We start from the raw sequence: 57,328 nt of genomic DNA on the forward strand, positions 1-57,328 counted from the left end.
ATGTGAATTTCGCTTCAACCATCGCTACGAAAACGTGTATAAAGTCTTGCTCAAAGAACTTCGCCAACGGCCCCTCTAAGCTCGATTTGCTTCCTAAGCCCCAAAGGAAGTAACCCTGGACGAGGTGGCCCGGCGCCGGGGCGTGGAAATCATCCTCGACAACGGCCGCAGCTTTGAGCTCAAGCGCACCTACCGCATCGAGGACCAGGAAGAAGCCGGCGGGGCGCTGATGGCCGAGCTGTTTACCCGCCAGTACCTGACCAACGACCGGGTGCTGTGCTGGCTGCGCGTGTACAACACCCACCGCCAGGCCGACAGCTACCTCTACCTCAAGGAAAACGACCAGCCCAAGTACATTACCAACTTCAACATCTCGCCCAAAACCAGCATCAGCACGGTGCAGGTGCGCCACCGCGGCGGCGACTGGACCGGCAGCCTGGCCGTGAACCCGGGCGAAACCGTGGACGTGCGCCTCGAGGGCGAATCGCTGCAGAAGGCGCGCTTTCACTTCGAGGACCTGGCCGTGGTGCCTTCCGACTCCTCAGTGCGCACCGAGGCGGCCGTGGTGTACCGCGTGCAGGTGCCGCTGACCATCGACAAGCGGCGCATCACCATTTTCAACGCCGGGCAGCCCACGGGCTTCGCCCTGACCGTCAGGGAATTTCAGCGCCCCCACCCGCTCGACTTCGTGGCCGTCAACTTCGGCGAGGGGCCGCGGGTGCTCAACCGGCTGAACGGGCCGGTGCTTTACAGCCGCGTCATCTCCGACGTGGTGTTCAGCTTCAACCCCAACGGCATCGACACCGAAACCCAGCTCTACGGCAAGCAGTACCTCACCTTCGACATCCGCACCCAGAACGCCAAGGGCGAGCTGCTGGAGCTGCGCACCCTCGACAACGTGGTCGTCTGCCCCGGCGACAACTCGGTGCGGGCCGCCTTCTACCAGGACAAGCTCTGCCAGGTGGGCAGCCTGAGCCTCAACAACGTGCTCAACGCCCGCAAAACCTACGACCTGGACGACTGGAGCACCATCATCATCACCGTGCGGCACACCCCGAGCCAATATTCTGACCCGGGCTTCACCCAGAAGCTGGAGCTGGTGCTCAAGCGCCGCCTCAAGTTCGACATCGACGTGAGCTTCCCCGGCGGCCTGCTCACCAAGTACCGGGGCGAGTCGAGCTACACGTCCTTCGGCGGCATTTCCCTGGCCATGCTGGGGCAGCTGAGCTTTTACCACCCCGAAAAAATCAACCGCCTGCGGCCCTACAAGGTCGGGGCGGGCTTCGTGGCCCTGAACGCCTTCGATCTGAGCAAGGGCGGCAACCGCGACCTGGGCATCGTGGTGCTGGGCTCGGTGTACCCCACCCGGCGCGAGGCCAAGCTCACGTTTCCGCTCTACCTGGGCGGCGGCTACCTGCTGTCCACGCGCCGGCCGTTCTTTCTGCTCGGCCCCGGCATCGGCCTGCGGCTCTAGCCGCTGGTACTACGCCGGGGCCAGCGGCTAGCTTATGGTCAGCTCGATGGTGACGATGGTGCCGCGGCCCGCCCGCGACTCAATGATCAGCTCGCCGCCCAGCAGGTCGATGCGGTTGTGAATGCCGGCCAGCCCGATGCCCTTGGGCGGCGCGCCCTCCTGGCCGGTCCCGATGCCGACGCCGTTGTCCTCGACGGAAATGTGGACGTGCCGGCCCTCGTGCACCACGTGAATGAAGGCCTCACTGGCCTGGGCGTGCCGGATGATGTTGTTGAGCAGCTCCTGCACCACCCGGTACAGGGCAATTTCCACCGGCCGGGGCCGGGGCCTGTCCAGCCCCACCAGGTTGAGGTGAATGCGCAGGTTGTGCTTGGGAATCCGCTTGCCCAGCTCCTCCAGGGCTATTTTCAGGCCGAAATCCTCCAGGATGCCCGGCGTCAGCTCGAAGGAAATGGTGCGGGTAGCGCGGATGGCGTCTTCGAGCAGGCTCAGCGTATTGCGGCGGTAAGGCGCGTCGGGGGCGCGGTTTTCCAGGTTGAGCTTGGCCGCGTACAGCAGCTGGCCCACGCCGTTGTGCAGGGCTTCGGCAATGCGCTTGCGCTCCTCCTCCTGGGTGGCCAGAATGGCCGACAGCACCTCCTGCTGCTGGCGCAGCTTCAGGCGGGTGGCTTCCTCGGCCAGCTGCACCCGCTCGGTCACGTCGCGGATCAGCACCAGGCCGCCCTTCACCTGGTTGTCGGGGCCCAGCAGCGGCACCAGGTGAGACTCGTAGTGGCCGGGCTGGGTATGAAAAGGCATGTTGTAGCGGGTGAGGCGCTTGCCCTTGAGCACCTGCCGGATGGCCTGCTCCTGGGGCTTGTCCTGCCACTCGGGAAATACGGCGAACAGGTTCTGACCCAGCAGCTCGGCTTCCAGGCGGCCGGTGCGGCGCTCCAGCACCCGGTTCCAGGCCAGGAAGCAGCCGTGCTGGTCGAAGGCCATAATCCCGTCCACGCTGTTGTCGAGCAGGCTTTCGTTGAACTCCTTTTCCCGGCGCAGCTGCTGCTTCTGCTCTTCCAGCGGGGTCACGTCGATGGCCAGCAGCATGGTTTGCCGGCGCTCCTGGTCGAAGTAGGCGTAGCTGTGGAAGTGGTAGTGCCGGCCCTGGCAGTCGACTTCGTTGTCGAACTCGACCCGCTCGCCGGCCTGCAGCCGGGCTATTTCTTCGGCCGGGGCCGGAAACAGGTCCAGCGCCTTCAGGCCCGGCAGGGATTCGTTGGCCAGGCCCAGGTTGTGCAGCCCCTGCCCCAGGGCTTCGAGGTAGCGGCCCTCCGCGTCGAGGCGGGCCAGCACCACGGGCATGGCTTCGAGCATACGCTGGGTGAGCAGGCTCTGGTAGCGGAGCGCCTGCTGGGTTTCGTGCTGCGCCGTCACGTCCATCACAATGCCGGCAAAGCCCTGCACCTGCCCCGCGCCGTCGACTACCACCCGTCCCGCCGCCGAAATATGGTGCACTGAGCGGTCGGGCCAGATGATGCGGTACTGCAGCGCCAGCGGCTCCCGCGAGGCCACGGCGGCCTGGAGGGCGGCCTGCACGGCCGGCGCGTCGGCCGGATGCAGGCGGCGGAGCACCGCCGCGGTTGGTACCGCCGCCTGCCGGGCAAAGCCGAAGGCAGCCTGGGCCCGCTCGTCCCACTGCACCTGGTCGGTGCTTTGGTACCAGGCAAAGGTGCCGGTGCCCGAGCCAGGCAGGGCCAGGCTGAGCTGCTCCTTGCTGGTGCGCAGCTGCTCAGCCGCGTGCTTGGCGGCCGTAATATCGCGCCACACGATGTGCAGCAGGGGCTGGCCGCTCACGGTGATGGGCGTAATAACCGACTCCACCCAGGCCACTTCCCCCGTCAGGCGCTGCAGGGTGAACTCAGCGCGCCGGGAGCCGTGCCGCAGCGCTTCGGCCACGCCCAGGGCAAAAACGTCGGCCCGGGGCTGCCCGTTGAGCAGGGGCGTGGCATGTTCCCAGGGCGGAAAGCCCACCAGCTGGCTTTTGCACCGGGCGCCGAGCAGCTGCAGGGCCCGGGGGTTGCAGTCGATGACCACGTTGCTCTGCACCAGGATGATGGCGTCGCTGGTTTGCTCAAACAGCTGCCGGAAGCGGGCCTCACTGGCGGCCAGCTCCTGCAGGGCCGCTTGCCGGGCACTCACGTCGATAATGGCCAGCCGGCACTGGGGCTCGTGCTGGCCGTAGCCATCCGGAACCTGCACGGCGACGCCCTCGAGCTGGGCAAAAAAGCTGGTGCCATCGTCGCGCAGCATGGCCAGCTCGCAGCTCTGGCGGAACTCGGCCCGCAACACCTGCGCCAGGAAGTCGGCGAACCGGGGCCGGTCGGCCGGGGCGACGAACAGCGGGAAGCGGCGGCCGGTGAGGCGCTGGCGCACGCTGCCCAGCAGCTGGCTGCCGCGCAGGTTGAGCTGCCGGATCAGGCCGTGGGCGCTGAGGGTGAAGTAGCCGGCCGGAGCAAAGTCGTACAGATCAAGGTACTGGGCACGCACGGCCTCGGCTTCGGCCTGGGCCAGCAGCAGCTCCTCATTCTGCATTTCCAGCTCAATCTGGTGAACCTGCAGCTCCTGCACCAGCCGCTGCACTTCCTCCGGGCTTTTGTCGGCGGTGATCTGCGTGACGAGCCGCCGCCGCTCCTCGGCGCGGGCGCGCAAGGCGCGCAGACCTTCGTGGGGGGGTTGGGAAGCAGAAAAATCCGGCGTGTTCATCTCGACCAGGTGCAAGTGGGGCCCGCCTGTCAGCGGCGGCTAAGGTCCGTTATTCCCAGCAGGATGTGGCTGGTCTGCAAGCCTTCGCGGCGGATACGGCGGCCGTAGAGCACCACGCGCCGGCGCCCGACCCCGGTGAAGTCGGCCTCCACCGTCACCTCGTCGAAGGTGCTGGCCTCGGTGCTGAGCAGGGCCTGCAGGCGGCGGTCGAGGCCCACGCTTTTCCAGGCGCCCCCCGAAAGGTCGGTCAGCAGCAGCCCCCGGGTTCCCTCGGCTTCCAGCCCGAAGGCCTCGGCAAACGAGCGGCTGATGGTGAGCACCCGCAGCTCCTCATCGAGTACCACCAGCGGCTCGCGCACGGTTTCCACAATGCTTTCGGCAAAGCGGCGGCTGGCCTGCAGCTGCTCTTCGAGGTGCTTGAGCCCCGAAATGTCGGTGAAGGTGATGACGGCCCCGCTGATGTAGTTGTCGAGGGTGCGGTAGGGCAGAATGCGCATCACGTACCACTCGCCGCCGATCGTCTGAATGTTGACCTCCAGGCTCACGAGCCGGTCGAGCACCTGCTGCACGTCGGCGGCCAGGTTTTCGTGGCGCAGGTTGCTGGCAAAGTGGTCGATGGGGCGGCCCACATCCGAGGGCAGCAGCTTGATGATGCCCGCCACGGGCGGGGTAAAGCGCTTTATCACCAGGTCGTTGCCGAGGAAGATGGTGGCAATTTCGGTGGCATCGAGCAGGTTTTTCATGTCGTTGGCCGCCTGGCTGAGCTCCTCGGTCTTGCTCAGGTACTGCGTGTTGAGCGTCATGAGCTCCTCGTTGAGGCTCTGCATTTCCTCCTTGTTGGTCATGGCCTCCTCGTTGGTGCTCTGCAGCTCCTCGTTGGCGCTCTGCAGCTCCTCATTGGTGCTTTTCAGCTCTTCCAGGCTGCTTTCCATTTCCTCAATGGTCGTCTGCAGGCGGTGCTTGGTGTACTGCAGCTCCTTGTTGAGGGTGCCCGCCACAGTGTCGGAGTCGGCGGCCGCCGCGCCGGCCGCCGGCCGGCCCTGGCGCACCTTGCGGGGCGTGGGCATGTCTTCGAAAGCTACCAGCAGCAGGCCCCGCAGGGTTTCGGGCTCCGGCAGGTAGCGCACCGACAGGCGCAGCAGCTGGTGGCCGGCGTCGGTTTTTACCCGCACGTTGTGCACCACCACGTCCTGGCACTCGAGGGTAGCCCGGTGCACGGCCCCGCTGATTTCGAAGTTAAGCTCTTCGCGGGCCATTTCGAAGATGTTCATGGCGCCCATGCCCGGGGCGGGCTCCAGGTAGCGCCCCGTACGGCCGTGGATGTAGAGAATATCGCCTTTGGCGTTGATGACAACGGCGGGCGGGCTGAAGGCTTGGAGCAGCGCCTGCTGCACCAGGGCGGCAAAAGGGCCTTCTTTACGGAGCGAGGGGGAAGTCATGGGGCCGGTAGTGCTGGCCGGCTGGGCAGCGCGCCGGGCCAGGGAAAAAGGAAAGTTGATGAGGCGGGTAATCTGGGACGAGGTTTCGGTGCGGCGCGAAATCTTCCACTTCACGTCCAGGGGGGCAAACAGATCCTGAAAGCCGCTCAGGTTTTCTGAAGGCCCCAGAAACAGCAGTCCGCCGGGGTTGAGGGCGTAGTGAAACACGGGCAGCAGGTTTTTCTGCAGCTCGCTGCTCAGGTAGATGAGCAGGTTGCGGCAGCACAGCAGGTCGAGGCGGGTGAAGGGGGCGTCGCGGGTCAGGTTGTGCAGGGCAAACACCACCGCGTCGCGCACCTGCTTACAGATCTGGTAGCCGCCGTCGGTTTTCACAAAGAAGCGCGCCAGCCGCTCGGGGCTCACGTCGGCGGCAATATTCTCCGGATACAGACCGGCACGCGCAAACTCGACGCCCTCCGGGCTGATATCGGTGGCAAACAGCTGGATGGTGAGGTGGCAGCCGGGGTCGACGCCGTCGAGGCATTCGAGCAGCAGCATGGCCAGCGAATAGGCTTCCTCACCGGTGGAGCAGCCCGGGGCCCACACCCGGATGGGGCTGTCGGCGGGCTTCTGGCGCAGCACCGGCAGCAGGTGGCCCTTGAGCTGGCCGAAGGCTTCCGGGTCGCGGAAAAACTTGGTTACGCCAATGAGCAGCTCCTTGAACAGGGCCAGCACCTCGGCCGGGTTTTCCTGCAGGTAGCGCACATAGTGGGTAAAGCCCTCGATCTGGTGGGCATTCATGCGGCGCTCAATGCGCCGGAACACGGTGTTGCGCTTGTAAAAGCTGAAGTCGTGGCCGGTCTGGGCCCGGATCAGCATAAAGATCTTCTGCAGGGCGTGGGCGGGCTTCGCCGCGGAGTCGGCGGCCCCGCGCACCGCGTGGGCCAGCAGGGGCTTGCTCACGTACTCGAGCAGGCGGGCCGGCAGCTGAGCGGCGGGCAGCACGTAGTCGACAAACTCGGTGGCCAGGGCCGAGCGGGGCATGGAGTCGTACTGGGCGGTTTCGGGGGCCTGCACCATCACCATGCCGAAGTTTTCCATCACCATCTTCAGCCCGATGGTGCCGTCGGAGCCCAGGCCCGAGAAGATGATGCACACGGCCCGCTCCCGCACGTCCTTGGCCAGGCTCTGGAAGAAGAAGTCGATGGGCATGCGGTGGCCCCGGGCCTGGGTAGGGGCAAACAGCAGCAGCGTCCCGTGCAGAATCGACATTTCCTTGCCCGGCGGAATCACGTACACGTGGTTGGCCCGCACCTTGGCGCCATCCGTCGCCTCGGCCACGGGCATGCGGGTGCAGCTCTGCAGAATGGGGGCCAGCTCCGACTCGACGTCGGGCGCAAGATGGGCCACCACCACGAAGGCCATGCCGGCAGGGTCGGGCAGGGCCCGGAAAAACTGCTCGAAAGCCGGCAGCGAACCTGCCGAGCCCCCCAGGCTGACAATCGGAAACCGGTCGGCCGTGCTTTCCTGGCGCCGCGCCTCCTGCAGCTGCCCGGCCGTAGCCGCGGGCACAGTGCCGGCCGGGTGTGGCTTTTCGTCCGGAGCAGGCGGTGGGGTAGCGTGGGTCATCAGCAGCGGAAGGGATAAGGCCGGCGCGGACCGGGCCAGGAAAGCCGGGCCGCGCTGGCGCTGCCAAAGCTAACCACAATCTCCTGCCGCGGGGTGAGGGGCCGGGCAACGGGCGCAAAAACAGGTTCCGGCCCGTAGCCCCGCGCCCTGTTCCTGCGTATTTTCGAAGGCCTGGGCCACCCGTAACGGGGACCCGCTTCCTGAGTTTATCACTTTACTCCAGACTGTGAACGGTCATCATATCATTGTCATCGGCACTTCGGCCGGCGGAATGCCGGCCCTCTGCCAGCTTGTGGGCCAGCTTCCCGGTTCCTTGCCCGCCGCCGTGCTCGTCGTGCAGCACCTGGCCGCCGACTCTTCGGGCGCGTATCTGGTGACCTGCCTGGCCCGGCATACTACGCTGCGCTGCCAGCTGGCGGAGCACGGAATGCCCGTGGAGCCGGGCCACCTGTACCTGGCCCCACCCGACCGGCATCTGCTGGTAAGCGCGGGCCGGCTGCTGGTGGCCCAGGGGCCGCGCGAAAACCACTACCGCCCCGCCGCCGACACGCTGTTTCGCTCCGCCGCGGCCCACTACGGCGCCCGCGTTATCGGGGTGGTGCTCACCGGCATGCTGCACGACGGCACGGCCGGGCTGGAGTTTATCAAGCGCTGCGGCGGGCTGGCCCTGGTGCAGGACCCCGCCGACGCCGAGTTTCCCAGCATGCCGGAAAGCGCGCTGCGCAACGTCGCTATCGACGACGTGGTGCCGCTGGCGCGGCTGGGCGCCCGGCTCGAAGAACTCGTGTTGCAGCCCGTCACCGAAGTTTTGCCCATTCCGGAGGACATCCAGCTGGAGGCCGCCATTGCGGAGAGAGTCGTGAGCCTGGGAACGCCGGCCGAAGCCAGCCAGCTGGGGCGGCAAGTGCCGCTCACCTGCCCCGACTGCGGGGGCTCCCTCTGGCAGCTTGAGAACGGCCGGGTGCTGCGCTACCGCTGCCACACGGGCCACGCCTTCACCGCCGACTCGCTGCTGAAGGAGTCGCAGGAGGCGCTGGAGGAGTCGCTGTGGGTAGCCATACGCATGCTGGAAGAGCGCAAAACCCTGCTCACCAATATGAGCGCCCAGGGTGAAGGCACCTGGTCGGGGCAGCCGCAGGAGCGCATCGAGGAAATCAAGAAGCACATCAACCGCCTGCGCGGGTTTATGCTCACCGGCGCGGCCGGCCATCCCGGCGAAGCTTCCGCAATGGCTGCCGGCCCCACGCTCACCCCCAAGGAGCCGGAGGAGCCAGCTCGGGATGCCGGCCGGAGCAGTCCGGCCGGCTCCGGCCTGTGGGCCTAATCAGCAAAGCGCCACAGCACAACTCCCACCCCGGACTTGTCTGGGGCGGTCGGCAGCCGGGAGAGGCGGGAAAAGTACGGAGCCGCAAACCCGGCTTCCGGCGGCGCTGAATTCGGAAAAAGCAGGCTGGATTTACCGGTTTTTTCTTCTTATCTTCACAATAGTCCCCGCTATCCTGCAAGCCTGCAGCTCCGGGGCGCGGCCGCCCGCTCCTTCCCCCTCTGCTCTTTCCCGCCTTATTGCTCCCCGCTATGAGCCAGCTTCTTCTTCCTGTGAAGTCAACTTGGGCGAACTTTACGCCCTACCTGGTCCGCATCGACCTGGACACCGTCAACTGTGCCGAGCTGGCGCGGCACCTGGTTCGCAGCTGCCCGGTGCGGCATCCGCGCCTGCTCATCGACTGCCACCGGCTGCGCTGCCTGCGCACCCAGGGCGTGGCGTACTGCGTTTCGCAGCTGCTGCTGCTGCACGCGGCCGGCGCGCAGGTGCAGCTGCTCAACGTGGGGCCCCTGCTCGGGCGCTGCCTGTACCTGCTGGGGCTGCACCGGGTATTCGGCCTGCGTGGGCCACGGGCGCAGCCCGCCTGAGGCCGCAGCGAACCTGCCGGTCAACGTTTTTCCGGGAAGCCGCCGAACTTAGTTTCGGCGGCTTCTTTTTATTCGCCAGCTTCGCCGGGCCAAACGCCCGGTGGCGGCAAGCAAAAAACATCCGCCGGTCCTTGGGGCTTTCTACTGTTCCTCCTCCCTCACTTCGGCATGAAACTTCTTTACAGCTACCTGCGCCACTACTGGGGCCTGCTGGCGCTGGCGCTGGCGCTGGCCGCCATCAACCAGATTTTCTCCCTGCTCGACCCCTACATTTTCCGGCAGATCATTGACCGCCACGTGGTGAAGGCCGGCACCACAGTGTTTCACGACGGCTTCTGGGCTTTTCTGGCCGGCGGCGCGGGCATCCTGATTCTCAAGGCCATGGGCGTGGCCATGGTGTCGCGCATTGCCAAAAACTTCCAGGACTACTACGTCAACGTCATCACCCAGCGCCTGGGCGCCGAGCTGTACTCCGACGGCCTGCGCCACTCCCTGGAGCTGCCCTACCAGGTGTTTGAGGACCAGCGCTCCGGCGAAACCCTGGGCAAGCTGCAGAAGGTGCGCACCGACGTGGAGCGCCTGATTCAGAGCTTCGTCAACGTGCTGTTTATTTCCCTGGTGGGCATCATCTTCGTGGTCTGGTACGCCATCAGCGTGTACTGGCCCATTGCGGCGGTGTACTTCCTGACCATTCCCATCCTGGGGTCGTTGAGTTTGTTTCTGAGCCGCCGCATTAAGGTGATTCAAAAAACCATCGTGGCCGAAACCACGGCCCTGGCCGGCTCTACCACCGAAAGCCTGCGCAACATTGAGCTGATCAAAAGCCTGGGGCTGGCCCAGCAGGAAACCCAGCGCCTGAGCGCCACCACCGAGAAGATCCTCAAGCTGGAGCTGAAAAAGGTGCGCTACCTGCGCTCCTTGTCCTTCGTGCAGGGCACCTTCGTGAACCTGATGCGCAACGTGATTCTGCTCATGCTGCTCTACCTGGTGGTGCAGCAGATCATCACCGTCGGCGAGTTCTTCTCCTTCTTTATCTACTCCTTCGCCATCTTCGGCCCGCTGCAGGAAATGGGCACTATCATCAACGTGTACCGCGAAACCGAAGCCTCACTGGCCAACTTCCAGCTGATCCTGGACACGCCCAAGGACGTGAAGCCCGCCCACCCGCAGACCATCGAGCAGATCCAGACCCTGGCCTTCGACGCGGTGCGCTTCAAGCACCTGTCGGCCGCCACCGCGGCCCTGGACGGCATTTCCTTCGATACCAAGCTGGGCGAAACCATTGCCTTCGTGGGGCCTTCGGGCTCGGGCAAAACCACTTTGGTCAAGCTGCTGGTGGGCCTGTATCCGCCCCTGGCCGGTCAGATCCTGTACAACGGCATTCCCGGCGCCGAAATTGACCTCGACCAGCTGCGCGAGCAAATCGGCTTCGTGACCCAGGACACCCAGCTGTTTGCCGGCACCATCCGCGAAAACCTGCTCTTCGTGGCGCCCCAGGCCACCGATGAGGAATGCCTGCGCGCCCTGCACCAGGCCGCGGCCGACGGCCTGCTGGCCCGCGCCCCGCTCGGCCTCGACACCGTTATCGGGGAAGGCGGGGTGAAGGTTTCGGGCGGCGAAAAGCAGCGCCTGAGCATTGCCCGCGCCCTGCTGCGCCACCCGACGCTGCTGGTCTTCGACGAGGCCACGTCCTCGCTGGACTCGCTCACGGAAGAAGAAATCAGCACCACGGTGCGGGAGCTGTCGGGCTCGCGCCAGCACATTACCATCCTCATTGCCCACCGCCTGAGCACCATCCTGCACGCCGACAAGATCTTTGTGCTGGAGCGCGGCCACATTGCCGAGCAGGGCCGCCACGAGGAGCTGCTGGCCCAGAAAGGGCTTTACTACGCCATGTGGCGGCAGCAGATCGGGGAGCGGCCGGCTCCTGCGGCGCCCGTGAAGCAGCTGCAGAAGGCGTAGCGGCCGGGGCGGAGCAACGTTTCCCGCCAGAGTGACATCTTGGATTTACAGGCACTAAACCCGGCCTGCCGGCGTTGTTCCGGCAGCCCCTTTTGGCATGATTCCTGACTTTCCTGGTTTTCACTCCAAGCTCCCCTCATGCCCTTCCACCGCATCTTCCGCCCCTCCGCAGGCTTGCTGCTTGTCGGGTTGCTTTCTTTGCTGAACCCAACCTCAGTGCAGGCCCAGGCCTCCAAAAGCCGCGACGTGCTCCGCGAAATTACCGACGTGGTCGGCCTGAAGCCGCGCTTTGAGCTGCGCGCCACCTCGGCCGTGCAGAATGCCGCCGCCGTGGTGTACGACGGCAGGCGGTTTTTGCTCTACAATCCGCAGTTCGTGGGCGCCGTCAACCGCGCCGGCCGCACCGACTGGGCCGGTATCAGCATCCTGGCCCACGAAATGGGCCACCACCTCAACGGCCACACCCTGCTGGCCGGCGGCAGCAAGCCCGCCGATGAGCTGGAAGCCGACGAATTCTCGGGCTTCGTGCTGCGCAAGATGGGCGCCAGCCTCGCCGAAGCCCAGGCCGCCCTGGCCGTCGTTTCCGACGATGCGCCGTCGGCCACCCATCCCGGCCGCGCCAACCGCCTGTCCGCCATCAGCACCGGCTGGCAGCAGTCGAGCAACCAGATAGCGGCCAGCAGCCACGCCACCGCGCCTTCGGCCGCGCCCGTAGTGCTGGCCAGCCGTTCGCCCCAGCGCGTGACCAGGGCCGAGCCGCTGAGCGTGGTGGGCCGCATCACCTTCCGCGCCACTCCCAACGAGGCCTACTTCCTCACCAGCCGCCTCAACGTGCTGCGCGTGGACGCCGACAGCGGTACTACCGAGCTGGTGGGCCGCCTTACCCGCTCCACCAGCGCGAGCTTCCCCTACGTGCTGGTCGATGGGCAGGAGCGCCGCCTCTACGTGAGTGCCAGCGGCGGCGTGTTCAACAAGCAGGGGCAGCAGGTGGGGCTGCTGTCGGACCCGTCGTAGCCCTTCGGCAGTCGTTTTCGGCCGGCCGCCCTGCCGTAATTTGGTACTTCCAAAAGCCCTCTACCCTACCCGGTAGAGGGCTTTTTGCTGGTGACCGGGTTTGGTGCCTATTCTACCGAAAGCGGGGGACCCGTAACCCAAACGAGCGGATGCAGTTCAGCGGGGTTGCCGTCGGCGTTCTTACCTTGCCGGTCCAATCCAAACCTGCTCTATGCCCACCTCCTATCCTTTCCTGCTCGTCGACGCCTTCACCCAAACCGCCCTGGGCGGCAACCCCTGCGCCGTGGTCCTGGATGCCGACGAGCTGACGCCGGCCACCATGCAGCGGCTGGCCCGGGAGTTCAACCAGTCGGAAACGGCCTTCGTGCGCCGCTCCGCCACGGCCGACTTCGCCGTGCGCTACTTCACTCCCGCCGAGGAAATTCCGATGGCCGGCCACCCCACCATTGCCACCGTGGCGGCGCTGGTGCATACCGGCCGGCTGGCCCTTTCCGGCCCCCACACCACCCTGCAGCTGGAGCTGCTCGAAGGCCCGATCCGGGTGGACGTAGCCGCTCCGGCCGAAGCGGGCGGGCTGCCGCAGGTGGTGATGACCCAGCGCCGCCCGGTGTTCGGCACCCTCCACGACCCGGCCGTGGTCCTGCCCCTGTTCGGCCTCACTCCCGCCGACCTGCACCCCGGCTCCGTTATCCAGACCGTGAGCACCGGCACGCCCCAGCTGATGGTGCTGCTGCGCGACCACGCCGCCCTGCGCCGCGCCCACGTGTCCGACACCGCCGCCTTTGCCCGCTACCGCGCCGCCAGCGACTTTTTCAGCCCCCACCTGTTCTGCCTGGGCGGGGCCACGGAGGCCGGCCAGACCTTTGCCCGCCACTTCGGCACCCCGCCCGACATTGCCGAAGACCCCGTCACCGGCTCCGCTACCGGCGGCATGGCCGCCTACCTCTGGCACTATGGCCACCTGACCCAGCCCGATTTCGTGGCCGAGCAGGGGCATTGGATGGGCCGCGCCGGAGCCGTGCAGGTGCGCATCAGCGGCCCCCGCGAGGCCATTGAGTCGGTGCAGATTGGCGGGGCGGGCGTAGTGGTCGTGGAAGGCCGGCTGACGGTGTAGACTGCCCGGACTACCGTTTCAAGCCGGTTTGGTTGGCAGGGGCCGGTGCCGTTTTCTTTCGGCAGGTCGCCTGGTTCGGGAATAAGCCCGGATAAAAGCCGGCCGCCGGCAACTCCCCAGGCCCGGCAGCTGTTAAGAAAACCGGCGCCCGCAGGTCGAAAACACCCAGCCGGCGCCGGCTTCTTTCCAACCTTACTCCTGCCCGTGCCCGAACTACCCGAAGTCGAAACCTACCGCCGCTTTCTGGACGAAGTCATTCTGCACCAACCCATCACCGCCTTCGAAGTGCGCGACGCCCATGTGCTGGGCACCGATGAGGAGACGCTGCGCAAAAACCTGGTGGGCCAGCAGGTCACGGCCACCCGCCGCATCGGCAAGAACTGCTTTCTGGAGCTCAGCAATGGTACGGCCCTGGCCCTGCACTTCGGCATGACCGGCGACGTGGACGCCTACCGCGACGACCACGACGCCCCGCGCTTCACCCGGGTGGCCTTCCACCTGGCCGGCGGCCTGCGCGTGGCGTTTATCGACCCGCGTAAGTTCGGGCGCATCCGCCACGCCGAAAGCGTGGCCCACTACCAGCGGGCCAAGAAGCTGGGTCCCGACGCGCTAGACGTGACGGCCGCCCACCTGCAGCAGGTGCTGGGCGCCAAGAAGATGATGATCAAGCCCCTGCTGCTCGACCAGAGCGTAACGGCCGGTCTGGGCAACTGGATTGTGGACGAGGTGCTGTTTCAGGCCAAAATCCACCCCGAGCGCCGGGCCAACACGCTTTCGACCAGGGAATTCAAGGCGCTGCAACAGGCTATTCAGCTGGTCCTGACGACGGCTATAAGTCACGAAGCCACCTACCGGCACTTCCCCGCCTCCTTCCTGATTCACGCCCGGGAATGGGACATTTCAGCTACCCCCGATACGGAGCAGCATTTATCCTGCCCGCGCCATCCCAAAACCGATATTGCAAAAAGCTACGTTGGCGGCCGAGCTACCTATATTTGTCCGCGCTGCCAGCCTATGCCATCAACTATAGATTAGTGCTACTCTTACCTCGCAGAATCCTTCCTCATATGCCTGAGGAAGGATTTTTCATTTTATGGGGCAGGGAAAAGCCAAAATCTTTTTTTGGCAGACTCAAGTATTAATTTTCATACATATAATTTCAATTATTGTCTTTTTCCATGAAGTTCTGAATTATCCGTATTACCTTTGAGTTAGAACCGCAGCCAGTTACAGGTGCTGAAGGAATTGTGAAGTTGGATTTTACTGCCTCTGCCTATACCGCACCCCCACTGCGCGTTTTTGCGTGATGCCTCATTCATTTTAATTGTGTTGCCATGAAGAAAATGTCCGTTTTGCTGGGCCTTGCCGCCGCCGCATCCCTGTCCCTGGCCTCCTGCCAGAAAGAGCTGGACCAGGTCCGGCCCGCCCAGGCTTCTGCCGCCATCCAGACTCAATCAAAAAGCGACCTGCTGACGACCAGCGCCTGGCGTCTTACCAACCTGACGAGCAGCACGGCACTTTCGGGCGCCTCGGCCGCGACCACCGTGGACCTGCTCGACCGGCTTAAGCCCTGGGCGCGCGACAACGTCTTTACCTACGCGGCCGGCGGTGCTTTCACCCTCGACGAAGCAGCCATCAAGATTCACCCCCAGGCGCCGCAGCAAACTACCGGCACCTGGAAGCTCAGCCCCCAAGGCGATTCGCTGACTGTAACCCAGGACACGAACGTGCGCCGCTACGGCGTAGCCGAGCTGAGTGCCACCACGCTGCGCCTGACCGTTGCCCAGCCCGGCGCCCCAACGACCTTCACCCAGGTGTACTCGCACTAACGCCCCCTTTTCCACCGTTCAGTTTCTTCGCAAAAGGCTCTACCGTCGCGGTGGGGCCTTTTAGCGTTTGCCCGCCGGCGTAAGCAGCCCCGGCGCTGGGCGCAATGCCGGGCGGGCATTCCTCCCAGTGCCGGGGCTATAGCAAAAGCCGGATGGCGGCCTACACCTGATTGTACTTCTGCTCGGCCTTCTTGGTCAGCGTCGTCAGCCAGGACTCGGACAGCTCCGAGGTGCTTTCCGAGCCGCGGCGGCGCTCATTGCCCATCACGTCGGTGGGGCCGGGCAGGGTGCGGTTGGCCCAGCTGAGCAGGTCGGCGGTGGTGCCGGGCAGCAGGCCGTGGAAGGCGGAGAGCAGCTTGGCGGGCAGGCCCAGAATAACTTCGGCGTCGCCCCGACGGCAGGCGTTCCAGATCAGGCGGCCGGCGCTGTCGGCATCCATCGAAATGACCGGCAGCGAGTCGGCAATGCTGAAAGCGGCGTATTCTTTTTCGTGCTGGCCCTTGATCGTGGCGTTGCGGGGGCTGCCGGTGCGCATCAGCCCGGGGCAGACGGTGGTTACCTGAATTCCGTACTGCAGCAGCTCGGCGCGGAAGCCTTCCGAGAGGCCTACCAGGGCAAACTTACCGGCGCTGTAGGGCACCAGATGGGGCACGGCTACCTTGCCGCCTACCGAGGCAATGTTGACGATTTTGCCCTCGCCCCGGCGGCGCATGGCGGGCAGCACGGCCTGCATGGCGTGCAGCGGGGCCCAGAAGTGCACATCGAGCGACTCTTCGTAGTCGCGCACCTCCATGTGGTCGAGCGGGCCGGCCGTGATGATGCCGGCATTGTTGATGAGCACGTCGATGGGGCCAAGCTGCTGCTCGACTTCGGCCACCAGGGTGCGTACCTCAATGGCGTCCGAGAGGTCGCGCACCAGGGCCAGCACCTCCGCGCCCTGGGCGGCCAGCTCCTGGCGGGCCCGCTCCAGCTCGTCGGCGTCGCGGGCGCAGATGGCCACGCGGGCTCCATCGGCCACGGCCTGCCGGGCCAGAATCAACCCCAGGCCGCGGGAGCCGCCGGTGATGAGCACCACGCGGCCGCGCAGATCGTAGGAGCCGCGGCGGTTGACGAACAGGGTGGCGGCGGCCAGCAGGGTGGCGGCGCCTGCGGCGGCCAGCCAGTTGTTTCGGGTATGTCGCTTCATAGTGCTATGTAAGCAAACCCGGCCGGAAAGGTTGCGCCCCGGCCCGCCCATATTTTGCCGGCGCAAAGTATAAAACAGCCCGCCCCCGCGTTATCGACAACAGCCTGTGCTTTTTGGCACCATATTTACACACCTAACCCGCCCCCGGGCCGGCCCTCCCAGCTCCGGCGGGCGCTGCTTCCCTTCCGCCCTTTTGTTTTGCTTGCCTCCTATGAAAACGCTCCTGCTGGCCACGGCCGCCCTGCTGACCACCGCTGCCACCCAGGCCCAGACGGCCCCGGCCAAGACGAAAACCAAAACCGAAACGTCCACCGCTACGGTCAAGACCAAGACCAAAGCCCCGGCCGCCGCGCCGAAGCCCGTGCCGGCCCCGCCGGCCGAAAAAGTAGACGCCAAAGCCGCGGCCCTTACCGCCAACATGCGCCAGGCCCTGAACCTGACGCCCGCCCAGGCCGAGAAAGTGCAGCAGATCAACGTGACCAGCGTGCGCAACGTGGAAACGGCCCGCCTGCAGTACCGCACCGACCTGCGCAAGCTCAACGCCATCATCAACGACATTGGCCAGTCGCGGCTGGCGGGGCTGAAGGACGTGCTGACGCCCGACCAGTTTGCCCGCTACCAGCGCAAGCGCGAGGAGAAGATGGGCATCCAGACCGGGGCCGCCAACCAGGGCAACCCCGTACCGGGCATGCCCGGCGGCAACGAGTAGGCAAACCGCCGGGCAGAGGCCGCCGCAATCCATCCTGCGCAACGAGTAGAAATCCTGCTGCTTCAAAAAGCCCCGCCGTCGTGCTGACGGCGGGGCTTTCTGCTGCCAAAGGGCTTCGTGCCCGGTTAGAGGATGGATTGCCGCAGCGGGCTGCCTTGCCAGGACAGGTTAGCCCGGCCCTAAAAACGTGTCGTAGCCCAGCTTGAGGATGATGCCGCAGACCACGACCAGAAACAGGACCCGCACGAAGCCGGTACCCCGCTCCAGGGCTACTTTGGCGCCCAGCGCCGAGCCCAGCATATTGCAGGCGGCCATGGGCAGGGCCACCTGGTAGAGAATCTGGTGGGTGAAGGCGAAGTAGGCCACCCCGGCCACGTTGGTGGCTACGTTCACCAGCTTGGCCGACGCCGACGCGGTAAGGAAGTCGTAGCCGAACAAGCCCACGAAGGCAAACAGCAGGAAGCTGCCGGTGCCGGGCCCAAAGAAGCCGTCGTAGAAGCCCAGGAACACGCCGATGGCAATGCCGTAGAGCGGCTCGCGGTTGGCGGGCAGGCGCGGGCCGTGAAGCGAGCCGAAGTCCTTGCGCCAGAAGGTGTAGATGGCAATGACCACCAGCAGCCCCAGCACCAGGGGCCGCAGCAGCGCCGCGGGCAGCAGGCTGACCACCCGCGCCCCGAAAAAGGAAAACAGCGCGGCCGTAATGGCCGACGCGCCCACCGTCCGCCAGCGGATGGGCACCTTGCCCGCGTAGCGCCGCAGGGCCGCCGAGGTACCGGCCAGCGACGATACCTTGCCCGTGCCCAGAATGGTGGGCACCGGCACGCCCTTGAGCAGCAGCAGCATGGCCGGCAGCTGAATCAGCCCGCCCCCGCCCACAATGGCATCGACGAAACCGGCCAGGAAAGCAAACAGGCAGAGCAGGGCAAGCGTGGGGAGCAGCATGAAACGGGCAAGGAAGAAAACGAGCGGGCGAAGATAGCGGGGACCCGGCCAAAAGCCCGGCCCGGACCGCCGGATCTGTCGGTCCCCACCGACCGGGCCGGGGCGCGCCCCCGCGGTAAAAAGGCACAGCTGAACCATAACCTGGCGCCAAAGGCGCGTACCTTCGCCGCCGCCTTTCCACCGCTACGCCTGCCGTTCGCATGACCGCTGCCCCCACCCTCACCGCGCCCGCCCCCGACCTGACCCAGCGCACCAAGCTGCTCACCCTGGCCGGAGTGCTGCTGGCCCTGTTTCTGGGCTCCCTGGATCAGACCATCGTTTCTGCGGCCATGCCCCGCATCGTGGCCGACCTGCACGGCTTCGACCGGTTTACCTGGGTGGCCACGGCTTACCTGGTGGCCAGCACGGCCCTGGTGCCGGTGTACGGCAAGCTGGCCGACATGTACTCGCGCCGGGCCATCGAAGTCACGGCCATCCTGGTGTTTCTCGGCGGCTCGATGCTGTGCGGGCTGGCCGGGGAGTTTGGGCCCCTGCCCCTGCTCGGCGACGGCATGAGCCAGCTCATCATCTTCCGGGCAGTGCAAGGGCTGGGCGGCGCGGGGCTGTTTGCCATGGCCTTCATCATCATTGCCGACCTGTTTGCCCCCGCCGAGCGCAGCCGCTACCAGGGTTTCGTCGGGGCCACGTTCGGTATGTCGTCGGTGCTGGGGCCGTTTCTGGGCGGCCTGCTCACCGACCACGGCACGGGCCTGATTCCGGGTATTGCGGGCTGGCGGCTGGTGTTCTACGTGAACCTGCCGCTGGGGCTGCTGGCGCTATGGTTTATCCTGACCAAGATGCCCAGGCTCAAGCCCCGCGGCGAAAAGCTGCCCCTCGACTACTTCGCCGCCCTGCTGCTGATGACCGGGCTGGTGCCGCTGGTGGTGGCCCTGCAGCTCAACAAAGCCCAGTACCCCTGGACTTCGCCCACCACGCTGGGGGCGCTGGCCCTGGCCGCGGCCTCGCTCACGCTGTTCGTAGTCCGCTCCCTGCGTTCGGCCAACCCCATCCTGGACCTGAGCCTGTTTCGCAACCACGTATTCCGGCCGGCCATCGTGGCCGTGTTTCTGCTGGGCGGCGCGTTTCTGAGCATCGTTATTTTCGAGCCCCTGTTCATGATCAACGTGGTGGGCGTGACGGCCACTAAGGCCGGCGTGAGCCTGATTCCGCTGTCGATGGGCGTGGTGGCGGGCTCGATGCTGGCGGGGCGGATGGTGGCCCGCTTCGGGCACTACAAGCGCTGGATGCTGGGCGGCGGCCTGCTGCTGCTCGGCGGCCTGCTGCTGCTGGCGACCATGCCCCTGTCGGTTTCCTACGGCCAGGTACTGGGCTACGTGCTGCTCTGCGGGCTGGGCCTGGGCCCTACCATGCCGCTGTACACGCTGGCCATCCAGAATGCCATTGAGCCGCGCCTGCTGGGGCAGGCTACCGCCGCCAGCCAGTTTTTCCGGCAGATTGGCGGGGCCATTGCCGCGGCCCTGCTCGGCACGGTGCTCACCCTGAGCCTGGCCAGCGCCCTGCCCGCCCCGCCCCGGCCCACGGCGGCGCTGACCCGGCCGGCCACGCCTACGGAAGGCCCGGTGCTGCCGGCCGGCGCCCGGGTCGCCACCACCCCGGCCCTGCGGGCGGCCTTTGCCCACGCCATTTCCCGCATCTACCTGTGCACCATGCTGCTGGTAGCGGCGGGCTGGGTGGCGTCGCTGTTTGTGCCGGAGCTGCCGCTGCGCCACTCAAATGCCGGAATGCCCCCGGCCGAGTAAAGCCGGGCCCCCTGCCGCCGGGCCACAGTTTATCTGGGCCGGATGGAAGCAAACGGGGGCCTGGGGTGTTGTGCCTGGAACGCGGCGGCTGAAGCCGCCCGCCATCTTTCCCACTGCTTTTCCCTATGTCCGACCATAAACTTCAACTCAGCGTCCTCGACCAGTCGCCGGTGCGGCAGGGCGGCACGGCCCGGCAGGCGCTGCTCGAAACCATCGAGCTGGCCCGCCTCACCGACCGGCTGGGCTTCACCCGCTTCTGGGTTTCGGAGCACCACAACGCCCGCTCCCTGGCGGGCTCGGCCCCGGAAGTGCTGCTGGGCCGCCTCGGGGCCGAAACCCGCCGCATCCGCCTGGGCTCGGGCGGGGTGATGCTGCCCCACTACTCGGCCCTGAAAGTAGCCGAAACCTTCCGCCTGCTCGAAGCCCTCTACCCCGGCCGCATCGACCTGGGCATCGGCCGCGCCCCGGGCACCGACCGGATTACGGCCCACGCCCTGAACCCCCACAACCAGTTCCGCGACGACGAATTTGCCGCGCAGCTCATGGACCTGCGCGCCTACCTCCACGACGAGGTAGTGCCCGACACCATCCACGCCCGGGTGAAGGCCGCGCCCTTTATCGATACGGCGCCGGAAGTGTGGCTGCTCAGCTCCAGTGGGCAGAGCGGACTGTTTGCGGCCGAAATCGGGGCGGCGTTTTCCTTCGCCCACTTCATCAACCCCGTGGGCGGCCCCGACATGGTTCGGCTCTACAAAGAGCGGTTCCGGCCTTCGGCCGAGCTGGCCGCGCCCCGGGCCAACGTGGCCATCTTCACCTTCTGCGCCGACACCGAAGCCAAAGCCCGGGAGCTGGCCGACGCGCTGGCCCTGCAGATGCTCAAGCTCGAAATCGGGGACCGGACGCCCATCGGTCCGCCCGCCGCGGTGCGCGACTTTCCGCTGGCCCCCGAGCAGCGTGCCCGCCTGGCCTACCACCACCAGCGCATCATCAGCGGCACGCCCGGGCAGGTGAAAGCGCAGTTTGGGCGCCTGGCCGCCGCCTACGACGTCGACGAAGTGGTGGCCGTCACGATCTGCTACGACTTTCAGGACCGGCTCCGCTCCTACGAGCTGCTGGCCGAGGCATTTGAGCTGCCGGCCGCGGCCGGGCAGGCGCAGCTGGCTGAGGTGCGGTAAGCCCTGAAACTCCGGCGGCCGTACCGGGCAAAATCGTTTGTCATCCTGAATGAAGCGCAGCGGAGGGAAGGACCTTCCTCTTCGCCCCTGCCCATCCTTCTTCAACGCCCAAAGCCCTCTGCCGCGCCCCGGTGGCGGGCTTTGCGCATCTGACAGGAGTTGGTGGGTTGTTCGAGGAAAATGCTTCGTCACCGCTTTAAGCGAGGTATACTCAGGATGACCAGGGGATTTTCGGGCCGCCCACTGCATCTTTGCCCGTATACAGCCGCTTATGACGAACCCAACCCACCCAGCCCCCGAAAAGCCTGCCCACCCGCTCGTGGCCCTGCTCAGCCGCGCCGGCCTCGACTGGTTTCTGCTCGGGCTGCTGGGCGTGGTGGCCCTGGCTTACTTTTTTCCCGGCGTTGGTAGCCGGGCCAGCCCGGTGCCGTGGAAAGTGGTGACGAGCGGCGGCGTGGCCCTGATCTTCTTTTTCTACGGCCTGCGCCTGAGCGCCGAAAAGCTGACGGCCGGCCTGCGCAACTGGCGCCTGCACACGGTGGTGCAGCTGACTACCTTCGTACTGTTTCCGCTGCTGGCCCTGGCGGCCCGCCCCTTTATGACATCGGAGAAGGGTGAGCTGCTGTGGCAGAGCCTTTTCTTTCTCTGCACCCTGCCCAGCACGGTTTCTACCTCGGTGGTGATGGTAGGCATTGCCGGCGGCAACCTGCCGGCGGCCATCTTCAACGCCAGCATCTCCAGCCTGATCGGCATCGTGCTCACCCCGCTCTGGTGCAGCTTTATCCTGCACACCGGCACCGGCGACGGCCGCCTCTGGAGCCTGGCGCTGAGCCTGGTGTGGCAGGTGGTGCTGCCCGTGGTGGCGGGCGTGCTGCTCAACCGCCGCTTCGGCCATGTGGCCGAGCGGCACCGGCAGGGCCTGCGCGTCTTCGACCAACTCACGATTCTGGTTATCGTCTTCACCTCCTTCTGCGAGTCGTTTGCCGAGGGCGTGTTCCGCAGCTACGTCCTGACCGACATTCTGGCGCTGGGGGCGGGCATGGTGGCACTGTACCTGCTGATCTTCGGCCTGATCGGGGGCTTGAGCCGGCTGCTGCACTTCTCGCGCGAAGACCGGATTGTGGCCCTTTTCTGCGGCTCCAAGAAGTCGTTGGTCCACGGCAGCGTGCTGGCCAGCCTGCTGTTTCCGGGTGCCGCCCTGGGGGCCCTGCTGCTGCCGCTGATGCTCTACCACGCCCTGCAGATTATCATGGCCAGCGTGATGGCCCAGCGCATGGGCCGGCGGGTGACGGACTGAAGCCGCTCCGCTACTCTTGCATAATTTCAATATAAATCTAACCAAATACTGGCCTTCCGGCCTACTCCGATTAGCCAGCGGGGCTAACGAGTCCCACAATAAGCTATTTCGGCGGCCGGTTGGCAGAAGCCCCGGCCTTTTGTACTTTTGCGTTCTGTTCGTTTTATTCTCCCCCCGGTTTACGTCATGAAAAAGCGTTTTCTCTTCCTGTCCCTCCTGCTGACTCTCGCCGGGGCCGCCCTGGCCACGCCGCCCAGCAAGGAGCTGTTTACCGCCGTCATGAAAAACAACGCGCCCCAGGTGGAAACCCTGCTGGCCGCCGGCGCCGACCCCAACTCCGCCATCGAAGTGGTACCCGGCTTTCCCACTACTTACCTCATCACGGCCGCCAACAACGGCAGCCTCGACGTAGTCAAAATCCTGCTCAAGCACAAAGCCCAGGTCAACCAGGCCGACGCGTTCAAAGCTACTGCCCTGATGGCGGCGGCCGGCAAAGGGCACAAAGCCGTGGTCGAGTTGCTGCTGGCCAGCGGGGCCGATGCCAAAGCCAAGGACGACGACGGCAAAGATGCCCTGGCCGCCGCCCGCGAAAGTGGCAACGCCGAAGTGGTAAAGCTTATCGAAGCCCGGCTGAAGTAAGCCCGGCGGATTTTCGCGCTTTTATGAGCGGCCGGGCCAGTGGTCCGGCCGCTTTTTTGTACCCTGCCCCCGCGGGTTTCGCGGGTCATTTTTCTACTGCGGCGCCCCCGCCTGCGGAGGGTGAGGTGAAGTATTGAAAAATTCAGGTACTCAAGATGAACTATCTAATTCTGAATTGCATTTGGCCGGTGAAACCCAACCCCACCCACATGCTTGACCAACAGCTGGCCAGCGCCGGCTTCTACGAAATTGCCAGTCCCGCTACCTCGGTTGCCGGCGTTACCCTTATCCGGCCCGGCCAGCGCGAATCCGTGCGGGTGTTCCTGCCCCACAACTCCCCGGAAGTCGAGGTGTACGCCGGCTCCGTGAAAAACGGCCGCCTGGTGTACCAGGGCCCCGCCGAAATGGCCGCCCAGCTCACCCTGCTCGCCGACCGCAGCAACTAGCCCGCCCCTTATTGACTTCCCCTCCTTGCTCTTCCCGGCAGAAGCCGCGTCACCCGCCGCCACTGCTCATCATAACAAAAAAGCGTCCGACAGCCATGTCGGACGCTTTTTCGTTGGAGCAAGTCAGCAGTACGGGCGGCGCGGCGCTAGCGGAGCTTCTCGTGGAAGAAGGCCAGCGTCAGGGCCCAGGCTTCCTTGGCGGCGGCGGCGTTGTAGCTGGGCCGCTCGTCGCAGTGGAAGCCGTGGTCGGCGTAGGAAATGACGGTGTTGATGTAGGGCTTGCCGGCCGCGTCCACGGCTTCGGTTACCTCGGCAATCTGCTCTTTGCTGATGTGCGCATCCAGCCCGCCCCAGAAGAACAGGTGCGGGGCGTGCAGATCCGGGGCCCGGTATTTCAGCAGGTGAGTGCCCCCGCCGTAGTACGACACGGCCGCCGCCAGCGGCAGCACGGCGTTGGCCAGAAACGACACCCGCCCGCCCAGGCAGAAGCCGATGCTGCCGATTTTATCGGCCACCACTTCCTCCCGGGCCTGCAGCCAGGCGTGGGCGGCCTGCACGTCGGCCGTCAGCCCCTCGGGGGTGATGGCGGCGAAGTGAGGCATGGCGCTGGGAAAGTCGTGGTAGGCAATTTCCAGTCCCGGCGCGGCACTGCGGTGAAACAGCTCGGGCGCAATTACCACGAAGCCCGCCGCGGCCAGCCGGTCGGCCACGCTGCGGATGTGGTGGTTGACGCCAAAGGCTTCCTGGAGCAGAATAATGCCCGGGTGCGGGCCGGCAGTGGCGGGAAAAGCGGTGTAGGCCTGCAGCTCGGTGTGGTCGGCAGCCTGCAGCTGCACGGCGCTGGGGTAGCTCATGATGGTGGTTGGGTTGGGGAGAATGAGCTTGCTTAAGCCCACGGTTGGGGGTTTTGTTTGGCCTCACCCGCCTACATCTGCAGCAGCCGCACCAGCAGCCCGGTCCAGCCGGTCTGGTGGCTGGCGCCCATGCCGCGGCCGTTGTCGCCGTGGAAGTACTCGTGAAACAGCAGGTTGTCCTTGAAGTGCGGGTCGGTCTGCAGCAGCTCCGAGTCGCCGAAGGCGGGGCGGCGGCCGGCTTCGTCCTTCAGAATGAGCCTGGTCAGGCGGCCGGCCAGGGCGTGGGCTACTTCCTGCAGGTTGAGCTGCCGGCCCGAGCCGGTGGGGTACTCCACCGTAAACTTGTCGCCGTAGTAGAAGTAAAACCGCTGCAGCGACTCGATGATGAGGTAGTTGATAGGAAACCAGATCGGCCCCCGCCAGTTGGAGTTGCCCCCGAACATGCTCGACTCGGCCTCGCCCGGCACGTACTGCACCGTGAAGTCGGTGTCTTCGGTGCTGTACACGTAAGGCGCGTCGAGGTGGTAGCGCGACATGGCCCGGATGCCGAATTCGGACAGAAACTCCTGCTCGTCGAGCATGCGGCGGAGCAGGCTGCGGAGCCGGTCCTGGCGCATCAATGACAGCTTGTGGCGGGCACCCTTGCCGGGCTCCTCCCAGCGGCTCACCAGCCGGGCCAGGTGGGGCCGGTTTTCGAGCAGCCACCGCGCCCGGGCCGTGAATTCGGGCAGCGCGTCCAGCAGCTCCTGCTCAATGACCTCGACGGCAAACAGCGGAATCAGCCCCACGATGGAGCGCACCTTGAGCTTGGTCCGCTCGCCGTCGGGGGTGTGCAGCACGTCGTAGTAGAACTTGTCCTCGGCATCCCAGAGGTTGAATTCACCGTCGCCGCCGTGGGTCATGGCCTCGGCAATGTAGAGGAAGTGCTCGAAGAACTTGCCCGCCATTTCCTGGTACACGGGGTTGGTTTTGGCCAGCTCCAGGGCCATGCGCATCATGTTCAGGGCAAACATGGCCATCCAGCTCGTGCCGTCGCTCTGCTCGATGAATCCTCCCGTGGGCAGCGGGGAGCTGCGGTCAAACACGCCGATGTTGTCCAGCCCCAGGAAGCCGCCCTCGAAGATGTTCCGCTCACTTTTGTCCTTGCGGTTCACCCACCAGGTAAAGTTCAGGGCCAGCTTGTGGAACACGGCTTCCAGGAAGTTCGTGTCGCCGCAGCCGGCGTTGAGCTTCTTGTCCATCTGGTACACCCGCCAGGTAGCCCAGGCGTGCACCGGCGGGTTCACGTCGTTCAGGTTCCACTCGTAGGCCGGCAGCTGCCCGCTGGGGTGCATGTACCAGTCCTTGGTGAGCAGCCGCAGCTGCTGCTTGGCAAACTCGGCGTCGAGCATGGCCAGCGGAATGCAGTGGAAAGCCAGGTCCCAGGCCGCATACCACGGATACTCCCACTTGTCGGGCATCGAGATGATGTCGGCGTTGTGCAGGTGGCGCCAGCTGCTGTTGCGGCCGGTGCGGCGCGCGGGCGGCGCCTGCTGCACGCCCGGGTCGCCGTCGAGCCACTGCGTCACGTCGTAGTAGTAGAACTGCTTGCTCCACAGCATGCCCGCAAAGGCCTGCCGCTGCACGTTGCGCGCGTCGGGGTCCGTCACGGCTACCTGCAGGCAGTCGTAGAACTCGTCGGCTTCCTGCCGGCGGGTGGTAAAAATCTGGCCGAAGGTGGCGAAGGGCTCGTCGAACTCCATCTGGCTCAGCCGCAGCCGCACGGTCTTACTCTCGCCGGGGCCCAGCCGCAGCTTGTACTGGGCGGCCACCTTGGTGCCCTGCTGCGCGGCGCTGATGGCGCTGCGCACGCCGTCTACCACGTAGTCGTTGATGCCGTCCTTGAAGTGCATGCCCTGGGCCGGCAGGTCGTAGAGCTTGGCCCCGTTGGTGTCGTTTTCGCAGAACAGCAGCCGGGGCGCCCCCTCGCAGTAGAGGTGGTAGCGGCCCAGCGCGGCGTGGTCGGCGTGCACGGTGCCGGGGTGCACTTCGCGCAGCGTGGGCCGCGCCTCCTTCGGGTCCCAGCTCCAGGTATTCCGAAACCAGAGCTGGGGCAGCAGCTGCAGGCGGGCGGCCCTGGGCCCGCGGTTGTGCACCGTCAGCTGCACCAGCACGTCGTCGGGGCCGGCTTTGGCGTACTCTACCTCCACGTCGAAGTAGCGGCCCCCGTCGAAGATGCCGGTGTCGAGCAGCTCGTATTCGGGCTCCTCACGGGTGCGGGCGGCGTTTTCGGCCCGCAGCGCCTCGTAGGGAAACGCCCGCTGCGGATACTTGTAGAGCATCCGCATGTAAGAGTGGGTAGGCGTGCTGTCGAGGTAGTAGTAGAGCTCCTTCACGTCCTCGCCGTGGTTGCCCTGCCCGTTGGTGAGGCCAAACAGCCGCTCCTTCAGTATCTCGTCCTGCCCGTTCCAGAGCGCCACGGCGAAGCACAGCCGCTGCTGGTCGTCGGAGATGCCGCCGATGCCTTCCTCGCCCCAGCGGTAGGCCTTGCTGCGGGCCATGTCGTGGGTGATGTAGTCCCAGGCGTTGCCGTCGGCGCTGTAGTCTTCGCGCACGGTGCCCCACTGCCGCTCGGTGAGGTAGGGGCCAAACTTTTTCCAAGCGGTTTTCTGGGCGTTGGCATCCAGCAAGCGTAGTTGTTCCTGCGTCATAGGGGTGGGGCTCCGGATACCCTCAATATACGGGTATCCTGATATAAGGGGGGGGGGGCGGCGGGGGGAGGCGCGGCCCCGGCAGCGCGGCGGCCTGGCCGCGGCCGGGCGGGTGAAGTTGTGGGGTACTGATTTTTCGGGGGCCGGGTTGCCGGCGCCGCCCGCGCGGCGGGTTCCCGGCCGAAGCCGTACTTTGGAGCTTTCCACTGCTGCTTCCCCATGACCGGCCCTGCTCCCACCACCCTGCACCCGCTCCCCCACCGCCGTAAGCTGGTCTTTCTCAAAAACCTCGTTACCCGCCCCGGCATCCTCGTGGGCGACTATACCTATTACGACGACCTCGACGACCCCGCCAGCTTCGAGCGCAACGTACTCTACCACTTCGACTTCATCGGCGACCGGCTCATCATCGGCAACTTCTGCGCTATTGCCTCCGGGGTGAAGTTTATCATGAACGGCGGCAACCACGAAACCGGGCCCGTCACCACCTTCCCCTTTGCCATCTTCGGCCAGGGCTGGGAAGCGGCGGCCGGCGGCCGGCCCCCCGCCGAAAAGTACCCGTCCAGGGGCGACACCCGCGTGGGCCACGACGTCTGGATCGGGCACGCGGCCACCCTCATGCCCGGCGTGCGCATCGGCAACGGGGCCATCATTGCCACCCAGGCCCTGGTCACGGCCGACGTGCCCGACTACGCCGTGGTGGGTGGCAACCCGGCCCGGGTTCTGCGCTTCCGCTTCGACGAGGCCACCATTGCCCGCCTCAACCGCCTGGCCTGGTGGTACTGGGACGCGGCCAAAATCACCCGCAACCTGGCCCTGCTCGGCACTAACGACCTCGACGCCCTGGAGCAGGCCCGCTAAAAGCGTGTTTGGAATTTGGTAAAAGACTCATTTGTGTCATGCTGAGCAGGTCGCGCATCAAGCCAGGGACGCACCGGAGTCGAAGCATCTCTACCGCTTCGTCGAAAAGCCGCTAACGGCGCGGTAGAGATGATCCGACAAGCGGACGCCAGATCAAGCATGACAATTCCCAAACACGCTCTTACAGTAATAGGCGCCGTAGAACCCTTCCTGCTAGTGCAGAACCTGAATCTGTTGGCGTTGCGTGCTGCCCGCCTGCGTGGTGTGGAGGAAATAGATGCCGTTGGGCAGCGCCCGGGTGTCGAGTTGCAGCCTCTCGCCCGTCAAAGAGCCGCTGCTACGTTCCCGGCTGTAGGCGTCGAACAGGCGCACGCGGATGGGGGTAGCACCCGGCGTAGTCCGCGTGAGCAGCAGGGTACCCTGGGCCGGATTGGGGTATACGCTTACGCCCGCCACGCCCCGGTTGCCCTGGGAGGTGTTATCGTAGACTGCTACATCGGTCATCTCCTGCACCAGATTGGTGCACAGGTCGGTAGCGGAGGCAGTGACGTGGATGTTGCCCGGGTACTGGGGCGCCTGTACCAGCACGCTGGAGCCGGAACCGGAAACCACCAGGGAGTAGGAGGGCGTAAGCTCATCTGCCGGAAAGAACGTGGCGGCCCAGGTCAGGGGGAGCGTTATGCCCAGCGGCACGGCCGTGATATGGGCCACTCTGCCAATTTCAATGCGGTCCTGCTCGGCCGTCAGCGGGGCTTCGCCCCGGCCCACGGCCACGCGCAAGGGCTGGGAGCTGGCCGAGAAGCAGCCGCTGCTGAGCTGGGCCGTGAGCGTGACGATGCCGGTGACGCCGGGTGAAGCGGGCGCGAGGCTGATAGAAGTAGAGCCGCTACCCCCACCGACGACGGTCACCAGGTTGGCCGGCGTCACCGTCCAGCCCGTAACGCCCCCGAAGGGCGGGGCAACAGTGAAGGTTTGCTCCGTGCCGGCGCAGATGATCTGCGGGCCGCTGATGGTGACGACGGGGTACGGATTGCAGGCAGTAGCGCAGTTAAGTTGAGCAGTTGCGTTAGCACTTGGATTTCCTTGAATCTCATTGAAAATCCATTCACTATTGCGGGCATTATAACGCAAATGCGGCTCGTTGAATGGAGCATTGCTGCTCACCGTTCCCCCTTGGGCAATGTACCGCTCCACGCGGGGCGCGGCTCCGACTACGGGTGGCACACCAAATAGATAGGCAGCAGCAGCGGTAGCGGGTGCCACGCTTTCTACGTCCAAGGCACTGTAGGAAGGAACGAAGCAAATATTACCGTTGTAGAGGCTGGTACGAAAGACTTTTTTGTACACAAAGTAATTCGGATTGCCACTGCTGTTGGCGCAGGCATCAGATTCTATCGGATTGGCGGAGCCACCGGGCAGTGTCTCATAAGGCAGTGTATTGGGAGGGGCTGGAAAGCTTTTGGTGACCAGGGGAACATTGATATGGAATAGGTTCGGATACCACCACGGAAAAAGATTGTACTCATATCACACACGCAGGTAGCCGATGCGTCCAGATTGCCCATAAGCCGGCAGAGCGTTGGAAATAGCCTCCACCTTAATACTATTGGGACGTTTGCCAGCGACGCCGACAATAGGGTATAGCCATATCTGCCCGTTGGTGCGGGAGAGTTCCGTATGAGGGGCGAGGCCTTGCCCCACGCCACACTGCGAACCTTGACTGGTCGCAACTATCTGGTAAGGGGCGGTATAATTTACCATTTGGCGGTATGGGCTACCGGCTCCTTCCAGAAAGCTATTCGTAGTGTAACCACCCGTACCGTCGGTAGCATACAAAATACTGAGTTGCTGGGTAGCGGGAGCATTCAGTACATCTACCGTTTCCTTCACCTCATCGTTTACATGGGAGAGGCGGATAATTCCTAACAGATTCGTGCCATCCAAGGCGCGGGTGACGGCCTGCACACCCAGCGGATTGTACGCCCCGCGCTGGGGGCTGTCGTGCAGCACCAGTAAGCGGGCTTAGGAGCTGCCCGGCTGGGCTTTTTCCATGCGAGCCAAGCCATAGCGGGCTACCAGGCCGCCCATACTCAGGCCCATTACCACGTTTTGCTCGGGGCTGCCTACCTGCTGCTTCTTATCGTTTACCCAGCGGACCACTTCCTCAAATACCGCCGCATTGCGTTGGATGTAGTCCAGATTATACTTGAAGTCGATGTAAATCAGGTCGTAGCCCGCTAGCTCAAGCTTGTCATCGAAATCAAAGGGAAAAGTGAAATCAGGACCGATTTTGCTTATAAACGTTTCCACCGTATTGTTCGCGTTATCGCACTTGATCAGGCTGGGAGCCGTGCCGGCGATGTTGTACTGCTCCACAATAATGAGCGGCTTCCTGATCTCCTCGTTGCCGTTGCCCCGGCCGTAGCGAACCGATATAGTCGCGCCGGAATGGACGGAAGGAACTTCGTCGAAATTTTGCTCAAACCCGCCGGTGTTGTCGAAGCTGTACCGAGTGGCCGGTGCGGTCCGTAGCACCTCAAAATCAAAATGGCTTTCCCGAATTTCGCTGGGGAGGGGGGCAATCCGGCCAGTCCGCACAGGCTGGCTCATGGAATTATTATACACCACCTTTACCCGGATGTGCTTGTGCCCGGCAGTGGGATAAGAGGTGCTTACGGGCAGCTCCCAGGCGGCGGGCACGTAGCCCCGGCCATCGTCGAAATCCAGATACAGCGCCTGTACGGCGGCACTACCGCTGGCCAGGTATAGTCGGCGGTGAAAGACAAACGATACCGCGCCGGTGGGCGAATACATGTATTGCGGGGCCGCCGCAAACAGCACCTGTCGCTGATAAGGACTTTGAGTCCGACCCGGTACGTCGTGTAGCTGCTCATTCTGCGCACGTAGCAGGTCCTGGCTAAAGGCCTCGTGCCGTACGGCAGCGTAAGCGACATACTGCACAGCCAGGGGGATTGGCCCCGTGCCGGGGGCGGTCAGCCCAATGGCCTTCAGGCGGGCATTGAAGGCCAGCAGGTCGGGAAGCGTATCCTGCCCGTATACCCGGGCCGACTGGACCGTGGCGTAGAGGACGCGAAAGGCACTCATGTCGGTGTAGTTGGTATCGGCCAGCGTGCCCGGATACGAGTCGAGCGGCAATAATGGAGTGGCGTACTCGGCCAGACGGCCGGTGGGTACCTGGCTTTTGTCGAGGGGGGCGAAGACGGCATCCAGGCGCTGGCGTAGCGGATCGGGAGCCTGGGCCAGGAGGAAAGAGGGCAGCTGGCTGAGCAGCAGCACGCACAGCAGACGTAAAAAAAGACGCATAACGAGACGTGGTAAGTAGATGAAAAGGATTAGAGTTTCTTATCGAAGCGCCCCTGCGTGATCCTGATGGTATCGCAGCCGGGTGTTGCCAGAGTTACTTCAAACTGCCCGGATATAATGCCGGCTTGTAAGTCTAAGCGCTTGATGATTATCACACCTCGACTGTATGTTATTTGGTCGCGCAGGTAATAAGTGCAGCCTTTACTGCGGTCTGTAAATTGTACCCCATGTCTCCCCATTGAGCGAATAGTATATCGGCCAGCAGCCCGCATACTATCAGAGACGATACTTATTGTTTGTACTTCATTAGGCCCACTCCCTAATCGCCGGTATGTTGCAACGCTAAGCGTTCCTTGTGCATAAGTAGCGTCATAGGAAACACTGAAGTTAGAAGTGCCATCACTCCCTTTCGGCATCCACACCTGCCCGTTGACGAGGCAGCCGAAGGTATTGGCCCCGGTCTGCGTGATGGGCGGCAGTTGCTCTTCGGGCGTGGGGTCGTCTTGCTTGCACTTGCTGCACTGGGTCAGCAGCAGCAGAGCCGCGTAGAGGAAGAATTTAGACTTCATAGCTGGCATTGATAAAGGGTGGAAAAGCAAAAAGCCAACGGCGACGCCCGCCCGGTCAGGGGTGAAAACGTGGAGCAGTTGGCAAGCGGTGTGGTAATAGCGGGGCGGAGTAGTGGAGCAAGATAGCCATAGCCCCGAATAATACAACTCGGGCGGCATATTATTATACTGCTATGCCCGCAGCAGCGGGATCTGGGCTTTGTCGAGCGGGGCAAACAGGTAATCGAGGTGTTGGCGCAGCGAGTCGGGCGGCGGGGCTTGCTGAGCGTGGAGGGAGGCCGCGAAGCCCAGCCAGGTAAACAGCAGCAGAGTAAGTGTTTTCATACGAACAAGTGATAAAGTGGACGATGGGCTGCTTAAAGCTTTTTGTCGAAGCGCCCCTGCGTGACGCGGATCGTGTCGCAGCCGGGCTTGGCCAGCGTGAACTCGAACGTGCCGGAGATGATGCCCGCATTCAGGTCCAGACGTGTGAGGGTGAGGATACCTTTGGTGTACACTCCTACTCCGCCTGCGAATCTGTCACATGGAGAAGGCTTACTTCTATCAAAAAGCAAAGCTCCTCTGGACCCAGTAGCGGTTAGTGAATAAGTTCCGACATGGTTTATACTATCGCCGCCAATGATGATGCTCAGTTTTGTGCTTTCCGCCGACTTAGTATATCGATAGGTGCGCACATCCAAGCTGCCGCCATTATATGCTGGATCATAGAGCACAGCATAGTCGCTGGTGCCATTATAGCCGCTAGGTGTATACACCTGCCCGTTGACGAGGCAGCCGAAGGTATTAGCTCCCGTCTGGGTGGCCGGCGGCAGCTGCTCTTCGGGCGTGGGGTCGTCTTGCTTGCATTTGCTGCATTGCGTTAACAGCAGCAGGGCCGCGTAGAGGAAGAATTTAGACTTCATAGCTGGCATTGATAAAGGGTGGAAAAGCAAAAAGCCAACGGCGACGCCCGCCCGGTCAGGGGTGAAAACGTGGAGCAGTTGGCAAGCGGTGGGGTAGTAAGATAGCGGAGCGGAGTAGTGGAGCAAGATAGCCATAGCCCCGAACAATACAACTCGGGCGGTATATTATTATACTGCTATGCCCGCAGCAGCGGGATCTGGGCTTTGTCGAGCGGGGCAAACAGGTGGTCCAGGTGCTGGCGTAGCGAGTCGGGGGCCTGGGCCCGGGCATTCAGCCCGGCACCAGTAAGCAGCAGCAGGAAGAGCAGGAGTTGTTTCATGAGAAATATAGGATAAGGTGAAAAAGAAGGTATCAGAGCTTTTTATCGAAGCGCCCCTGCGTGACGCGTACCGTGTCGCAGCCGGGCTTGGCCAGCGTGAACTCGAACGTGCCCGCGATGATGCCTGCATTCAGGTCTAAGCGCGTGATGGTGAGGTTGCCTTTTGAGGAGGTATTGTTTCGGTCGCTCCTAAATTCATTACAGGGTGTTGATTTGTTATCATCAATATATGAGACCCCTACTTGGGTTACGCCGATCTGGTAAGTGCCCGTACTACTTATCTGGATTCCGCCTAAAGAGACTTCTTGCGTTTTCGGAACACCTTGCTTCGGATATCGGTAAGTCAGCACTTGTAGGCTTCCACCTTGAAAATTAGGATCATAGAGCACAGCATAATTGCTAGTGCCGTTATTTCCACTAGGCACATAGAGCTGCCCATTCACGAGGCAGCCGAACGTATTGGCCCCGGTCTGGGTGGCCGGCGGCAGTTGGTCTTCGGGCGTGGGGTCGTCTTGCTTGCATTTGCTGCACTGGGTCAGCAGCAGCAGGGCGGCGTAGAGCACGTAGCGGGAGAGTTTCATACATCACAGCATAAGGATAGCAAACGAGCAGGGCAGCCCCACCCCGCAAGGTGCGCCGGCCTCTGAACCCCGGCAGCAAGCAAGGAAGAATAACGGTCCACCAAGTGTGTAGCCCCCTAAGCCTGTCGACCCTCGGGCCAGGCCTATTCTGCCCGCCGTTTGACCGGCAACGCTTGCATCTCCGCCTGTTGTGTGCCGTGAGGCCCCCTGCCCGCTTTCCCCCCGCCTTTTCCGGGGCCGCTTCCAAAAAACCTGCCCCCGCCCCTTGCATATCTCCTTCATTCCCCCTAATATTCTCCCCCTTACCCCGCTCTATCTCCGCTAGTTACCTATTGCTACCCGCTCCCGCGCTCCTGACCGGCCCGGGCTTTCTATTCCCACTTCTTACCCCTTATCATCATGGCCAAAGCCACCAATGCCCTCACCCAGGGCCTGTCCGGGAAAGTATCGGGCCTCGTGTTCCGCCACCATGCCAACGGCACCGTCAGCGTCGGCGACGCGCCCCGCCCCAGCGCCAAAGCCCCCACCGCGGGCGCCCTGGCCCAGCGCCTGCGCTTCCAGCAGGCCGCCTTCTACGGCCGCGCCGTGCAGCAGGACCCCGCCGCCAAAGCGGCCTACGAAACCGGCGTCAACGCCAATACCACCAGCAGCTACGTGGTGTCCGTGGCCGACTACCTTAATGCCCCCAGCATCCGCAACGTCGATTTCAGCGCCTACCGCGGCCAGAAGGGCGACGTCATTACCGTCCAGGCCACCGACGACTTCGCCGTCACCGAGGTGCGCGTCCACATCCAGAACCCCGACGGTACCCTGGTGGAGGAAGGTGCCGCCCTCCCCGACCCCGACGGCTTCACCTTCCGCTTCACCGCCCAGGCCACCAACGCCAGCCTCGAAGGCGACAAAATCACCGTCCTGGCCGCCGACCGGCCCGGCAACCGGACCCGCCAGGAAGCCACCCTCTAAGCGGAGGCAGCATCCCGGCAGGATACAACTTCAATTCCGGGCTTTGCCGGCGCGAGCTTAGACCTTGAAGCCATCTTCCCGCCATCTACGTCGAAGCCGGCCCCGGCAAAGTGCAAGTTCCTCCTAAGTCCGAAGCCCCCGCAGCCAGGCTGCGGGGGCTTCGTTTTGGCGTCGCCGGCCGGGCCGGCGCTAGTTGAAGGCGCTGTTCAGCACCCCGGCCAGCCGGATACCGGCCTGCAGCAGCCGCTGCTCCACCGTGGGCAGGTGGGCGGGCACGTAGCGGTAGTCGAGCTCCGGCGCCTGCTCGGTTTCGGCGTACAGCCGCTGGCTGATGGTGTACGACTCAAACAGCCAGGTCGGCACCGAGTCCTTCTGCCACTGGGTGGTCTGGGCGGCGGTGGGGTGGTCGAGCAGGGCGGCCAGCTCCAGGTAGCTCATGCCCTCGTAGTTGATCAGGCCGCTGTCCCAGAGGCTGTGCAGGTTGGTGTCCTTGCCCTCAAACTTGACGTTGATGGCGTTGCCGCCCTTGTCCTCGGCCCGGCTCACGTGCATGGGCTGGTGCACGTCGCCCACGATGTGGACCACGAACTTGAGCGCCGTTACCCGCTCCTGGTAGGTCTTGGTGGCGTCCTTCATATCCTTCATGTTCTGCAGCAGCGCCATGTAGGCGTTGGGCTGGGTCATGGCCGTCACCGTGGCGCTGTACTCGGCGAAGGGCAGCCCCAGCGGGGTGTTGATGAAGTGCCAGGGCGCGGTAAAGGAGAAGTCGGGCGAGTAGCGGGCCTCGTCGGCCCAGGTGGTCACCAGCGGCAGCCGCTCGGAGCCCAGCAGCTGGGCAATCTGCTTGCGGGCCTTGTCGGTCAGGTGGTTTTCGGCAATGCGGCCCACCACACGGTGGCCCTGCACGCCCCAGGCCCGCAGGCTCAGGGGCAGCGCCAGCAGCAAGAACAGGGCAACGGTCTTCTTCAACAGGATCATAGGACGGTGGGATGAGTAGCTCTGGCCGGTAAGGGGAACCACAAAAGTAGCTCGAAACCCAGACATCCGGCCGGTTTTCTGCCCTGTCCGCCCCCACCCCTGGCTTGCCGTGCCCCCGCGCCGCCGGACCGCTGGCGGCAGCGGCCGGCCTACGGCACGGCCACCGTCACGCTCAGGTAGTACAGCCCGCCCACCGCCGGCCCGCCCAGGTAGGTCACGTAGTACTGGTTGAGTACGTTGGTGGCCCCCAGCTTGAAGCGCAGGTCGGGCCGGGGCAGCGCGTAGCTCAGCTGGGCGTCGAGGGTGCGGTAGGCGGGCACGAAGCCGCTCACCAGAAACGTCTGGGAGTAGTAGCGCTGCTGCCAGCGGTAGCTGAGCCCGAAGCCCAGGCCCCGGTAGGCGTCCTCGTTGCCCAGACTCATAGTATAGAGCCAGCGCGGGGTGTTGAAGCCGTCCTCCAGCCCGTCGCCCGACTCGGTGCGGGCCAGGCGGGCGGAGGTCGCGCTGGCCCCGGCCCGAAAGCCCTGGGGCAGCTCGTAGCGCAGCCCCAGCGAGCCGCCGTAGGTGTACACCCGGCTGCGGGCGTTGGTCCAGAGCCGGTAGCGGCTCTGGGTGGCCCGGCTGCTGAGGTAGCTGGCGGCCGAGTCGGGGTTGGTGGTTTTGGGCACGGAGGCCTCCACCTGGGCAATAAAGTCGCGGTAGGCATTGTAGTAGAAGTCCACGTCGGCCAGCAGCCGCCCGCCCGGCCCCAGCGCGGCCTTGTAGCCCACTTCCCACGAGCTGATGTGCTCGGGCTGCAGGTAAGTATAGGGGGTACGGCGCAGCAGGCCCTGGCTCTGGGCAATGGCCTGCTGCCGCTTCTGCGCCGCCGGGGCCGAAGAAGTATTAGCGTTGACGGCCGCCGTCACGGCCGCGTTGAAGGCATCGATGCTGGCGCGCAGGTAGCTGTTCTCAAACACCCCGTCCGACATCACCCGCAGCCCGCCGATGCGCTTCACCTGCCCGCTGTTGACGTTGGAAAAGCCCTCGAACAGGCTCGGAAAGCGGTAGCCGCGCTGGTAGCTCCCCCGGAAGTTGTGCCGCGGCGTGGGCGAGTACCCCGCCGTCAGGCGCGGGTTGAAGCGCAGGGCGAAGTAGTCGTTCTTGTCGGCCCGCAGCGTGGCCGTAAGCCGGACCTTGCCGGCGAGCAGGCGGGCGCCGGCCTGCACGAAGCCCCCGGTTTTGGAGTAGGTCAGGTTGTCGCCCAGCGGGTCGCGGCCCTTCCCCGGGTTGATGAAGTAGTTGCCGTCGGGCTCGATGACGTAAGTGCGGTGGTCGGCCCCGGCCAGCAGGTCCACGGCCGCGGGCAGCCCCCGGCGCCCGTCCTGCCGCAGCACCGCCCCGAGGTTCACCTGGCCCTCGGCGTGGAGCAGGTTGGCCTGCACCCGCAGGGCCGCGCCCCGGTCCCAGTTGTTGATGTTCTGCAGCTCCCTTAGGCGCTGCCCGAATTCGGGCGTGCCGGGCTGCAGGCGGCCGGCATCGGCGGCCGTGCGGGCGGCGGCGTGGGCCTGGGCCACGGGCTGGCCGGCCTGGGTGGCCGCGTTCCAGGCCGTGGTATAGTCCTGGTTCCAGACGGCATCCGGCTTGTAGCTGCGGTCCAGGTTCTCGGCCGCGGAGCGCAGGTTATAGCTTTTGCCGGTGTTTTCCCGCGTGGCGTAGGCCCGCACCTGCACCACCGGACTGGTCAGCTGCAGGGCGTGCTGCTGCAGGCGGTAGTCCTGGAGCCGGAAGCGGTTGGCGCGCTGGTACACATTGTCGAGCACCGCCACGCGGTAGGTGTAGGCCAGCTCGGCCCGGGCGCCCACCTTGTAGTGCAGCGCCGCGTCGGCCTTGATGGTTTGCAGGCGGTAGTCCACCACGTCCTGCTCGTCGTAGCCGGTACGGGCCACCGCGTAGCTTTTGCCGCCCAGCGTCAGCGCGCTGCGGTTCGACGACTCGTTGCCGTAGCTGTTCACCGGGTCGTGGGCCGGGTTGTCGGCCCCGAGCAGGCCGGTGGTGGCGTTGCCAGCGGGGTTGAGCTCGGTCTGGTCGGTAGCCGTCCAGTCGTAGCCGCGCAGGTAGGTGCCGTTCACCTTGAAGGCCAGTTTCGGCAGCAGCACCCGGGCGTAGCGCAGGCTGGTTTCGGAAAACGGCCGCGCCCTGGTGCTGGCGTCGCGCAGGTGGTTGACGCCGGTCTTCTGCTGTACGCTCAGCCCCCCGGACGTAAACGGATTACGGGTGCTGAAATTCGCCAGCCCGTTGATGGCGTTGAGCCCGTACAGGGCCGCCGCGGTGCCCGGCACGATTTCCACCGTGCTGATATCCAGGTCGCCCGGGCCGAGCACGTTGCCGATGGGCGCGCCGATGTGGGGCGCCTGGTTGTCGATGCCGTCGACGAGCTGGGCAAAGCGCACGTTGGTGGTGTTGGTGAAGCCGCGGGCGTTTATCACCTTGAAGCCCAGGCTGGGCGTAAGCAGCTGCACGCCCTTCACGTGCTCGATGGCGTCGAAAAACGAGGGGGCCGGCGTGAGGCGCAGGTCCCGGGCCGTGAGCTTCTCCACCGTCACCGGCGACTGCAAAATGCTTTCCTCCCCCTTCGAAGCCGACACCACTACCTCGCCCAGCGCCACATTTTTACGGACGGTGTCGGCCGCAATACTGGTTTGGGGCGCACCAGCCACTTGCTGGGCGCCGGCCTGGCGGGCAATCAGTAGCCCCAGCACGGCAATTATACTGGCCGCGCCCCGACGCCGGCGTAGAGGTTGAGTCATAGAATCCGGAAGCAGAGTTGCGCCGTCGTTATATTTCCACAAACATAACGAAGAACTCTGCCAGATGTTCCGTCTACTGGGTCAGGCGCTGACCTTCCGCCGCCAGAAACGCCTGAAACCGGGCCTGCATAGCCTCAAACTCCCGAATCAACTCCAGCCCCTCGGCCGTGACGACGGCCCCGCCCCCGCGGGTACCGCCGGCCTGGGTGCCTACCAGGGGCTGTCGGGCCTGCCGGTTCAGGGAGTTCACCAGGTCCCAGGCCCGCTTATACGACATGCCCATAGCCTTGGCCGCCTGGGAGATGGAGCCCAGGGCGTGAATGTGCTGGAGCAGCTCCAGCCGCCCGATGCCCATAAACCGGTCGTCGGGCCCCTCAATCCAGAGGCGGCCGTTGAGGCGAAACGGCAGGTCGGGGCGCAGCAGCTCTTTCATGCTGCAAGCTTAGGAAAATCCTGACGCCCCCTCCATTCCAGGTCCGCCTTTCTCCTCATCCTTCTCCTCCTGGGGGCGTGGACGGTAACCGAAAAGAACGTCATGCCGAGCATGAGTGCCATTTCACTTTCTGTCCGCACACCCTAAGCCGTGCAACTCAGCTCCAACGCAACGCCCCCCCTGCTCCAACACAACCCCGCCCCGCCGCCAGCTGGCGACGGGGCGGGGTCCGGCAACAGAAAGCCGAAGCGACTAGGCGCCTTTGGAGGCCAGAATATCCACCATTTCGATGGTGGGCTCCGCCGCCAGCAGCTCGGGCGCGTGGGCGAAAAGAGCCTCGGCGACCTGGCCGCCCAGGTGGACCTTGCGGCCGGCCTCGTCGGGGAAGGTGTCGAAGATACCGAACGTAGAGGGTCCCAGCTGAATGCCGTACCACGTGGTGGTGTCGGGCTCCAGCTCCACCAGGGCGAGGCCGCCGCGCAGAAAATCGGCCACGGCCTGCTCTTTGCCGGGCTTGGCTTCTAGGCGAACTAACAATCCTACTTTGCTCATACGGGTCGTGCTGAAAAGGTGGAACTCCCTAACTACCGCCCCACGGCCCGATTGTTCCGGCCCCGCTACCCCACCGGACCAGCTGGCGCCGCGACCCTGCGCTTCCTGGCGTTGAAAGACTGCCAACGCTTATTCCAACCAGCCTCAGCCCGCGGTAGCCGCGCAGGGTCGCGGGTGCGTAGTCGTTCCCGGCCGGGGATTTGGGTACCTTGCCGCCCCGCTCCCGCTCCCACCCAGTACCCTATGCGACTCACTTTACCCACCATTGTGGGGGCGCAGTTCTGCTGCACCTCGCTCTGGTTTGCCGGCAATGCCGTAGCCCCCGATATGGCGGCTCGGTTTCACCTGGGCCCCGGCTTCGTGGCCGCCCTCACCAGTGCCGTACAGCTGGGCTTCATTGCCGGCACCCTGGCTTTCGCCCTGCTGGCCGTGGCCGACCGCTTCTCTCCTTCCCGGGTATTTTTGGTCAGTGCCCTACTGGCCGCGCTCAGTAACCTGGCCGTTATGATCGAAGGACTGGAAACCGAAGGACTGCTGGCCTGCCGGTTCCTGACCGGGTTTTTCCTGGCCGGCATCTACCCCGTGGGCATGAAAATCGCCTCCGACTACTACCAGGCCGGATTGGGCCGGTCGCTGGGGTGGCTGGTGGGGGCGCTGGTGCTGGGCACGGCGTTTCCGCATTTGCTCAAGGGACTCGCCGCCCGGCTGCCCTGGCAGACCGTGACGCTGGCCACCTCCGCGCTGGCGGCCCTGGGCGGCCTGGCGCTGGGGCTGCTGGTCCCCGACGGCCCCCACCGCCGCCCCGGGCCACCCCTGAGTTTGACCGCCTGTCTGACCGGGTTTCGCCGGCCGGAGTTTCGGGCGGCCGCTTTCGGCTACTTCGGCCACATGTGGGAGCTGTACACCTTCTGGGCCTTCGTGCCGGTACTGCTGACGGCCTACAACGCCCGCCACCCCGGCGCGGCCCTGTCGGTGCCGCTGCTTTCCTTCGGCATCATCGGCGGGGGCAGCCTGGCCTGCGTGGGCAGCGGGCTGCTCTCGCAGGTGGTACCGGCCCGCGCGGTGGCGGCGGGGGCGCTGGCGCTGTCGGGGCTGTGCTGCCTGGCGTCGCCCCTGGTGCTGGGCGGCAATTCGCCGGCGCTGCTGCTGGGGTTCCTGTTTTTCTGGGGCCTGGTGGTGGTAGCCGATTCGCCGCTGTTTTCCACCCTGGTAGCCCGCCACGCCCCGGAAGCCGCCCGCGGCACCTCGCTCACCATCGTCAACTGCCTGGGCTTCGCCCTGACCATTGTCAGCATTCAGCTCACGGGCTGGCTGGCGCCCCGGCTTGGCCCGCAGCTGCTGTTTCTGCCATTGGCGGTGGGGCCGGCGTTGGGGCTGTGGGCCCTGTGGCGGGGGCGGCCGGGGCGGAATGCTGCAGTGGCGGCCCGGAATGACTGGCGGCGGCCCACCACGGCCGGCGTAGTGGCACAGCACCAGGGCGCCACTGCTCATTCGTTGTGATAATTTGCCAGAAGCTCTGATGCCCCGGGCCCGGTCAATCTGAGCCCCGGCAAGCGGCGGCCGGCCACACTGCCCGCCCATAGCAAAGCCCCGAAACCTGCCGGTTCCGGGGCTTTTGATTATCAGCAGCTATCCTTTACAGCAGCTTATCGAGCATAATCGGCAGCTCCCGCACGCGCTTGCCGGTGGCGTGGAAGATGGCGTTGGCCACGGCGGCGGCCACGCCCAGCATGCCGACCTCGCCAATGCCTTTCACCCCCAGCGGATTCACGATGTCGTCTTCCTCCTCCACGAATACCACGTCGATGTCGTGGATGTCGGCGTTGACGGGAATGTGGTACTCGGCGTAGTTGTGGTTCACGTAGCGGCCGAACTTATGGTCCATCACGGTTTCCTCCATCAGCGCCGCGCTGATGCCCCACACCACCGAGCCCAGCACCTGGGAGCGGGCAGTTTTGGGGTTCATGATGCGGCCGGCGGCCACGGCATTCACCACCCGGGTGACGTGCACGGTGCCCAGGTCCTCATCTACCTCCACTTCCACAAATACCGCGTTGTGGGCGTGCAGCGAGTACTGCTTCTGCTTGGCCAGGTCCGGCGCGGCGGTGGCGTCGGCTTCCAGCTTGGTTTCCCCGCTGGCCTGCACAATGTCGCGGATGACGACGGCCTGGTTGTGGTCGAGGCGCAGGCGCAGCTGGCCGTTCACGAACTCCACGTCCTCAAACTTGGCGTCGGCCAGCGGCGAGCCTTCCATCTTCTGGGCCAGCTTAAGCAGCTTTTCGCCCAGAGCCTCGCAGGCTTCCTTCACGGCCGTGCCTACCGAGGCGGCGGTCCAGGAGCCGCCCTGCACGGGGGCGGGAGGGAAGTTGGTGTCGCCGAGCTGGAAATCGACGGCCTCCAGGGGCAGGCCCAGGTACTCGGCCGCCACCTGCGTCATAATGGTGTAGGTGCCGGTACCGATTTCGTTGGTGGCGCTCTGCACCGTCAGCTTGCCGTCGGCCGAGAGCGAGACTTTCGCGGCGGCCTTCTGCTGGCTGGCATCCCAGACGCCGCTGGCCATGCCCCAGCCCACGAGCATGTTGCCGCGGCGGGTGGCGCGGGGCGCGGGGTTGCGCTTCTCCCAGCCAAACTTGGCCGCGCCCTCGTGGTAGCACTCCCGCAGCTTCTTGCTCGAAAACGGCTTGTCGAGGTTCTGGTCGCGGTCGGCGTAGCTGCGCAGGCGCAGCTCCAGCGGGTCGAGGCCGGCGGCGTAGGCCAGCTCATCCATGGCAATTTCGAGGGCAATGGAGCCGGTGGCGGCGCCGGGGGCGCGCATGTCCTGGGGCGAGTACACGTCGAGCTTGGCCAGCTGGTAGCCCAGCTTCACGTTGGCGCACTGGTAGAGCATGCCCGACCAGTTCACCACGTTTTCGGTGTAGTCCTCAAAGCGCGAGGTTTCGTGCAGAGCGTGGTGGTGCAGGGAAGCCAGCGAGCCGTCGGGGTTGGTACCCAGCTTCACGGTTTGCAGCGTGTGGGGGCGGTGACCGATGCTGAACATCTGCTGGCGCGTGAGGCTCACCCGCACGGAGTGTCTCAGTTCCAGCGCCGCCAGCACGGCCATAAACAGCTGGTACTGGGGCCGCAGCCCCGAGCCGAAGCCGCCGCCGGTGTACCGGGAGATAACCCGGGCCTCGTCCTTGCTCAGCCCAAAGATCTGACGGATGTAGCGCTGGCTGTTGGGGGCGCCCTGGGTTTTGTCGTACACGGTCAGCTTGCCGCCCTCGTGGTACTCCACGGTGGAGGCAAACATTTCCATCGGGTTGTGGTGCTGGGTGCCGTGCACGTACTCCTGGTCGACGCGGTGGGTGGCACGCTCGAACTCCTGGTCGGCCTGGCCCCGGGGCGGGGGCGGCGGCACGAAGCCGGTTTTGCCGGTACCGGGCTCAAAGCCCTGGGTGCGCTTGGTTTCGATGTCGGTTTCGTGCCCGGCCTGCTCGTACTCGATCTTCAGAATCGAGGCGGCATAGCGGGCCAGCTCAAACGTGTCGGCCACCACCAGCGCCACGGGCTGCTGGCTGAACTTGACCTCGGCGCTGTGCAGGGGCCGGAACGGGGAGCCGCCGGGCGCGATGTCGTCCTTGTAGCTACGGTCTAGTAGGGCCAGCGTGGGCACGTTTTCGTGGGAGAAAACCTGCAGTACGCCCGGCAGCGCCAGCACTTCGGCCGCGTCTATCTTCGTGATTTTGCCCTTGGCAATGGGGCTGCTCACCACGTAGCCGTAGGCCAGGTTGGGTACGTTGAACTCGGCGGCGTACTTGGCGGCGCCGGTTACCTTGGCCGGGCCGTCGACGCGGCTCGTGGCCTTGCCGATATAGTTGGTATCGTTCATCTGGCTTACGGATTAGAGTTCTGGAAGGCTTCAGTTACGGGCATACCCTCGGCAGCCTGCTTCAGGGCGCGTACGATGGCGCGCTTGGCCAATTCAATTTTGAACGTGTTGTGGCCGTAGCCTCTGGCACCCTCCACTACTTTGGCAGCCACCCGGCGGAAAGTGTCCTCGGTAGCCGGCTGGCCTTTGAGCATTTCTTCGGCGGCCGGGTCGCGCCAGGGCTTGTGGGCCACACCGCCCAGCGCCAAGCGGGCTTCCTTAATCGTATTGCCGTCCAGCTGTAGGGCGGCCGCCACCGATACCAGCGCAAAAGCGTAGCTGGACCGGTCGCGCAGCTTCAGGTAGCTGAAGTTCTTACTAAAGTCCTCGGCCGGCAGGTCGATGGCCGTCACGATTTCGTCGGGCTGGAGCGTGTTGTCGAACTGGGGCGTGTCGCCGGGCAGGCGGTGGAAGTCAGCAAACGGAATGGTCCGCTCCCCGCTTTTGCCCGTCACGCGCACCGTGGCGGCCAGCGCGGCCAGGGCCACGCACATATCCGACGGATGCGTGGCAATGCACGACTCGCTGGTGCCCAGAATGCCCAGAATGCGGTTGTAGCCGCCGATGGCCGAACAGCCCGAGCCGGGTTCCCGCTTGTTGCAGGGCGTGGCCACGTCGTAGAAATAGTAGCAGCGGGTGCGCTGCAACAGGTTGCCGCCATTGGTAGCCATGTTGCGCAGCTGGGGCGAGGCCCCGGCCAGAATCGCCTGGCTCAGCAGCGGATACCGCCGCTCCACCTCCTCGTGCCAGGCCGTATCGGCGTTGGTAGTCAGCGCGCCGAGGCGCAGGCCGCCGTCGGGCAAGGCGTCAATTTTGGTGAGCGGCAGGTGGTTGATGTCGATCAGCCGGGTGGGCCGCTCCACGTTTTCCTTCATCAAATCGAGCAGGTTGGTGCCGCCCGCAATGAATTTAACCTGGTCGGAAGCCGATTTTTCGCGCACTGCCGTGTCGACGGCCGTGGCGCGGGTATAGGTGAAACTGTTCATTTCTTAGAGCTGAGAAGTTGGATTTTAGAGCTTCGAGGCAGGTAGGAATGACGGAACCCTGGGGTTTCGCGCTTCTCCGTTCTAGCCTCTCAGCTCTCGGTTCTGGCTATCCAGCACTTCCTGCACGGCCGACAGAATGTTGGTGTAGGCGCCGCAGCGGCAGAGGTTGCCGCTCATCAGCTCCTTGATTTCGGCGGCCGTTCTGGCCTTGCCCTCGTTGAGCAGGCCCTGAGCCGAGCAGATCTGGCCCGGCGTGCAGTAGCCGCACTGGAAGGCGTCGTGGTCGATGAAGGCCTGCTGCAGCGGGCTCAGGTTGTCTTCGGTGCCCAGCCCTTCGATGGTGGTGATGTCGGCGCCTTCCTGCATGACGGCCAGCGTCAGGCAGGAGTTGATACGCCTGCCATCGACGAGAACCGTGCAGGCCCCGCACTGCCCATGGTCGCAGCCCTTTTTGGTGCCGGTCAGGTCGAGGTGCTCACGCAGGGCGTCGAGCAGGGTGGTCCAGGGCGCCAGGTGCAGCTGTTTCTGCTCGCCGTTTATCCGCAGCGTAATGGTGCTGGTCGGCGGCAGGGGCGCGAGAATAGCGGCCCCGGAGGAGGAAGTCGGGTTTTCGGGCATAAGGACAAGGTGAGTTGGAAGTGAGGGACTAAAAAACCCGGCTGCTGGTGTGGCAAGCAGCCGGGCCTCGGGGGAAGCAACAGGATCGGAGCGGCCCGCTATAAAGGCAGAGCCGGGTACGGAGGGCGCAAAAAGTGCTTTTCAGAATACGCAGAGGCGGGGTTTAAGTTAAAGCCCGGCTTCACTTTTTCAGCTTACTTTTTCCCCTTTACGTCCTGCTCCGACTGTCGGTCCCCACAGCCAGCCGCAGCGCCAGGTACCCGGCCGGCAGAATTACTTCCGATTCTATGCGCGCACTATTCCAAACAAGGGCTAAACAGGGCTTGCATTGTACTGGGAGGTAAGCAGTCTGAATGATCCCCGCCGCCCCGCTTGCGGTACTCCTGGTTTTGCTGTTTGCTGCCCACAGCTGGGTCCAAACTGCTTCCCACACCCTCACGGCAAGCTCACCAGCGCCCCAGGCCAGCCCCTGGAAAACAGCTCAATGAGGTTGAAGAAGTCGGGCATGGGCGTGAATACGGCCACGGACGGCAGCCCGCTGCGGCACCTTAGCGGGCCGGGCCACATCACTCGGGAGCTGACGGGGAACGGGTGGCCGGCAACACGGCCGTGACGCCCGAGGCCAGCGCCCTGGAGCGGATGACAGTGCCGAAAGGCAGCACGGCTACGCTGTACGGCAGCGTAGCCGCCGGCGGTGGGCTGAACCGGGTATCAGGCAGCTGGTCACCACCTGACTTTCGCCCGGCCGGCGGCAGCTCAACCGCCCTGCCTCGCCGCTAACGCTACTCGGGCCGGCCCAGGCTGTACCCGACCCCGACCAGGAGCATGGCACTGGGCAGCAGTTCGTAGTACACGGTTTTACTCCCCAGCCGCAGGCCCACCGTGCCATCGGCCAGGGCCGACCACCGCGGCGTAGCCTGGTAGCGGCAGCCCAGGCCGCCGGCCAGAAACACATCGAGGCGCTGCTCGACCTGATCCTGGGAAGAGGTGCTGGGCAGGCCGCTGCTGTAGTAGTAGGTCTGCCGGTCGTTGATATCGGAGTAGCGCAGCGTGAGGCCGCCGAGCAGGGCCGCCCGAAACTTTTGCGCCGGGTTCAGGGCTACCTGCAGCTGCAGCGGCACCACCGTGCTGTGCACCACTTTGTGCTGCACAAACTGCTGGCCCGCGCTGCTCTCTTCCCGATCCTGCCTGCTGCGCTGATACGCCACGCTGCCGCGCAGGGCTACGCGCGGGCTCAGGTCGTAGGTGGCGTGCAGGGTGGGCGCAAACCGGATGCCGTCGACGGACGTGTTGGCTCCGATGTAGTAGCCCGACATCGACGTCAGACCTAGTCCGACACTCCAGGGCCGGGCGGCGGGAGTAGCTTCGCTTTGCGCCTGGGCCAAAGCCGGCAGCAAGCAACCAGCCAGCAGTAGCAGCTTTTTCATACCCGATTTTATAGTTTTAAAACAATATTCGTCCGGCAAGCTACTGATTTTTGCCAACCAGGGCGCCATCATGCGGACCTGATTTCAACCCGGCCGGCCGGCGGCCGCGCCCCGGCCGCGGCGGCGCTTTTTAGGCAGCTTGATTTTTTTGCCGCCGGGGCGCGTCCACCGCTAGCCATCCTATATTTGGGCAAAAACCGACGCGACCTATGCAAGTCTCCAGAATGGCGGGTAGCCTGATTGGCTCCGAGATTATCAAAATCGGCAACGAGGTCAACGAGATGATCAAAAAGGGGGAGCAGATCTGCAACCTCACCATCGGCGACTTTGCCCCCGCCATCTTCCCGATTCCGGCGGAGCTGGCCACCGGCATCACGGCGGCCTACCACGACCACCAGACCAACTACCCGCCCGCCAACGGCGTGGCCGAGCTGCGCAATGCCGTGGCCCGGTTCACCACCGAGCGGCTGGGCCTCACCTACTCGCCCAACGACATTCTGGTGGCCGGCGGCTCCCGCCCCCTCATTTACGCCACCTACCTGGCCCTGGTCGACCCCGGCGACAAAGTGGTGTTCCCGATACCGTCCTGGAACAACAACCACTACTGCCACCTGGCGGGCGCCGAAGCGGTGCTGGTGGAAACCCGGGCCGAGAACAACTTCATGCCCACCGCCGCCGAGGTAGCGCCCCACCTGAAGGGCGCCACGCTGCTGGCGCTCTGCTCGCCGCTGAACCCGACCGGCACCGTGTTTTCCCGGGAAGACCTCGAGCAGATCTGCGACCTGGTCATTGCCGAAAACCAGAGCCGCGCGGCCGATGAGAAGCCGCTCTACATCATGTACGACCAGATTTACTGGATGCTCACCTTCGGCGAAACCCGGCACTACGACCCGGTAAACCTGCGCCCCGAGCTGCGCGACTACGTGGTCTACATCGACGGCATCTCCAAGTGCTTTGCCGCCACCGGCGTGCGGGTGGGCTACGCCTTCGGCCCGGCGGGCGTCATCGACAAGATGAAGTCCATCCTGGGCCACGTGGGCGCCTGGGCCCCGAAAGCCGAGCAGGTAGCCACCGCCGCCTTTCTGCCCCAGACGGCCGCCGTGGATGACTTCCTCGACGACTTCAAGATCAAGGTGCAGCAAAGCCTGAACGCACTGTACCACGGCCTGCAGGAGCTGAAAAATGCGGGCTACCCCGTCGATGCCATGGTGCCGATGGGGGCCATCTACCTCACGGCCCAGCTGAACGTGCTCGGCAAAACGACCCCGGCCGGGCAGGTGCTGCACACCAACAAGGATATCACGTTCTACCTGCTGTCGGCGGCGAAGCTGGCCCTGGTGCCCTTCGGCGCCTTTGGCACGTCCGATACCTCCACCTGGTTCCGCATGTCGGTGGGGGGAGCTTCGCTGCAGTCCATTGAGGCCGCCCTGCCGCGGCTCAGGAAGGCGTTGGACGCGCTTCGCTAGCCCCTCATAAGCCCACAAGCACTAAGCCCTTCCGCACAACTGCAGAAGGGCTTAGTGCTTGTTAGTTCCTGAAAGCTAGCGGGCGAAGTAATACAGGCCGTCGGACGACGACACGAGCAGGGTACCGTCGGGGCGGATGTGGAAGCAGTTGATAGGCTTGGTGAAGCCGGTGCTGGCCAGCGCGTAGTTGCCGGGTGTGCCGGCGTAAACGCCCGGCGTAAGGTTGCCCCGCACCAGGAAGTACATCTTGTTCTGGTACGGCGTCAGCTGGTCAACCTGGCAGGTCGAGTGGGTTTGGGGAGTGTAAAAGGAAGTTACGCTGCCCGTGAGGGTGACCGGCGACAAGGTGGCCACGTAGCCGTCGTAGCTGGAGGCCACCACCAGGTTGCCCGCATTATCGACGGCCATGTCGTAGGCCGGGCTGCCAATGTACTGGGAGGACGTGGTCTGCTTCTGCCAGTTGTCCCCGTTGTCGGTTGATTTGAACAGCGCACTCCACTTATCGAACACGTAGAGGCTGCCATTCGGGTGCCGGGTCAGGAAGCTGTACTGCTCATAGTACTTGCCGTCGAGCAGCAGCTTGCGCCAGAAGCCGCCGTTGGTGGTGGTCCGATAGAGCCCGTCGAAGTAGAAGCTGACGAAAACGGCATTGTCCTCCACCTGCAGGCCGATAGGGTAGCGGTGGTCGAGGATGCCGTTGTTGATGGCCGTCCAGGTGGCGCCCTTGTTGGTGGAGGTGTACACGCCGCTGTTGCGCAGCAGCGCGTAGAGCGTACCAGCCGAGTTGCACTTGAGAAACTGCACATCCTCGTTGGGCACGGGCGCCGTCAGTGGCCGCCAGTTTACCCCTTCGTCGGTGGAGGTGTAGGGCAGCCCCCCGAACAGGGCGTACAGCCCGCCTGCACAGTTGCAGAACTCCGCTGCCGGCCCCCGCGAGGGGCTGGGGCCGCAGGCCCGGCTCCAGCCCGTAGGCTTCTGGGCCGTGGCCGTAACGCTCACCGAATCGAGCGGCAGGCAGCCGGGGCCCTGGCAGCCGGGGGCCAACAGGTAAAAGGTTACTTTCTGCTGCTGGGCATTGCAGCCCAGGCTCCACCGGGTGCGGGCCAGGCCTTTGCGGTCCACGAGCAGGGTATTCGACTGGGCCAGGCCGCTGGGCGCCGCCTCCACCGAGCCGTTGCCCACGCGCATCTTGAAAGTCACCACGTAGTCCTGAGCCGCCTTGGCGGCGGCCGGAGTCACTTTCAGCACCAGGCTGTCGGGCAGGCTGGCACCGTAGGTCGAGGTTTGCTGGTCGCCGCGAACCAGGGTTAGCGTTGCCGTCGGGGCCGGGGCGGGCGGGTTCTGGGGCGTGGGGCGGTCTTTTTCGCAGGCCGTTGTCAGCGCCAGCAGGCCGCCGGCCAGCAGATAAGGTAGCAGTAGTTTTTTCATGGCGGATATTACTGCTTGATAAACCGGTGGGTAAGGCTGAGGTGCTGGCTGCTTTCAGCCCGAAGCACGTACAGGCCCGCGGGCAACTCTGCCACGCTCAGCGCGTGCAGCGGCCCGCCCCGGCGCGGCTCCAGCACCAGGCGGCCCTGCCCGTCATAAACCCGCAGGCTCACCGGCACGAAGCCGGCCGGATACTGCACCGTCACCGTTTTGGACGCGGGGTTGGGGTACAGCTCCAGGGCGGCGCCCCGGGGCGCCGCCCCCACCGAGGTGCTCAGGATGGTGCGGTCCGTCAGGTCACGGCGGTAGACGGAGTAGTCGGTCAGGGCCAGCACGGTGGTGGCGTCGCGGAAATAATACTTGCGCACGCCCGGCAGCCGCTCAGCCACGGTAGTAATCACTTTCCAGGTCCGCCCCCCATTGTCGGTGCGGGCCAGGTCGCCTACCGAGCTGCCCACGTAGGCCACCGAGTCGGACACGAAGTGAAGGTCAATCAAAGAGAAATTCAGGCCGCTGGCAACGCTGGTCCAGGTCGTGCCCCCGTCGGTGGTGCGCACAATGCCGCCGTAGGTGCCCACGGCCAGCCCGAAGGTGGGCGTGCGGAACTTGATTTTAAGCAGATCGTTGTTGACCGGTGCATCCACTTCCTGCCAGCTGCTGCCGCCGTTGGTGGTGCGCACGATCTTGCCCACGGCCCCGCAGGCGTAGCCTACCTGAGGCGTCGGGAAGTCGAGCGAGGCCAGGCGGTTCTGGAAGCCGGGGCCGTAGTAGCTCCAGCTCTGCCCGCCGTTGGTGGACTTGGCCAGCCGGGCCGGGCCCGACACCGAACTGCCAGTGGTGAAAATCACCTTGCTGCTGAGCAGCAGGTAGTCCGTGGCCGACCGGTGGCCCACGAAAGCGCCGGACCGGGGCGTGGCCGTCCGGAAGCTTTTGCCTCCGTCGTAGGTCATGTAGAAGCCGTTGTTGGTCGTCACCACCAGGCCCGTGTCGGGGTCGGCGAAGTGCAGGCCGTAGATGTTCCGGTAGGCCGGCAGGGTCTGCTCATCCACCACCCAGCGCTGGCCGTAGTCGGAGGTGCGCCACAGGCCGGCGGCCTCGCCGCCGATGAGGCCTTCGCCGTTGCGGCCAAAAAACATGGCGTAGTTGGTGCGCAGGTTGGTCGAGCTCGGGTTGTGCATCCGCCAGGTCCGGCCCCCGTCCCGGGTGATGACGATGGCGCCGTCGCCGCCCACGCCGCAGCCAAACTGGGCGGTGGGAAAGTGTACGCCCGTCCAGGAGAAGGTGTAGTTGGAGTGGTAAACCCGCGGGGCCGTAGCTCCCCCATCGATGGTCTGGCTGATGGTGGAGTAGCTGGTCAGGAACACCCCGCGCTGGCTGTCGGTGAAGTACATGCAGTCGGCCGAATCCCAGGCGCCCGCCAGGGGCGTCCAGGTCGCGCCGCCGTCCAGGGTGCGGTAGGTGCCGCCGAAGTCGACGTTAACGTAGCCTTCGGTGGCCGTGCGGAACATGATGGTGCGGTAGCGCCGGCCCGCCAGGCCGGGCAGCAGCTGCCAGGAGGCGCCGGCATCACTGGTTTTGAACAGCTCAAATCCGACAATCAGGTAGCCCACCCGGGCGGAGGGAAACACGAGCTGGGTGACAGTAGGATACGAGCTGCCCGAGCCGCCGGCCGGTACGTGGGTATCCTGCCAGGTCTGCCCCGCATCGGTGGTTTTGTACACGGGCCCGTTCAGGCAGTTCAGATAGCCCGTGCGGGCCGAGGTAAACTGCAGCCCCGTGGCCTGGTCCTGGTTGGGAAAGCCACTGGTCATCAGGGTCCAGGAAACGCCCGCGTTCTGGGTTTTCAGCAGGCCGTAGTCCTGGAGTACGTAGCCCGTATCGGCGGCCGTAAACCACACTGACCGCATCCGGGAGCTGGAGGTATTGGCCGGCAGCGGCAGCTTACTCCAGCTCAGGCCCGAGTCCGCGGTTTTGACGATGACGCCCCGCCCGCCCTGCTCCCCGACGACGTAGCCCGCCTGGTCGGAGGTGAAGTAGACGCCGCTGGCCGAAATTCCCAGCGGATACGCCGCCTGCCACTGTCCTTGAGCCGTCTGCGCTAATCCGCTCAGTAAGAGCAGTACGAAGTATAGTTTCTTCATGTAAACAAGTGAATAAAATCAATAAACCAGCGCGGCCTTAATGGATGAGCCCGCTTTCCGTCTGCAAAGCTGCCGGAATTTGGGTACGATTCATAGCCTGGCCGCCGGGGTGAGCCTCTAAAGCCAAAAGCACCGGCTTGGGGCCAGTGCTTTTGCTGCTTTTACCACGGAGCCGGGGCAAGCCCTAAAACGGCGGGTCGTCGTTACCGAAGTTGCTCTTGGGGAAGGGCGAGGGGCCGGCCCCGCCCTCGTTGATCTTGCTGCCCAGCCGGATGGTGCCGGGCGTAAAGCCGCTCTGCTCGTCGAAGGTGCTGGCCGGGAAGGCGCCGGTGTTGTACTCGGCGTCCAGGCCGAAGCCGCCGCCGTCGAGGTCGGCAAACTTGGTGAATTTGCCGATAAACTTGAGCTGCACGGTTTCCAAAGAGCCGTTCCGGTGCTTGGCAATGATAACCTCACCGGTGCCCTGGGTGGGGTTGCCCATTTCGTCCTCCGTGATTTTGTAGTACTCGGGGCGGTAGAGGAAGATGACCATGTCGGCGTCCTGCTCGATGGAGCCCGATTCGCGCAGGTCACTGAGCTGGGGCTTCTTGTCGCCGCCGCGGGTTTCCACCGAGCGCGAGAGCTGCGACAGGGCCAGCACGGGCACGTTCAGCTCCTTGGCAATGCCCTTCAGGGCCCGCGAAATCGAGGCAATTTCCTGCTCCCGGTTGCCGGCACCCTTGCCATCGGTGTTGCCCGTCATCAGCTGCAGGTAGTCGATGATGATCATCTGGATGTCGTGGTGGGCCTTCAGCCGGCGGCACTTGGTGCGCAGCTCCCGGATGCTCAGGCCCGGCGTGTCGTCGATGTAGATCGGGGCCGACGACAGGGCGGAAATCTTGTGGTTGAGCTGGGCCCACTCGTAGTCGGCCAGGTTGCCCTTCTTGATTTTCTCGGAGTCCAGCTCGGCCTCGGCCGAAATCAGACGATTCACCAGCTGCAGCGAGGACATTTCCAGCGAGAAAATAGCCACCGGCTTCTTGAACTCCACCGCCGCGTTGCGCATGGCCGACACCACGAAAGCGGTTTTGCCCATCCCGGGCCTAGCCGCAATAATCACCAGGTCCGATGGTTGCCAGCCCGAGGTCACGCGGTCCAGGGCCGTGAAGCCCGAGGGCACGCCGGTGAGGCCGTCTTTCTGGTTTTTCTTTTCCTCGAGCTCCTTGATGGCCTTGCCCATCAGGCTGCGCATGTCGTCGAAGTTCTTGCGGATGTTGGATTCCGAGACTTCGAACAGGTCCTGCTCGGTCTTGTCGAGCAGGTTAAATACGTCGGTGGTGTCCTCGAAGGCGTCGCGCTGGATGGTGCTGGCAATGTTGATCAGCTCCCGCTTGATGGCGTTTTCGGTGATGATGCGGGCGTGGTACTCGATGTTGGCCGCCGAGTTCACCTTGAAGGTGAGGTTGGCCACGTAGTGGGCCCCGCCGGCGGTTTCCAGCTCGCCCATCTCCCGCAGCTCGTGCGTGACGGTCAGGATGTCAATCGGCTCCGACTTGTCGAACAGGTTCAGGATGGCCTTGAAGATGCGCGTGTGGCCTTCCTTGTAGAAGCTCTGGGGCTTGAGGATGTCGATAACCGTGGTCAGCGCGTCCTTCTCCAGCATCAGGGCCCCGAGGACGGCCGCTTCCAGCTCCAGGGCCTGCGGGGGCAGCTTGCCGGCCGGCCCACCCGGCCCGGCTTGCGCGGGGCGGCTGTTCCAGGCGGCTTTGGCCCGCGAGGCCGAAAGTTTTAAGCGGTCATCCATCTGGTCGTTCATCGTGTGCTCAGCAAATCTAACCCAAAAGGGGCACAAAGCTAACGGCTGGGCCGCAGAATGTGGGGTGGGCAAAAACTCTTTCTTTTCGATACATTGTCCGGGGCCGGCCGGGCAATGGCGGCCCGGCGGCGGCCGGCGCGGGCCGTTTGCTACCTTTGGCTCCCCGTTAAGCTTCTCCGCCCCGCTTTAGTTTTCCCGAATGCCCGCTACGCCCGCTTCCCTGAACCGCCTGCACCTGATTGCCACCGGCGGCAGCATCATGCACAACCTGGCCCTGGCCCTGCACCGCCGCGGCGCCCAGGTCACCGGCTCCGACGACGAAATATTTGAGCCCGCCAAAAGCCGCCTGGCCGCCGCGGGTTTGCTGCCGGCCCAGGAAGGCTGGTTCCCGGAGAAAGTCACCGCCGAGCTGGACGCCGTCATCGTGGGCATGCACGCCCGCGCCGACAACCCCGAGCTGCTGCGGGCCCAGGCGCTGGGGCTGCGGATCTACTCGTTTCCCGAGTTTATCTACGAGGCGTCGAAAGACAAGCAGCGCGTGGTCATCGGCGGCTCCCACGGCAAGACCAGCATTACGTCGCTGATTCTGCACGTGCTGCGCTACCACAAGCGCAAGTTCGACTACGCCGTGGGCGCCCAGCTCGAAGGCTTCGATCTGATGGTGCAGCTCACCGAGGACGCGCCCATTATCATCATCGAGGGCGACGAGTACCTGGCCTCCCCGATTGACCGGCGACCCAAGTTTCACCTCTACCAGCACCATATCGGCCTGATTTCGGGCATCAGCTGGGACCATATCAACGTGTTTCCGACCGAGGACGACTACCGCGAGCAGTTCCGCCTCTTCGCCGAGCTGACGCCCAAGGCCGGGGTGCTGATTTATGACCAGAACGACGAGCAGGTGCAGCTGGTGACCGTGCCCTCCAACCCCGAAGTGACCTACATCGGCTACGGCCCCCACGAGCACGTGGTGAAAAACGGCAAGACGGCCCTCATCACCAAAAAGGACGAGGAAGTGCCGATTCAGGTGTTTGGCGACCATAACCTGCGCAACATCTCGGCCGCCAAGGAAGTGTGCAAGCAGCTGGGCATCAAGGGCAGGGACTTCTACGAGGCGCTGGCCACGTTCAAGGGGGCGGCCCGGCGGCTGGAGCTGGTGCGCGAAGGCGAAGGCTCGGTGGTCTACAAGGACTTTGCCCACGCCCCGAGCAAGCTCAAGGCCACGGCCACGGCCTTCAAGAAGCAGTACCCGAAGCGGCGGCTGGTGGCCTGCCTGGAGCTGCACACCTTCAGCAGCCTGAACCCGGCCTTTCTGCCCCAGTACGCCCACACCTTCGACGCGCCCGACGTGGCCGTGGTCTACTTCAACCCCCACGTGCTGGAGCACAAGCGCCTGCCCCCGCTGCCGCCCGAAGCCGTACAGGCCGCCTTCCAGCGCCCCGACCTCAAGGTATTCACCGACAGCAAAGCCCTGGCCGACTTCCTGCACGAGCAAAGCTGGCCGAACGCCAATCTGCTGATGATGACCTCGGGCACGTTCGACGGCCTCGACCTGAATCACCTAGCCGAGGAAATAACCCGATGAAGCCCCACCTGCTCCTACTGCACGGCGCGCTGGGCTCAGCCAAGCAGCTGCAGCCCCTGGCCCGCGACCTAGCCCAGTACTGCCAGGTCCACACGTTTTCGTTCAGCGGGCACGGCGGCCGGCCGCTGGTAGCCGACGAGTTTACCATGCTGGGCTTTGCCCGGGAAGTCCAGCAGTATATCAGCCAGCAGCAGCTGCCGGCAGTGCACGTATTCGGCTACAGCATGGGCGGCTACGCGGCTTTGCTGAGTGCGCTGCTGGTGCCGGGCACCATCAAGTCCATTACCGCGCTGGGCACCAAGTTCGACTGGAGCCCGGCAATGGTGGCAGCGGAAACCCGGCTGCTGGACCCGGCCAAGATTCAGGAAAAGGTGCCGCAGTTCGGCGAGCAGCTGGAACGGACCCACGCGCCCACGCCCTGGTCCGCGGTGGTGGAAGCCACGGCGGCCATGCTCCGGCAGCTGGCCAACGACCCGCCCCTGACGGCCGCAAGCCTGGCCGATATCCGCATTCCGGTGCAGGTGCTGGTGGGCGAGCTGGACAAGACGGCCGGCGTCGACGCCTCGGCGCAGTTTGCCGCCTCCCTGCCCTATGCCACCTGCGAAACCATCATGAACACGCCCCACCCGCTGGAGCGCGTCAACCCGGACTTTCTGGCGGGCCGGATTGTGGGGTTTATTGCGGCCGTGGTGTAGAGGCGCCTACTGACGGCTCTACCTCGTTCTACCAAAAAAAAGGCCCGCTACTCACGCAGCCGGCCTTTTTTATTTCTCGTCCGGCCTGGGCGGCACCGGCGGCTTGGGCCGGCGCCGGTCTGCCACCACCAGCAGGGCCAGGGCCGTCAGGCTCAGGCGCAGAATCCATTGGCGGCTCATTTGCGGAAGATGCCGTTGGTTTCCTCCACCACCAGGTCGCAGCGGCTGCCGCCGCTGTTGTCTTCGCAGGTGGTGCCCACAATGCGGTTTTTCTCGAACGAGAAGTAGCAGAAGTTGCAGCCCACGCTGGTGATGATGTAGCGCTCGGCCTTGGAGTTCAGGTAGAGGCTCTTGTCGCTGGAGGTTTCCAGCGGAATGGCCATCGAGCGGAACATTCCGTCGCGCAGGCCCAGACCCACCAGGTAATAGATAGGTTTGTCCTTGGCGCTTTCCTGCACCTTGCGGATCATGGTCTTGTCGACCACGGTGCCGTCCTTAAACTCGCGGATGAAGGCCGACGCCAGCTGGGCGCGGGGAATCAGGTACTCCACTTTGCCCTCAGCCACCCGGGCTACCTGCTTGGTGGAGCCTTCCAGCTGGCGGCGGCGGGTTTCGTCACCCTCCGTCACCGGCTCACTCATTTCGGGGAAGCCCGCGCGCTTGGGCTTGGTGGTTTCGCAGGCCGACAGCAGGGCGGCGGCGGAAAAGGCGAGCAGCAGGAAGGAACGGGAGGGTATGTTCATCAGGATCGGGCGGAACCCCGGGGTTAGCGGGGCTTATAATACTTCTGGGCCTCGGGCAGCTCGCGCTGAATATCCGCAATGCGGGTGCCGTTGGAGGGGTGAGTGGAAAGAAATTCGGGCGGCGACGCCTGTCCGCCGCGGGCGTCCATGCGCTGCCAGAAGGCAATGGCCCCGTTGGGGTCGTAGCCGGCCAGGGCCATAAAGATAAGCCCCAGATGGTCGGCTTCCGTTTCCTGGCTGCGGCCGTACTTGAGCAGGCCTACCGACGAGCCAACCCCGAACGCCTGCAACGCCAGCTGCTGGGTGCCGGGGGCATTGCTGGCCAGCGCCGCCGACAGGGCTTGGCCGCCGTACTGCTGCACCAGGCCCTGGCTGAGCCGCTCGGAGCCGTGCTTGGCTACGGCGTGGGCAATTTCGTGGGCCATGACCACCGCCAGGCCATTCTCGTCCTGGGTGGTGGGCAGAATGCCGGTGTACACGGCGACTTTGCCGCCGGGCATGCACCAGGCATTTTCCTGCTTGTCCTCCAGCAGGTTGTACTCCCACTGGTAGCCGGCCAGCTGGGCCTGGGCATTCTGGGAGCTGAAGTACGATTCCACGGCCTGCTGGATCCGCTGCCCCACGCGCTTGACCAGGGCCGTTTGCTCGGCATTGGTTGAGCGCGGGCTGGTTCGGAGCACTTCGGCGTACTGCTGCTGGGCCAGGCTGATGACTTCGGCATCCGATACCAGGCTGAGCTGGCGGCGGCCCGTAATCGGGACGGTGGTGCAGCCGGCGGCGGCGAGCAGGCCGGCGCAGAGAACAAGCTGTTTGCAGGTGAGCATAGTCAGGGGGGCGCGGGGTGGAAAAAACGGCCGGCGGGCAGCGCGGGGCAATGGGAGCTATACGTCGGGCGGCGGGTAAAATGTTTGGGGCCGGCCTCCAACGGGAAGCGCAGCGGCTACGTAGGCAGCATTCCGGGTTTTTCGGGGCCGGGAATTAGCGCTATTTTTGACCGATACCCGTTCCTCCTTGCCTTTCCTCCATGAAAATAATCTGCATCGGCCGCAACTACGCCGACCATATTGCCGAGCTCCAGAACGAAACACCCGACGCACCCGTCATCTTTTTGAAGCCCGATACGGCCCTGCTCCAGCGCAACCAGCCCTTCTTCTACCCCGACTTCTCCCAGGACATCCACCACGAGATTGAGCTGGTGCTGCGCGTAAGCAAGAACGGCAAGAACATCGACGAGAAGTTTGCCCCCACCTACTTCGACGCCATCGGCCTGGGCATCGACTTCACGGCCCGCGACCTGCAAAGCCAGCTCAAAGGCAAGGGCCTGCCCTGGGAGCTGGCCAAGGGCTTCGACGGCTCCGCGCCCCTGGGCGCTACCTTCCGGCCCGTGGCCGACTTCGCCGACCTGGCCGACATCAACTTCCACCTCGCAGTAAAC

The 57,328-nt window shown here is 64.7% G+C and carries 48 protein-coding genes (1 of these 48 cut by a window edge); 21 read left to right on the plus strand and 27 right to left on the minus strand.

Annotated elements, in window-relative coordinates:
- Positions 1–124 precede the first annotated feature (124 nt).
- Positions 125–1,474, plus strand: coding sequence for a hypothetical protein (locus tag ABD842_RS07355; RefSeq protein WP_345112140.1), 1,350 nt, complete (start codon positions 125–127; stop codon positions 1,472–1,474).
- A 27-nt stretch (positions 1,475–1,501) separates the two neighbouring features.
- On the opposite strand, the gene ABD842_RS07360 is transcribed toward ABD842_RS07355, so the two are convergent.
- Together ABD842_RS07360 and ABD842_RS07365 are read right to left on the minus strand one after the other, a co-directional pair.
- Positions 1,502–4,216: a PAS domain S-box protein gene (locus ABD842_RS07360; RefSeq protein ID WP_345112143.1), complete on the minus strand. Its 2,715-nt coding sequence runs from the start codon at positions 4,214–4,216 to the stop codon at positions 1,502–1,504.
- Between the two features lie 29 nt (positions 4,217–4,245).
- Positions 4,246–7,263 carry a chemotaxis protein CheB gene (locus ABD842_RS07365; protein WP_345112146.1) on the minus strand — a complete coding sequence of 1,006 codons (3,018 nt, stop codon included), beginning with the start codon at positions 7,261–7,263 and terminating at the stop codon, positions 4,246–4,248.
- Positions 7,264–7,489: 226 nt separating this feature from the next.
- On the opposite strand from ABD842_RS07365, the gene ABD842_RS07370 reads away from it, so the two are divergent.
- The 7 genes from ABD842_RS07370 (at position 7,490) to ABD842_RS07400 (ending at position 15,093) form a co-directional block, all read left to right on the plus strand.
- Positions 7,490–8,587: a chemotaxis protein CheB gene (locus tag ABD842_RS07370; protein ID WP_345112149.1), complete on the plus strand. Its 1,098-nt coding sequence runs from the start codon at positions 7,490–7,492 to the stop codon at positions 8,585–8,587.
- Between the two features lie 272 nt (positions 8,588–8,859).
- On the plus strand, positions 8,860–9,174 hold the full coding sequence (locus tag ABD842_RS07375) for an STAS domain-containing protein (RefSeq protein ID WP_345112152.1): 315 nt from the start codon (positions 8,860–8,862) through the stop codon (positions 9,172–9,174).
- A gap of 168 nt (positions 9,175–9,342) precedes the next feature.
- Positions 9,343–11,136 (plus strand): ABC transporter ATP-binding protein, encoded by a 1,794-nt coding sequence (locus ABD842_RS07380; protein ID WP_345112155.1) that lies wholly within the window; start codon positions 9,343–9,345, stop codon positions 11,134–11,136.
- Between the two features lie 138 nt (positions 11,137–11,274).
- Positions 11,275–12,150: a M48 family metalloprotease gene (locus ABD842_RS07385; protein ID WP_345112158.1), complete on the plus strand. Its 876-nt coding sequence runs from the start codon at positions 11,275–11,277 to the stop codon at positions 12,148–12,150.
- A 211-nt stretch (positions 12,151–12,361) separates the two neighbouring features.
- Complete coding sequence (locus ABD842_RS07390; RefSeq protein ID WP_345112160.1) at positions 12,362–13,264, plus strand: PhzF family phenazine biosynthesis protein; 903 nt, start codon at positions 12,362–12,364, stop codon at positions 13,262–13,264.
- Between the two features lie 204 nt (positions 13,265–13,468).
- Complete coding sequence (gene mutM, locus ABD842_RS07395) at positions 13,469–14,299, plus strand: DNA-formamidopyrimidine glycosylase (RefSeq protein ID WP_345112163.1); 831 nt, start codon at positions 13,469–13,471, stop codon at positions 14,297–14,299.
- A gap of 299 nt (positions 14,300–14,598) precedes the next feature.
- Positions 14,599–15,093, plus strand: coding sequence for a hypothetical protein (locus tag ABD842_RS07400; RefSeq protein ID WP_345112166.1), 495 nt, complete (start codon positions 14,599–14,601; stop codon positions 15,091–15,093).
- 160 nt (positions 15,094–15,253) lie between these two features.
- On the opposite strand, the gene ABD842_RS07405 is transcribed toward ABD842_RS07400, so the two are convergent.
- Positions 15,254–16,279, minus strand: coding sequence for an SDR family NAD(P)-dependent oxidoreductase (locus ABD842_RS07405; RefSeq protein WP_345112169.1), 1,026 nt, complete (start codon positions 16,277–16,279; stop codon positions 15,254–15,256).
- Positions 16,280–16,490: 211 nt separating this feature from the next.
- Here ABD842_RS07405 and ABD842_RS07410 point away from each other — a divergent pair, with 211 nt between their 5' ends.
- Positions 16,491–16,988 carry a hypothetical protein gene (locus ABD842_RS07410; RefSeq protein ID WP_345112172.1) on the plus strand — a complete coding sequence of 166 codons (498 nt, stop codon included), beginning with the start codon at positions 16,491–16,493 and terminating at the stop codon, positions 16,986–16,988.
- A 168-nt stretch (positions 16,989–17,156) separates the two neighbouring features.
- On the opposite strand, the gene ABD842_RS07415 is transcribed toward ABD842_RS07410, so the two are convergent.
- The gene (locus tag ABD842_RS07415) at positions 17,157–17,930 is read right to left on the minus strand and encodes a sulfite exporter TauE/SafE family protein (RefSeq protein ID WP_345112175.1); all 774 of its coding nucleotides are present in this window, start codon (positions 17,928–17,930) and stop codon (positions 17,157–17,159) included.
- 200 nt (positions 17,931–18,130) lie between these two features.
- On the opposite strand from ABD842_RS07415, the gene ABD842_RS07420 reads away from it, so the two are divergent.
- From ABD842_RS07420 to ABD842_RS07440, 5 genes are all read left to right on the plus strand, one after another.
- Positions 18,131–19,729, plus strand: coding sequence for an MDR family MFS transporter (locus ABD842_RS07420; RefSeq protein WP_345112178.1), 1,599 nt, complete (start codon positions 18,131–18,133; stop codon positions 19,727–19,729).
- 125 nt (positions 19,730–19,854) lie between these two features.
- Positions 19,855–20,904 (plus strand): LLM class flavin-dependent oxidoreductase, encoded by a 1,050-nt coding sequence (locus tag ABD842_RS07425; protein WP_345112181.1) that lies wholly within the window; start codon positions 19,855–19,857, stop codon positions 20,902–20,904.
- Positions 20,905–21,175: 271 nt separating this feature from the next.
- On the plus strand, positions 21,176–22,201 hold the full coding sequence (locus tag ABD842_RS07430; protein WP_345112184.1) for a bile acid:sodium symporter family protein: 1,026 nt from the start codon (positions 21,176–21,178) through the stop codon (positions 22,199–22,201).
- Between the two features lie 186 nt (positions 22,202–22,387).
- A complete protein-coding gene (locus ABD842_RS07435; RefSeq protein WP_345112187.1) occupies positions 22,388–22,840 on the plus strand; it encodes an ankyrin repeat domain-containing protein in 453 nt (150 codons plus the stop codon).
- A 209-nt stretch (positions 22,841–23,049) separates the two neighbouring features.
- Positions 23,050–23,286, plus strand: coding sequence for a hypothetical protein (locus tag ABD842_RS07440; protein WP_345112189.1), 237 nt, complete (start codon positions 23,050–23,052; stop codon positions 23,284–23,286).
- Between the two features lie 146 nt (positions 23,287–23,432).
- Here the strand turns inward: ABD842_RS07440 and ABD842_RS07445 are convergent, their stop codons facing one another.
- Together ABD842_RS07445 and ABD842_RS07450 are read right to left on the minus strand one after the other, a co-directional pair.
- On the minus strand, positions 23,433–24,182 hold the full coding sequence (locus tag ABD842_RS07445; protein WP_345112192.1) for a dienelactone hydrolase family protein: 750 nt from the start codon (positions 24,180–24,182) through the stop codon (positions 23,433–23,435).
- A gap of 29 nt (positions 24,183–24,211) precedes the next feature.
- Positions 24,212–26,830 carry an MGH1-like glycoside hydrolase domain-containing protein gene (locus ABD842_RS07450; protein ID WP_345112195.1) on the minus strand — a complete coding sequence of 873 codons (2,619 nt, stop codon included), beginning with the start codon at positions 26,828–26,830 and terminating at the stop codon, positions 24,212–24,214.
- Positions 26,831–27,049: 219 nt separating this feature from the next.
- Between ABD842_RS07450 and ABD842_RS07455 the strand changes: the two genes are divergently transcribed.
- The gene (locus ABD842_RS07455) at positions 27,050–27,691 is read left to right on the plus strand and encodes a CatB-related O-acetyltransferase (protein WP_345112198.1); all 642 of its coding nucleotides are present in this window, start codon (positions 27,050–27,052) and stop codon (positions 27,689–27,691) included.
- A 213-nt stretch (positions 27,692–27,904) separates the two neighbouring features.
- Here the strand turns inward: ABD842_RS07455 and ABD842_RS07460 are convergent, their stop codons facing one another.
- The 8 genes from ABD842_RS07460 to ABD842_RS07495 form a co-directional block, all read right to left on the minus strand.
- Positions 27,905–28,915 (minus strand): T9SS type A sorting domain-containing protein, encoded by a 1,011-nt coding sequence (locus ABD842_RS07460; protein WP_345112201.1) that lies wholly within the window; start codon positions 28,913–28,915, stop codon positions 27,905–27,907.
- Positions 28,916–29,218: 303 nt separating this feature from the next.
- Complete coding sequence (locus ABD842_RS07465; protein ID WP_345112203.1) at positions 29,219–29,701, minus strand: hypothetical protein; 483 nt, start codon at positions 29,699–29,701, stop codon at positions 29,219–29,221.
- Positions 29,702–29,713: 12 nt separating this feature from the next.
- Positions 29,714–31,015, minus strand: coding sequence for a lipase family protein (locus tag ABD842_RS07470; protein WP_345112205.1), 1,302 nt, complete (start codon positions 31,013–31,015; stop codon positions 29,714–29,716).
- 29 nt (positions 31,016–31,044) lie between these two features.
- Complete coding sequence (locus tag ABD842_RS07475; RefSeq protein WP_345112208.1) at positions 31,045–31,584, minus strand: Riean_0653 family protein; 540 nt, start codon at positions 31,582–31,584, stop codon at positions 31,045–31,047.
- A gap of 171 nt (positions 31,585–31,755) precedes the next feature.
- Positions 31,756–31,908: a hypothetical protein gene (locus ABD842_RS07480; protein WP_345112210.1), complete on the minus strand. Its 153-nt coding sequence runs from the start codon at positions 31,906–31,908 to the stop codon at positions 31,756–31,758.
- A gap of 32 nt (positions 31,909–31,940) precedes the next feature.
- The gene (locus ABD842_RS07485) at positions 31,941–32,621 is read right to left on the minus strand and encodes a Riean_0653 family protein (protein WP_345112213.1); all 681 of its coding nucleotides are present in this window, start codon (positions 32,619–32,621) and stop codon (positions 31,941–31,943) included.
- Between the two features lie 41 nt (positions 32,622–32,662).
- A complete protein-coding gene (locus ABD842_RS07490; RefSeq protein ID WP_345112215.1) occupies positions 32,663–32,806 on the minus strand; it encodes a hypothetical protein in 144 nt (47 codons plus the stop codon).
- Between the two features lie 32 nt (positions 32,807–32,838).
- Entirely contained in the window at positions 32,839–33,387 is a 549-nt protein-coding gene (locus ABD842_RS07495) for a Riean_0653 family protein (protein ID WP_345112218.1), read from the minus strand.
- Positions 33,388–33,786: 399 nt separating this feature from the next.
- Here ABD842_RS07495 and ABD842_RS07500 point away from each other — a divergent pair, with 399 nt between their 5' ends.
- Positions 33,787–34,350: a hypothetical protein gene (locus tag ABD842_RS07500; RefSeq protein WP_345112221.1), complete on the plus strand. Its 564-nt coding sequence runs from the start codon at positions 33,787–33,789 to the stop codon at positions 34,348–34,350.
- Between the two features lie 189 nt (positions 34,351–34,539).
- Here the strand turns inward: ABD842_RS07500 and ABD842_RS07505 are convergent, their stop codons facing one another.
- The 4 genes from ABD842_RS07505 to ABD842_RS07520 all read right to left on the minus strand — a co-directional run bounded on the left by ABD842_RS07505 (position 34,540) and on the right by ABD842_RS07520 (position 39,087).
- On the minus strand, positions 34,540–35,328 hold the full coding sequence (locus tag ABD842_RS07505; RefSeq protein ID WP_345112223.1) for a S1/P1 nuclease: 789 nt from the start codon (positions 35,326–35,328) through the stop codon (positions 34,540–34,542).
- A 149-nt stretch (positions 35,329–35,477) separates the two neighbouring features.
- Positions 35,478–38,117, minus strand: a complete 2,640-nt coding sequence (locus tag ABD842_RS07510) for a TonB-dependent receptor (protein ID WP_345112226.1) — start codon at positions 38,115–38,117, stop codon at positions 35,478–35,480.
- A gap of 73 nt (positions 38,118–38,190) precedes the next feature.
- A complete protein-coding gene (locus ABD842_RS07515; protein WP_345112229.1) occupies positions 38,191–38,550 on the minus strand; it encodes a winged helix-turn-helix domain-containing protein in 360 nt (119 codons plus the stop codon).
- A 252-nt stretch (positions 38,551–38,802) separates the two neighbouring features.
- Positions 38,803–39,087 carry a putative quinol monooxygenase gene (locus tag ABD842_RS07520; RefSeq protein WP_425553160.1) on the minus strand — a complete coding sequence of 95 codons (285 nt, stop codon included), beginning with the start codon at positions 39,085–39,087 and terminating at the stop codon, positions 38,803–38,805.
- Between the two features lie 258 nt (positions 39,088–39,345).
- On the opposite strand from ABD842_RS07520, the gene ABD842_RS07525 reads away from it, so the two are divergent.
- The gene (locus ABD842_RS07525; RefSeq protein ID WP_345112234.1) at positions 39,346–40,602 is read left to right on the plus strand and encodes an MFS transporter; all 1,257 of its coding nucleotides are present in this window, start codon (positions 39,346–39,348) and stop codon (positions 40,600–40,602) included.
- A 136-nt stretch (positions 40,603–40,738) separates the two neighbouring features.
- On the opposite strand, the gene ABD842_RS07530 is transcribed toward ABD842_RS07525, so the two are convergent.
- The 4 genes from ABD842_RS07530 to ABD842_RS07545 form a co-directional block, all read right to left on the minus strand.
- A complete protein-coding gene (locus ABD842_RS07530) occupies positions 40,739–42,970 on the minus strand; it encodes a xanthine dehydrogenase family protein molybdopterin-binding subunit (RefSeq protein WP_345112236.1) in 2,232 nt (743 codons plus the stop codon).
- A gap of 5 nt (positions 42,971–42,975) precedes the next feature.
- Entirely contained in the window at positions 42,976–43,995 is a 1,020-nt protein-coding gene (locus tag ABD842_RS07535) for an FAD binding domain-containing protein (protein ID WP_345112239.1), read from the minus strand.
- Positions 43,996–44,076: 81 nt separating this feature from the next.
- Positions 44,077–44,613, minus strand: coding sequence for a (2Fe-2S)-binding protein (locus ABD842_RS07540; RefSeq protein ID WP_345112241.1), 537 nt, complete (start codon positions 44,611–44,613; stop codon positions 44,077–44,079).
- 782 nt (positions 44,614–45,395) lie between these two features.
- Complete coding sequence (locus ABD842_RS07545; protein WP_345112243.1) at positions 45,396–46,040, minus strand: outer membrane beta-barrel protein; 645 nt, start codon at positions 46,038–46,040, stop codon at positions 45,396–45,398.
- 209 nt (positions 46,041–46,249) lie between these two features.
- Between ABD842_RS07545 and ABD842_RS07550 the strand changes: the two genes are divergently transcribed.
- Entirely contained in the window at positions 46,250–47,506 is a 1,257-nt protein-coding gene (locus tag ABD842_RS07550; protein WP_345112246.1) for a pyridoxal phosphate-dependent aminotransferase, read from the plus strand.
- A gap of 75 nt (positions 47,507–47,581) precedes the next feature.
- On the opposite strand, the gene ABD842_RS07555 is transcribed toward ABD842_RS07550, so the two are convergent.
- From ABD842_RS07555 to dnaB, 3 genes are all read right to left on the minus strand, one after another.
- Positions 47,582–48,934, minus strand: a complete 1,353-nt coding sequence (locus ABD842_RS07555) for a WD40/YVTN/BNR-like repeat-containing protein (protein ID WP_345112248.1) — start codon at positions 48,932–48,934, stop codon at positions 47,582–47,584.
- An 8-nt stretch (positions 48,935–48,942) separates the two neighbouring features.
- The gene (locus tag ABD842_RS07560) at positions 48,943–51,075 is read right to left on the minus strand and encodes a YCF48-related protein (RefSeq protein WP_345112251.1); all 2,133 of its coding nucleotides are present in this window, start codon (positions 51,073–51,075) and stop codon (positions 48,943–48,945) included.
- 184 nt (positions 51,076–51,259) lie between these two features.
- Complete coding sequence (gene dnaB / locus ABD842_RS07565) at positions 51,260–52,870, minus strand: replicative DNA helicase (protein WP_345112254.1); 1,611 nt, start codon at positions 52,868–52,870, stop codon at positions 51,260–51,262.
- A gap of 199 nt (positions 52,871–53,069) precedes the next feature.
- On the opposite strand from dnaB, the gene ABD842_RS07570 reads away from it, so the two are divergent.
- Together ABD842_RS07570 and ABD842_RS07575 are read left to right on the plus strand one after the other, a co-directional pair.
- Positions 53,070–54,455 (plus strand): UDP-N-acetylmuramate--L-alanine ligase, encoded by a 1,386-nt coding sequence (locus tag ABD842_RS07570; protein WP_345112257.1) that lies wholly within the window; start codon positions 53,070–53,072, stop codon positions 54,453–54,455.
- Positions 54,452–55,150, plus strand: coding sequence for an alpha/beta fold hydrolase (locus tag ABD842_RS07575; RefSeq protein WP_345112260.1), 699 nt, complete (start codon positions 54,452–54,454; stop codon positions 55,148–55,150). The genes ABD842_RS07570 and ABD842_RS07575 overlap by 4 nt, the downstream gene beginning before the upstream one ends.
- Positions 55,151–55,326: 176 nt before the next feature.
- Here the strand turns inward: ABD842_RS07575 and ABD842_RS07580 are convergent, their stop codons facing one another.
- Together ABD842_RS07580 and ABD842_RS07585 are read right to left on the minus strand one after the other, a co-directional pair.
- Positions 55,327–55,893, minus strand: coding sequence for a hypothetical protein (locus ABD842_RS07580; RefSeq protein ID WP_345112262.1), 567 nt, complete (start codon positions 55,891–55,893; stop codon positions 55,327–55,329).
- Positions 55,894–55,916: 23 nt separating this feature from the next.
- Entirely contained in the window at positions 55,917–56,717 is an 801-nt protein-coding gene (locus tag ABD842_RS07585; RefSeq protein WP_345112264.1) for a M48 family metallopeptidase, read from the minus strand.
- Between the two features lie 200 nt (positions 56,718–56,917).
- On the opposite strand from ABD842_RS07585, the gene ABD842_RS07590 reads away from it, so the two are divergent.
- Positions 56,918–57,328: the 5' portion of a fumarylacetoacetate hydrolase family protein gene (locus ABD842_RS07590; protein ID WP_345112265.1), read on the plus strand. It continues 204 nt past the right edge of the window; only the first 411 of its 615 coding nucleotides appear in the window; the start codon lies at positions 56,918–56,920; its stop codon lies off the right edge, out of view.

Source organism: Hymenobacter algoricola (assembly GCF_039539525.1).
GTDB classification, from domain to species: Bacteria; Bacteroidota; Bacteroidia; order Cytophagales; family Hymenobacteraceae; genus Hymenobacter; species Hymenobacter algoricola.

Bases quoted from the DNA above. Each gene is read 5' to 3' on its own strand.
- ABD842_RS07360 (WP_345112143.1), bottom strand. From the start codon at position 4,216: ATGAACACGCCGGATTTTTCTGCTTCCCAACCCCCCCACGAAGGTCTG.
- ABD842_RS07365 (WP_345112146.1), bottom strand. From the start codon at position 7,263: ATGACCCACGCTACCCCACCGCCTGCTCCGGACGAAAAGCCACACCCG.
- ABD842_RS07380 (WP_345112155.1), top strand. From the start codon at position 9,343: ATGAAACTTCTTTACAGCTACCTGCGCCACTACTGGGGCCTGCTGGCG.
- ABD842_RS07385 (WP_345112158.1), top strand. From the start codon at position 11,275: ATGCCCTTCCACCGCATCTTCCGCCCCTCCGCAGGCTTGCTGCTTGTC.
- ABD842_RS07390 (WP_345112160.1), top strand. From the start codon at position 12,362: ATGCCCACCTCCTATCCTTTCCTGCTCGTCGACGCCTTCACCCAAACC.
- ABD842_RS07400 (WP_345112166.1), top strand. From the start codon at position 14,599: ATGAAGAAAATGTCCGTTTTGCTGGGCCTTGCCGCCGCCGCATCCCTG.
- ABD842_RS07405 (WP_345112169.1), bottom strand. From the start codon at position 16,279: ATGAAGCGACATACCCGAAACAACTGGCTGGCCGCCGCAGGCGCCGCC.
- ABD842_RS07410 (WP_345112172.1), top strand. From the start codon at position 16,491: ATGAAAACGCTCCTGCTGGCCACGGCCGCCCTGCTGACCACCGCTGCC.
- ABD842_RS07415 (WP_345112175.1), bottom strand. From the start codon at position 17,930: ATGCTGCTCCCCACGCTTGCCCTGCTCTGCCTGTTTGCTTTCCTGGCC.
- ABD842_RS07420 (WP_345112178.1), top strand. From the start codon at position 18,131: ATGACCGCTGCCCCCACCCTCACCGCGCCCGCCCCCGACCTGACCCAG.
- ABD842_RS07425 (WP_345112181.1), top strand. From the start codon at position 19,855: ATGTCCGACCATAAACTTCAACTCAGCGTCCTCGACCAGTCGCCGGTG.
- ABD842_RS07430 (WP_345112184.1), top strand. From the start codon at position 21,176: ATGACGAACCCAACCCACCCAGCCCCCGAAAAGCCTGCCCACCCGCTC.
- ABD842_RS07435 (WP_345112187.1), top strand. From the start codon at position 22,388: ATGAAAAAGCGTTTTCTCTTCCTGTCCCTCCTGCTGACTCTCGCCGGG.
- ABD842_RS07440 (WP_345112189.1), top strand. From the start codon at position 23,050: ATGCTTGACCAACAGCTGGCCAGCGCCGGCTTCTACGAAATTGCCAGT.
- ABD842_RS07450 (WP_345112195.1), bottom strand. From the start codon at position 26,830: ATGACGCAGGAACAACTACGCTTGCTGGATGCCAACGCCCAGAAAACC.
- ABD842_RS07455 (WP_345112198.1), top strand. From the start codon at position 27,050: ATGACCGGCCCTGCTCCCACCACCCTGCACCCGCTCCCCCACCGCCGT.
- ABD842_RS07470 (WP_345112205.1), bottom strand. From the start codon at position 31,015: ATGCGTCTTTTTTTACGTCTGCTGTGCGTGCTGCTGCTCAGCCAGCTG.
- ABD842_RS07475 (WP_345112208.1), bottom strand. From the start codon at position 31,584: ATGAAGTCTAAATTCTTCCTCTACGCGGCTCTGCTGCTGCTGACCCAG.
- ABD842_RS07480 (WP_345112210.1), bottom strand. From the start codon at position 31,908: ATGAAAACACTTACTCTGCTGCTGTTTACCTGGCTGGGCTTCGCGGCC.
- ABD842_RS07485 (WP_345112213.1), bottom strand. From the start codon at position 32,621: ATGGCTATCTTGCTCCACTACTCCGCTCCGCTATCTTACTACCCCACC.
- ABD842_RS07490 (WP_345112215.1), bottom strand. From the start codon at position 32,806: ATGAAACAACTCCTGCTCTTCCTGCTGCTGCTTACTGGTGCCGGGCTG.
- ABD842_RS07495 (WP_345112218.1), bottom strand. From the start codon at position 33,387: ATGAAACTCTCCCGCTACGTGCTCTACGCCGCCCTGCTGCTGCTGACC.
- ABD842_RS07500 (WP_345112221.1), top strand. From the start codon at position 33,787: ATGGCCAAAGCCACCAATGCCCTCACCCAGGGCCTGTCCGGGAAAGTA.
- ABD842_RS07505 (WP_345112223.1), bottom strand. From the start codon at position 35,328: ATGATCCTGTTGAAGAAGACCGTTGCCCTGTTCTTGCTGCTGGCGCTG.
- ABD842_RS07510 (WP_345112226.1), bottom strand. From the start codon at position 38,117: ATGACTCAACCTCTACGCCGGCGTCGGGGCGCGGCCAGTATAATTGCC.
- ABD842_RS07515 (WP_345112229.1), bottom strand. From the start codon at position 38,550: ATGAAAGAGCTGCTGCGCCCCGACCTGCCGTTTCGCCTCAACGGCCGC.
- ABD842_RS07525 (WP_345112234.1), top strand. From the start codon at position 39,346: ATGCGACTCACTTTACCCACCATTGTGGGGGCGCAGTTCTGCTGCACC.
- ABD842_RS07530 (WP_345112236.1), bottom strand. From the start codon at position 42,970: ATGAACGATACCAACTATATCGGCAAGGCCACGAGCCGCGTCGACGGC.
- ABD842_RS07535 (WP_345112239.1), bottom strand. From the start codon at position 43,995: ATGAACAGTTTCACCTATACCCGCGCCACGGCCGTCGACACGGCAGTG.
- ABD842_RS07540 (WP_345112241.1), bottom strand. From the start codon at position 44,613: ATGCCCGAAAACCCGACTTCCTCCTCCGGGGCCGCTATTCTCGCGCCC.
- ABD842_RS07545 (WP_345112243.1), bottom strand. From the start codon at position 46,040: ATGAAAAAGCTGCTACTGCTGGCTGGTTGCTTGCTGCCGGCTTTGGCC.
- ABD842_RS07550 (WP_345112246.1), top strand. From the start codon at position 46,250: ATGCAAGTCTCCAGAATGGCGGGTAGCCTGATTGGCTCCGAGATTATC.
- ABD842_RS07555 (WP_345112248.1), bottom strand. From the start codon at position 48,934: ATGAAAAAACTACTGCTACCTTATCTGCTGGCCGGCGGCCTGCTGGCG.
- ABD842_RS07560 (WP_345112251.1), bottom strand. From the start codon at position 51,075: ATGAAGAAACTATACTTCGTACTGCTCTTACTGAGCGGATTAGCGCAG.
- dnaB (WP_345112254.1), bottom strand. From the start codon at position 52,870: ATGAACGACCAGATGGATGACCGCTTAAAACTTTCGGCCTCGCGGGCC.
- ABD842_RS07570 (WP_345112257.1), top strand. From the start codon at position 53,070: ATGCCCGCTACGCCCGCTTCCCTGAACCGCCTGCACCTGATTGCCACC.
- ABD842_RS07575 (WP_345112260.1), top strand. From the start codon at position 54,452: ATGAAGCCCCACCTGCTCCTACTGCACGGCGCGCTGGGCTCAGCCAAG.
- ABD842_RS07580 (WP_345112262.1), bottom strand. From the start codon at position 55,893: ATGAACATACCCTCCCGTTCCTTCCTGCTGCTCGCCTTTTCCGCCGCC.
- ABD842_RS07585 (WP_345112264.1), bottom strand. From the start codon at position 56,717: ATGCTCACCTGCAAACAGCTTGTTCTCTGCGCCGGCCTGCTCGCCGCC.